Origin of the sequence: Pantanalinema rosaneae CENA516 (assembly GCF_050753385.1) — a bacterium.
GTDB classification, from domain to species: Bacteria; Cyanobacteriota; Cyanobacteriia; order Leptolyngbyales; family Leptolyngbyaceae; genus Pantanalinema; species Pantanalinema rosaneae.
Genome location: NZ_JBLZFZ010000055.1, coordinates 1 through 45,593 on the forward strand (window position 1 = coordinate 1; position 45,593 = coordinate 45,593).

The following is a 45,593-nucleotide window of genomic DNA, read 5'->3' on the forward strand; positions in this document are numbered from 1 at the left end:
AGATGTGTATAAGAGACAGGGGATGGGGAGATGTGGGTTGGCTGAGTTTGAATAAGTTTTGAAAACTCTGAGCAAATTTAATGTCTGCAAACGCCTAGAAGTCGAATATTTTAGTGTATTGATGGCAGCGCAATCTGCGATCGTCAGGCAGAATTAGCCCCATTTTCCAAAGTTATAAGAAAGTGCCTGAATTGCTTTCAGAGTGAGGAATCCCATCTATGAGTGTGCTTAACGCCATTTCCTTTTTTGGCATATTCGGTTTATGTTTAATCGCTTGGGCGTTCTCAGAGAATCGCCGACCCCGCTATTTCCCCTGGCGGGTGGTGATTATGGGCATTCTGTTACAACTGGTATTGGGTGCTCTGGTGTTTCTGTTTCCGCCCACCCGTGATGGTCTAGATGCCTTTAGTAAGGGATTAGATAGTGTATTTGCCGCTGCGGAATTTGGCGCTAACTTTGTCTTCGGGTCGCAAATTGTCCCCAAAGTTTATGGAGATAATCCCCCGTTAGGGTATATCTTTGCGTTTCGGGCGCTGCCAACGGTTGTGTTCTTCTCGGGGTTAATGGCGCTGCTCTACAACATTGGTGTCATCCAAGTAATTACCAATATTTTCGCCAAAGTATTTTATACGGTAATGCGCCTCAGTGGGGCAGAAGCGTTGAGTGGCGCTGCCAATATCTTTGTTGGCATTGAAGCGGCGATCGTGGTCAAACCCTATCTGCCCAAAATGACCCGCAGCGAAATTTGTGCCATCCTTGCCTGTTGTTTTGGCACGTCTGCGTCCTCCACACTGGCGATTTATGTCAGTTTCCTGCGTCCCGTGTTTCCCAACATTCTGGCGCATCTGGTGTCGGCTTCGATTATTGCGATTCCGGCTTGCTTTGTAATCTCAAAAATTTTGGTGCCAGAGACAGAGATCCCCGTCACAGCGAGAGGATTACCGAAGGAAGAGAAGCGAGTCAAACTCCGGGTTCCGGCGAATAAGCGCGAACTGCTGGCAGATGCAAACCGCAGTTTTCCTGGTCAGGAGATTCCGACGACCGATGAAGATGAGGAAATTACTCGCTTATTGCGGGGGGAAGCACCTCTCGCCTCGACTCCTCCAGTCCGAGAACGGGAAGAACCGGAAGAATTGATTTCGGAAGAAACGGTCGCGGGTGAACCGATGGAACGCATGAGTCCGATGGATGCCGCGATCGGGGGTGCGATCGATGGGGTGAAGATGGCTGTGGCGATCGCCGCCGTCCTGATTCTGATCCTGGGCTTTGTGTCCTTAATTAATCAAATGTTTGCTGGGTTAGCGATGATTCCGGGGCCCGTTGGCGATCTGTTCAAGGTATTATCGCTACAAAATATCCTGGGATTCCTGTTTGTGCCCGTCACCTTCCTGACGGGGATTTCCCTGGAGCCTAGCGAACTCTGGCAATCCTCGGTAATCATTGGTCGTCGCTTCTTTGAAACCGCCATCCCACCTTACCTGGCGTTAGCCAGTGCCTCTCAAGCTGGACAGTTGAGCGATCGAGCCGTGGTGATTATCAGCTATGCCCTGTCTGGATTTGCCCATCTAGCCTCCGTGGGAATTTTTGTCGGGGGTATGATTGCGCTCATTCCGTCTCGCCGCAAAGATATTTCATCCCTCGGCTGGAAAGCCCTGTTTGTGGGTACCCTTGCCACCATCATGATTGCCTGTGTCGCTGGAGTGTTCTACACCCCCGGTAATGCCAGCAGTATTTTAGGGGACAAACAGGCTGTACCCCCTGCGGCTAGCCCGTCACCCTCCCCCACTCCGGCGGCTCCCGCCAGTCCTCAAGCTGCCCCCGGAACTCCGGTTGCTCCCGTAGCGTCCCCTGCTCCTAGCCCTGATGCTGCGCCACCTCCCGCTTCCCCCGTACCTCCCGCGCCAGAACCTAGCCCAACGGCAACTCAGCAATCATGGGTACAGCCCGGTGAGGGGCAATCCGTGGTGGTAGAGGAAGCCCTGCCAACGAGTGATCAGCAATCCTATAGCGAGGCAACCTCTGAGTCAGAAAGTTAAGACTGGGAGCGGGGACGATGCTGTGGTATTGTGTCACTGGCGATCCCCGCATCCCTGTTTTGGCTTGTCGATCGGGATCGGCTAGTGATTTCGGGCAGTCCAGAGACCGTACCGCGTTCATGACTCGCTTTAACGTACCTGTCTTTCTTAAGTCCTTTCTGCCTGAGCACCGCCCACGTTTGCCGCTGTCTGTTTTAGGGTTAGCGGCGATATTTTTTGCTGTCACCCTAATATTCTCGCTGCATCGCTATTTCACCTTTTATGCCTCCTACGACCAGGGCATCTTTAATCAGATGTTCTGGAATGGCATTCATGGCAATCTGTTTCAGAGTTCGCTGTCATCGGTGTTATCGGGAGCCGTGGTGCATGAAGCCCAGATGCCCCGGGTGGATTACCATCGCTTAGGGCAGCATTTTGACCCGGTGATGCTGCTGTGGCATCCGTTTTATGCCCTATTTCCGTCTCCGGCGACATTAGTAGTTCTGCAACTGAGTTTGATTACGGCGGCAGGATTAGTGGTGTATGCCCTGGCGCGGTGCTATCTTCAGCCCGCGATCGCCACGATGATCACAGCAGCGTACTACGGTAGTGTGACGATCGTTGGCCCCAGTTTTTCCAACTTTAACGATCTGTGCCAGATTCCTCTGTATGTGTTCACACTGCTGCTGGCAATGGAGAAACGCTGGTGGTGGTTGTTCTGGCTGATGGCAGGGCTGACGTTATTAGTGCGGCAGGATACGGGAGTGGTGCTGTTTGGGGTTGGCACGTATCTTGCCTTGAGTCGGCGGCATCCGAAAGCGGGGATTGCGCTCTGTATCGCCAGTTTTAGCTATATTCTGCTGGCGACGAATGTCTTCATGCCGATGTTCTCGAAGGATATTTCCCAACGCTTTATGATTGAGCGGTTTGGGCAGTTTGCGGACAGGGATGAAGCTTCAACGCTACAAATTCTTTGGGGCATTGTTAGCAATCCCAGCCGCTTATTAGGTCACTTGTTTGGTTCGTTACCCCGAGTGATTCTGTACTTACTAGCGCAAACTCTATCCTTGATCTTTATCCCCCTCGCATCCGGAGTTGCCTGGACGATCGCCGGATTTCCCTTGTTACAACTCTGGCTGCAACAGGGACAATCGGCACTGTCGATCGAGATTCGTTATGCCGTAACGCTGGTGCCGGGGTTATTTTATGGCGCGATTCTCTGGTGGTCACAGCATGGCAATCGCTTCAAGGCAGGAGTCCAGCGGTTGTGGATTGGGGGAATTGTGTTGGCGATCGCGATCGCGTGCCTCAAGAGTCCCCATAAAGTGTTTTATTTTGCCCTGCCGGACTCTTACCAACCCTGGGTACATGTCCCTTTAACTCGCCAATGGCAACATGCCGGACATATTCGATCGCTGATGCAGCAAGTGCCGCCGGATGCTCCGATTACAGCGACGACCTATATTGTGCCCCATGTCTCCAGTCGGCGGGAAGTTCTGCGAATGCCATTTCTGCAAGTTCGGAATGATCAGAATCAGGTGATTGAGGTGGACTATGTGCTAGCCGATCTGTGGCAATTGCAGCAGTACCAGGTGGCGTTTAAGGCGGAACGGCAACAAATCAAAGCCTTTGTGCCCCTAATTGACCAATTAATCACTCAAAATCGCTATGGCATTCAAGGACTGGAAGATGGCGTAATTTTGTTGCGTAGAGGAATTAGTTCTCCGCCAGAATTGCTTCAGTCCTGGGATCAACTGCGCCAAACCTACCAACCTTTGCTCTCCTCCACTGCGTCTGATGCTTAACTATTTATCCTTCAGCTTTTAGCCCCATGCGTTGGTTAAATCTTCTCTCGTTCTTTGGCATCTTTGCTTTCTGTGGCATTGCCTGGTTAACGTCTGAAAATCGCCGTGTCATTCCCTGGAAGACAGTGCTTTGGGGGATTGGTCTGCAATTGATTTTGGGAGCGCTGGTATTTTTGGTACCTGTAACTCGATTGGCTGTGTTGATGCTGAATGATGGTGTGAATGCCATTTTGGATGCGATCGAAGCGGGAGCCCGTTTTGTCTTTGGTAATATCCTGGTGCCCAACCCAGGTCAAGTACCAGGCCCCACCTTAGCCGGACGCTGGATTGCCCGCGCCATTACTCCGCCCTATGCCCCTGTTCCGGGCGACTACCTCAGTCCAGACAGCATCAATTTGGGCTATATTTTTGCCTTTCGGGCGTTGCCCAGTGTAATTTTTTTCTCGGCTCTGATGTCGCTGCTCTATGCCTTGGGGCTGATTCAGCCGATCGTCAATGTGTTTGCCCGCCTCTTCCGCCGCACGATGGGTCTGAGTGGGGCAGAAGCCTTAAGTGGAGCCGCCAATATTTTTGTGGGCATTGAAGCGATGTTAGTTGTGCGTCCTTACCTGGCTCGCATGACCCGCAGCGAGTTCTGTGCCATTCTGGCATCCTGTTTTGGTAGCATTGCTTCAACGGTGCTGGCGCTATATGCCGGATTCCTGCGACCAGAATTTCCCAATATCACGGGACATCTAGTATCGGCATCGATCATGGCGATTCCGGCGTGTTTTGTCATGGCGAAGTTGATTGTGCCGGAAACGGAAACTCCGGTCACGATCGGGAAGGTGCTAGAAGAACGCCGCCTGACTACGGAAGGCACACCGGGTAACGAAGCGATGACTGAGGAACCTGTCGCGACAACGACTGACGTAGAGCTGGCAAAGGATGACTACCCACCTCCAACTGAGGTCGCCCCTCACCCCCACCTTGCTCCCACCGTTGTCCATGAGGAGCCTGCCCCCATTAGTTTGATGGAAAGTTTAATTGTTGGGGCGATCGAAGGAGTCAAATTAGCTGCCGCGATCGCCGCTCTGTTAATTGCGGTGTTAGGTCTAATTGCCTTAGTGAATTTATTCTTCGGCAATCTAGCCTCTCTGATCACCAGCAAAAATTATGTGCTGTACAACATTGGACGGGCGTTTCAGGTAATTACGCTGCAAAACATTGCGGGAGCCTTATTTCTGCCCTTAACGTTCTTTACAGGGGTTTCGGTGCAGTGGCAAGAATTATGGCAAGCCTCAGTATTAATTGGTCAACGGTTGATTACCACAGAAGTTCCGTCTTACCAACAGTTAGGGGTGTTATCCAGTCAGGGCTTGCTCAGCGATCGGGCGTTATTGGTGATTAGCTATGCCCTCTGTGGCTTTGCTCACTTGCCGTCCGTAGGGATTTTTGTCGGTGGCTTAGTGGGTTTAGTGCCCTCTCGCCGCCAGGATATTGTGGATGTGGGCTGGAAGGCTCTCTGGGCAGCGACCTTAGCCACGTTAATGATTGGGGCGATCGCGGGGACGTTTGATACAGGTAATCCAGCCATTCTGGGTAAATAGGACGGAGGAGAAGCAGCCATGAAACGACGAGTTTGGCAATGGGGTTTGGGATTGCTGGTAGCAGGGGCGATCGTCCTGATTAGTTCCCTCAACTCGCTGCCATTATTGGGATTAGCTCAATCCCCAGCCCCAGAACCTTCTCCAGTCGTCCCAACTTTAGAATCCACACCAACCCCCGCCATCGGTGAACCGTCTCCACCGGCTACTACTCCCCCTGGTGCAGCGTCACCTCCCGCCCCCCAACCCACGAATCTTCCCCCAGTGACGTTTCCGGCAGGAAGTTCGCTTACCCCTCCGGCTCCGCCTGCTTCGACTGCCCCACCGGCGGCTTTGGGGGGCGATTATCAAGATCCCAATGGGCGGTTTCGCGTGGGGGTGCTGACGGGCTACAAAGTCAATCCCCTGGCAGGCTCCGTTCTAATTGAGTCGCCGGATGGGAGCTTAGCCTATACCGTAGTGCCCCAGTCCCAACCGACTGGAGTCCCGATCGGCTTTGGCTCCGGTTTAGACAATGATGTGTTAGCCAAGGTAGCAACGAGCGTATTTCAGCGAGGGGAAGGGTTTCAACCCGGCATTCCTCGTCCCGAGGCGGGCGGTGGTGTGGTGATCGATTGGACAGGCACATTGACGATCGCCGGACAAGCCCAACCCGTTGGTGGTGTAATTCTGGTGCGGTCTTCTGCCAAAAATATTTTGTTATTGTTGATTGCCGCTACCCAATCTGGCTCCGGTCAAGTCCCCAGCGCGATCGCTGCCCTCGAAAAATCCCTCCAACCCTTCTAAATTTTTGCTATCCCTTAACTCCACTAGCGGCTTCTGAGGGCACGATGTAGCGTTGCATGAGCAGGAAGAATAGTAGGATGGGGGCGATCGCGATCACGGAGCCTGCGGCGATTAAGCGCCAGTCCATCGAGAACATGCCTGCCAGGGCTAATACCCCTAGTGGTAAGGTGTCGTAGGCAGAACCGGGGTCGAGGACAATCAGCGGCCAGAGGAAATCGCTCCAGGAGCCAATGAAGACAAAGATGGCGAGTGTCACCAGGGCAGGACGGACGGAGGGAATCATGACGTGCCACCATAGCCCCAGTTCCGAACAGCCATCGATGCGGGCGGCTTCTTCCAGTTCTTTGGGAACGCCCTGAAATGCTTGCCGCAATAGGAAAATGCCAAAGGCAGACGCGATCGCTGGAAAAATGATGCCTAAATAACTATTGCGGAGTCCCAGTTGGACGGCTAATACATACAAGGGAATCATCACGATCTGGAAGGGAATGACGATCGTCGCCACGATCGCCGTAAAAATTGCCTCTCGTCCTCGGAAGTTGAGGCGAGCTAGGGGATAGGCGGCAAGCGAACAAAATAGCAGGTTCAGCGCCACGGTCAAGCCAGCGACCAGCGTACTGTTAAACAGATATTTGCCGAAGGGATGGGTCTGCCAGACTTTGACAAAGTTCTCGAAGGTCGGCTGACTGGGGAGCAATTGGGGCGGGAACTGAAAAATATCTTCGCTGGGTGACTTCAACGCGGTACTGAGTAGCCAAACTAAAGGCAACAGCATCACTACCGCGATCGCACCGAGCAAGGCATACATCGCCAGCGATCGCCAAATCTTGGAAATGTGCTTATTAGACATGAACTTCAATACAGACTGGAAAACCGACCGGATCGACAATTGCATCATCCTATCGTTTCCAGTCGTTATTTTGTGGCGACGACGGCTAAATTCCATGCCATCCGTGGCATCAACGGCAGCCGTTTCAGAACGCGATCGAGCTTTTCCAGTCGCCGGTAGGTGGGGGATAGGCGATCGTGTTCCAGAATAATCTTTTTCCAATAGCGTTCTTGATTGGGATTAACCCGCTCGATTAGATAAAAGCGCAGAAAAATCCATAGGGTTGCTAACCAAAAGGTGTCATAGCTGGTATGGGAGAACTGCGATCGCACAAAATTGACAATATTGATATCTAACGGCGTTTCATCATCCGTTCGGACGGCTGTTGCCATGCGTCGATACACGTTAATCACGGGATTATGCTTGAGCGGATCCCAGAAACAGGCTTTCCCACCCGGTTTCAAAACTCGATGCATTTCCCGAATGGCTAGTTTCGGATCTGGAATGTGGTGCAGCAAATTCGAGGCATAGACAATATCAAAACTATGGTCTGGAAACTCGATCGCCATCGCATTAATCACTCGACCAGCGATCGTCACCTGGTTGCGTTCCGCCAGCTTCAGCGCCACATCCACCATGCCCGGTGAATAATCAGCCGCCACACACTCGGCTCCCTGCATGGCAAAGTAAACACTATTCTCCCCCGCGCCACAGCCCAAGTCTAATAATGACTTACCCCGCAAATCGCCTAATTGTTTGAGAATGAAGCGGTTTTCTGGAGCCGTACAGGCTTCAAAGTAATCGGCAACTCGGATCCCATCCAAATCGATCGCCGCCGCCCACCGATCATGGAATTGCCGCTCGTTGCGTAAAACGTCTTCCTGCATTTACCTTCTACCCCAATCACTGCCATAGACAGTATGGCGAAGTCTGCGATGAGTAGCCAGTCTGACCTGGGCTAACTTACCAGCCATAGACTACATGCACCGCTTGGCACTGGATCAAGGAGTGTGATTTAAATGGTAAATGCGGATGGCGAGACTCGAACTCGCAAGGCAAAGCCACACGCCCCTCAAACGTGCGCGTATACCAATTCCGCCACATCCGCATGGGTATTCAACTTATCAGCAACATTACGTCAATGCTGTAAGCCTTATTTAGCATAGCAAAAAGCAACCACGATCGCTATGCTGTTTTTGAGATTGATAATACCGAAACTAAAATCCTAGCTTGTAAACAATTTGCTGAAAAAAAAGTTCTAATCGCCAAAAAGCACGTATCATGTACCGTCATTTGTACCGTTGACGTTCACACGGGGTTCCGATCGTGACGATTCCTAGCTTTCCTGAAGCCAACCATCCTCTGGTCAAATCACTTTCTCACTACAGCGACCAGGAATTACTAACGCTATTTCAGCGCCACCCAGATGCCGGACAGTATTTTGCTGCCATCTTTTGTCGCTACAGTTCGATGGTCTACACGTTGATTCAGCATTCGGCGCGATCGCCCGTTCAGGCAGATTACCTGTTTGCTATGACCTGGCGACATATTTTCTATGAATTAAGTGGGTTAGAATTGCGAGTCAAAGCCGGACAGCCGCCAATTACGCTGCAAAGCTGGCTGCTGAATGTAACCGCTGTTTGTATTAACCAGGCTGATTTACCTCCGGTAGAAGCAATTCACTACAATCTACAAGTGGCACCGCCACCGCTCTGGTGCTATATCGAACGGGCATTAGACCAATTGCCGCCGGTGCTGCGGTTGATGGTATTAATGGCGCAAACCTTTAACTGGAGCGAAACCCGGATTTCCGCCTACTTGCAGGCAGAGGGGGAAGCCATGACTCCGCAACAGGTGCGGGCACAGTTACAAACGGGATACCAACTTTTAGAAGCCGCTCTTCCGGAAGATGTTCGCACAATCTACTTGGTGGGGAACTCTCAGATCCAGGAGAATAGAGTCAGATTCGATGCGCCGTTAGAGGCATAGGTTAGTCTAGTTCCGCCAGTTCTAGCTCATCTGGTCTACTTTCGGTGACATCGGGAATTCGCTAACCTGTTACCAGTGTGACCATTTGGGAGGAATGCCATGCGTCAGTGGATTACCTGCAATGCGCCATCTCAGGGTTTGAGAGGGTTACGTCCGGTTGGGATTGGTCTACTTGGGGCGATCGCGACCCTGACTACCACAACTTCCCTGGCTGAGGCGGCTCCGGCTCCTGATCTGCAACAGCAACTTGCCATTCCCCTCAACAATGGCACCCGGGGCAATCTTCGGGATGAAGCCGATCGCCTGACTCAACTGGGTAAACGCTTAGCCAGTATTAGCCTGTTGGGTGAAGCGGTGACGACCTGGCAACAAGCACTCAGACTGTACCAGGACATTAACGACACGGAAGCGATCGGAGTAGTCTATGGTCATCTCGCCCGGGCATACCACGATCTAGCCCGGTACCGCGAATCCGAAGATGCCATGCGGCGACAGTTAGGGGCAGCCCGGACGCGGCGAGATTTCCAGGGACAGGTTTATGCGGTGAATAATGTAGGACGTGCCATTGCCCCCCGCGAAGGGGGGATGCCAGGAGCCGAGGAACTATTTAATGAAGGCTTAGTGGTGTCCACCAGCATCCCGGATTACGATGGCAAAGCCGTGACCTATGACAGTAAGGGGCAACTGGCGCTGCGGCAGGGCAACTATGAGCAGGCAGAACAATACTTTGCCCTGGGATTAGCTCCCAATCGCTCTGCCTCTGCCATCAATGGTATGGGATCTGTGTATCAAGCTCAGCGAGAGTACGATCGCGCCATGCGAACCTATCAAATGGCAATGCGGATTGCGGAAACCAATGGGGATGTGACGAATCAGTTTCGGGCGATCGATGGCATGATTGCCACCCTGAATGACTCGAAACAATACTCCAGGTCGGCAGAAATGTTAGGTCGGCGGCTCGATATGGCATTGGCGTATAACAATACCCGCGAGGAAATGCTATCGCTGCGATATTTAGGACAGTTCCATCAATGGGCAGGCAATTACCCGATCGCGAAGCGCTATTATCAAGAAGCTTTGACGGTTGCCAGTCAGTTAGATGACTCGATTCAGGCAGGACAATTGCGAGTACGGCTGGCTAGCTTTGAGATTGATAATTTCTCCCCGCCAGACAGATAAGCCACTCCACGTACCGTCAATGCGGTTGCAGGCAAGTTGGCGTGCCGCAAGATAATGGGTGCATCTACTTGCTTTAATCAACTTGTTGGTTATATAGTGATTTAATCAATTATTTATTTAGTATGCGTAGTATATCTTCACAATAAAATCGTGCCACTTAGTGGCAAAAAACTTTGCCAATATTGGGGTTAACCCAGTATTCTGCTTAAGGTTGCTGAAAATAGCAACCAGGATTACCCAGAAGTTTCGGCTGAACTTTAAGAGCTATGCGATCGTCTCGTCAGTTGATTGGTTTCGGTGTGGGAGTGTTGATCGCCTGTAATCACACGGCACCCGGAGTGTCTCAAGAAGTTACTCCTGATGGTGCTTCACCGCCGACTCACACTAACCAGCCTGCTCCAGCTTCATCCTCGCAGGCGAGCCCTGAAACGGCTACTCCTCCTCAGGCGGAATCGCAGGTCGAAGCTGTGGTAAAACCTGTAAGCCAGAACACAGACCACTCGAATGGTGTCAGCGCGGCTGGTACTCAGTCAACCCAGCCAACGAGGGCGAAGAAGCCTGGTCAACCCAACGCTACGGAGCGATCGCCGCAGGCTTCTAAACCTACTGCTACATCGTCAGAGTCAGAGACAACGGCACCGAGTTCAGCTTCAGCGACATCGGGTAAACCTCCATTACCTGAAAAAGCCCAACGCCAGTTGGTGTCACCCAAGGTGACTCAGCCGACTACTCCACCGATCGCGCAAGGGGCAGAAATTCCGGCTCCCACCACAACACCAGCGTCTCCGGCGGATCCCGTCAGCCCCTCCACTCCCATCTCACCTTCGACTCCGCTCGCGCCCCCAATTAACACGGCTCCTCCAGTTCCGGCTGCGACTCCGCTCGCCCCCCCGATTAACTCAACTACTCCAGCAGTGCCACCGCCACCGTCTCTGGTTCCTGGCAGTATTAATCCCCCGGCGAGTAAACTTCAGTTTCCGTTTATTCCCAATAGTAGTGAGCAGCCGATCGGACCCGCTAAACCTGGGTTTGCGCCAGAATACCTGAATCCGCCGCCTAATCCGCTCTATTTTCCGACCAAGCCAGCAGAGGTGCAGTTGCGGGGTATTCAACCGATTACCTTAGAGCAGGCGATCGAGTTAGCCAAGCGAAATAATCCCGATCTTCAGGTCGTTAGCCAGCAATTAGAGCGAACCCGCGCCGTTCTCCGGGAACAACAGGCGGCTAACTTCCCCAGTTTGACCCTGCAAGCTGGATTAAATAGTGTGCGCTCTCCTTCAGGGGAATTGCAGGTACGGGCGATCGAATTGCCCGTGGAAAGTGCCAACTTTAGTCGGCTATCCGCCTTTGAGCAGGCACAGCGTATTGCCACCCGCGATGCTCAATTGGAGCGGGATATCGATGTTCTGCAAACGACCTTTAGTGCATCAGCGACCCTGAGTTATGACTTGTATACCTCCGGGTTACGTCCAGCACAAATTCGCGCCGCCGAACAACAGGTACGGGCGGCAGAACTGCAAGTGGAAATTGCCCTGGAAGATCTGCGGTTAAATGTATCGAACGACTACTATGCCTTGCAACAAGCCGATGAAGCAGTGCGAATTAATGCGGCAGCAGTCCGGGCGGCTCAACAAAGTTTACGCGATGCCCAAGCTCTGGAACGGGCAGGATTAGGCACCCGGTTCGATGTGTTGCGATCGCAGGTGCAGTTAGCCAATACGCAGCAGGATCTGACGAATTCCTTGGCTCAACAGGAAATTGCCCGTCGTCAACTTGCCCAACGGATTAGTTTGTCTCCCGGAGCTAATTTAGCGGCTGCGGATCCCGTGGCTCTGGCAGGAAGCTGGAATTTGACGCTGGAAGATACGCTGGTGCTTGCCTTCAAAAATCGGGCGGAATTGGAACAATTGTTAGCCCAACGGGCGCAAAGTGAACAGCAACGACGGGCGGCTCTCGCGGCATTGGGCCCAACCGTCACACTGTCTGCCCAGTATGACTATCAAGATCCTCTCAACGACATTTTTCCAGGGGCAGATGGCTACCGCTTTAATGTAGGGGTGGGCTGGAATGTGTTTGATGGCGGAGCGGCGAGAGCCAGAGCCAGACAACAGGAAGCCAATATTCGGATTGCCGAATCACAATTTGCCAGTACGCGGGATTTGATTCGATTTCGGGTGGAACAAGCCTATGCCAACCTGATTTCTAATTATGAAAATATTGGCACAACGACGATCGCGTTGGAGCAAGCCAGGGAAGCCTTACGGTTAGCCCGGTTACGGTTCCAGGCTGGGGTTGGTACTCAAACGGATGTGATCAATGCTGAAAATGATTTAACTCGAGCTGAGGGAAACCGGGTGACGGCGGTGCTAGGTTACAATCAGGCTCTAGCGACCCTCAGACGGGAAACCTCTAACCTACCGATTCCAGTCAGAACTGGGCTATATGCACCCACGACGACTGCACCGACTCCAGTTCAACCATCGACTACTCCTCGCCCAGCCACACCCCAATGAGCTAGCTGATTGAGCACTCGATGGTGGTCAGTAGTCAGGTCTCTTTTCGCTCAACCAATCCACACACTACCCTATGATGACCTCACAGCATCACATTCCTAATTTCCAGGCAACTCCGTTGTCACGATCGCTATTCCTGACGGGCGCTAGTCTGATCACTATCTTGGGGGTATGGGGAAGCAGTGCCGTTCAAGCCCAGGCTCCAGATATGATTGGTGGTGAGCCAGTACCCGTTGAGGAATCAGCCCCACTACCGGTGGGGGAAGCTCCGATGCAGTTTAAGGCTCCACTAGAGCCGATAGTTCCCGTAGAGCCTGAGTTGCCAGCCGATGTTTCAACCGTCGCTCCAGTGGAATCGGCTAGCCCATTGCCAGAGTCCAGCCCCTCCTTTAGTGAATCCTATATTGACTCTACTAACTACAGTATTGGAGCCACGGAACGGACGCGAGATTTGCCGACAGCCCAACCTGTGCGATCGCTAGCGGCGGCGATTGCCAGTCCTGCTCCTACCTATATGGCAGCCAGTCCGGTGTCTGGAGGTGGAAGTTATGAGGTCAGCATGGCGGGTCAAACGACGACTTCTGTTCGTGACTACTACCGCCGCACGATTCGTCCACCCGCTCAATTAGGGAATGGCAATGTGCGGTTAATTTTTCCCCTGTCGATTCCAGCGCCAATTACCTCCGCCTTTGGTTGGCGAATTCACCCTATCTCAGGGGATCAACGGTTCCACTCCGGAACAGACCTTGGGGCTCCGATCGGTACCCCGGTGTTGGCAGCCTACGCGGGGCAGGTGGCGATCGCGGACTTTTTGGGTGGGTATGGCTTGACAGTGACGCTGCAACATAACAAAGGTGATCAACAGACCTTATATGCCCACCTATCGGAAATCTTTGTCAAGCCAGGAGATCAGGTGAAGCAGGGGGAAGTGATTGGTCGGGTCGGTAGCACTGGAAACTCAACTGGACCACACCTGCACTTTGAATTCCGGCAACTCACGGCGGATGGTTGGGTGGTGTTAGATGCCGGAGCGCAATTGGAATACGCCCTGGCACAACTGGTGAAATCGATCGAGGGGGGACAGATCGCCATGGTGCCCAATGACTCTGAGCTAGGGCTCAAGGCTGAGGTGGCTTTAGGCTTGAAAGGTGAAACCAAACCAGCCAATACTGCGAAACCTGCGAACACTGAGCAATCGGTCACACTGGTGAATTAGCTTCAGGGCTGAAAGGCGCTTTTTGGTGAGGAGATGGCAGGCACGATCGCTCTGGAGCCTGTTTTGGGTCATCCTGGCGAGCCTGGTGCTAATTGGTATGAGTTGGCTACAGTCCAGTCTATTCCCCCAACTGCCAGAGCCGCCTCCCACTCCGGTTCGATCTCCTGACCCCCACTCACCGATGGCAATAAGAACTAAAATCGACTGTCGGCAGATTCCCCGCGATCGCTTAATGGTGGCGCTTGCATTTGGGCAATCGAATTCGGCGAATTTTGGCAATCAACGTCGAACGGCTCAAGCATCGGTGTATCACTTTCATGCCGGGAACTGCTACCGAGCCGCCGATCCGTTGCTGGGAGCAGATGGAAATGGGGGAAGTGTGTGGACTCGTTTAGGCGACAAAATTGTGCAACAGGGGTTATTTGATCACGTCCTCTTTGCCTCGATCGGGCTAGGGGGCTCAGAAATCCGCCGTTGGACACCGGGAGGAGACTTGCATCCCCGCCTGACGACAACAATTCAGCAATTAACCACGGCTGGTTTTGGAATTACCCATTTACTCTGGCATCAAGGGGAGACGGATGCTGCCCTGGGAACTCCGACGGAGATTTATCAACATCGCTTTACTGCCATGCTAGAGAGTATTCGCTCGACGGGAGTACAAGCGCCTATTTATGTGTCGATCGCGTCCCGTTGCGAGGAGATATTGCCCCAGCCCAGCATTCAGGCGGCTCAACGAGCCTTGGTGAATCCAGCCCAGGGAATTTTGCCGGGGCCTAATACCGATGAGTTAGATGGTGCCGATCGCTACGATCGTTGCCACTTTTCGGCATCTGGTTTAGATAAAGCGGCGGATTTGTGGTTAGCGGCCTTAATGGCTCCGGCTCCATGACTCGCAGAGTGAACTGGCGCGATCGCTGGCAGGACTGGCTAGGCACAGTCATAAAGGTGAGTTTATTAGTAGTATTGCTCTGTTCGCTGACCGGTTATCTCGGCAACTATCACCAGTTATTGGATTTAACGGCTCACTTCAAAGGGCAATATTTACTGGTTGGTCTGGTCGCCTTGATCTACTTTTGCCTGCGATGGCGTTCACGGTGGCGTTGGATGATTGTGAGTTTAGTCTGTATAGGGCTGAATGCGGCTGAAATTCTCCCGTGGTACTTCCCAGCAGCCTCGGTTCACGAATCCACTCCATCCCTACGGGTACTCCTATCCAATGTCAAAGTCCAGAATCGGCAATACGATCGCGTGATCGCTCTGGTGCGAGAAGTGCAGCCTGATATTGCCGTGTTTCAGGAGGTGAATCAGGTTTGGTTAGATCAACTCGATATCCTGCGGGATCAGTTGCCCTACAGAGTGAGCGATTCGGAAGCAACCCGGTTTGGCAATGTGATCTATAGTGCGTTGCCGTTGCAGCAGGTCAGTAGTCGCCGGTTTGCTCAGGAACGCTTTCCCAGCCTGCTCGCTGAGATTCAGCCTGAGCGCGATCGTCCGCCGATCGCCCTGATTGCCACCCATCCCTCACCACCACTAAAACCCGCCGATTTTGCGGCTCGGAACCAGCAATTCACGGCAATGGCAGATTATATTCAGAAGGTGTCCGATCCAGTCATGGTGATTGGAGATCTGAATACAACCATGTGGTCGCCCAATTACCGTAAGTTTGTGCAGCAGACCAGGCTCCGCAATAGTCGGGTGGGATTTGGTATTCTCCCAACCTGGCCTGCCCAGTTACCGTTGCTCACCATTCCGATCGATCACTGTTTAGTGAGTCCAGAGATTACCGTCATTCAAACTCAAACAGGTAAAAATATTGGTTCCGATCATTTACCCTTGATTGTGGATCTGCTCTAAGAGGATGTTTTAAAAGTATCAAAGTGATTGCATTTGCCCCCTTTGCTAGTATGCCCGTAGAGCTATAAGCCCCCCATTCTGGGGGACTTTGAACCCGGTTCCCCCCAGAATTGGGGGGCTAGGGGGGGCGGTTCAGGTAACGATTTTGACTTTTCCAACCCCCTCTGACGAGCAAGAAATTGTCCTGTGATCGCCCCCTGATATCTATGAGGGAGCGATCGTGAGGCAAGTTAGGGATTAGAAGCGATCGCGTCTGGTTCGATCCGTAGGCTGATTCGTGATGGTTGGATTCGACGCATCCACATCCAGTGTTTCCCGCCGCAGTTTCTCATCGGCAGAGACAACTTCCTGGTCTACAACCTTCTTCACATTCACTTCTTCCCGGACAATGGTTTGCTTATGAATGTCTGGTACCTCTTCATAGACATCCATCCGCGCCACCTCGGCTTCCCCAAAGTCTACGACATCGGCAGAAACAGGGGTTCCAGCATCGATCGGTTCAACCCGCTCGACTACAACGCGTTCCTTTTCGATCGGCATAGCAACATGAGTCTTCTCAGTTTCCACATGCTTACCGACCGTTACTTCGCCGACTTTATCGCGATGTTTGTCAGCCACCAAGCGTTCTTCGTACAGATCTAAACGTTGGTTGGTGAGATCCTGTTGCCGATCGGAGTGCTCCAGATAATCGGAATCACCCGGACGATCGCGATCGCCAGGTAAAGCATTGGCTAGCCGATCCCAGGCATCCTTCGTGGCGTATTTTGCCTGTTCCCAGCCCAGTTTATTGCCGCCATACTGTTGCTCATAATCCCGTCTGAGGTCGGGTTCAACCTGATCATAGGTTCTACCACTGCTGGCATAGCGGCTATATCCTTCATAGCCAGTTCGGTAGGCCGGTTCATAGTCTTCGTACCGTTGACCGGACTTCACATAGGGGCGAGAGGTATAGTTATCGCGCCAGTAGTCAGCTTCCATAGTGGGGTTAATTTGTTCAGCCGCACCTTTCCCGGCTAGACCTCCGGCAACTGCGCCGATCGCCGCCCCGACCACAGCACCTACAGGACCTCCGATCGCGCCACCAACGGCGGTACCGATCACCCCTGCACCGGCGGCACCGACCCCCGTCCCGATCGGATGGGCGCCCGGTTGTCCAGTAATTGGATCGGGATTGGCATCGGTCGGATCATAAGGTTCCTTTCTCACAGAATTATCATCACTTCGCATGTAAACCTCCGTATTATCAATAACTCAATTGTTGCCGACAACATGGCTTTACCTTAGTCATGAAATGCTGCGAATACGTCTCCTAAAAGGGAGAGGCTAACCCCCTATATTTGGACTAGCTCAGAGATTTCAAACCTGATTAGTATGCCTTTTGAAGGAGCCAACCCTAATTGCTGGAGTAGCGGTTTTGTGCGTCTCTCAAATGAGAGATGAAGGAATGACACTTAGGTTTTATGGTGAGGTTAATCAATTAAATTTATTTTTTCAAGGAAGGGGATTATGGCGATTAATCATGACCCAACAGGTTATAACAACCAGCTAAATCATGCCGCGATGCAAAACTTTGATGTCTATAGCGATCGACAGGAAAAACTCAAAATTGGTAGAGTGATTGATCTGTTGTTAGATCAATCTGGAAACCTGCGGTATTTGATTGTTGAACTAAATTCTTTGATGGCTGGTAAACAGGTACTCATTCCCTTAGAGAATGCTCAGATTGACTTAGCCACCCAGCGCATTTATGTGCAAGGACTGACAAAAGCGGAAGTGGGTAATCTTCCTCCTTATCAAACCTCGGTGACTCAGCAGCGTTCAAATGCAGTGACAGACGTGATACCTGTGATGCGACCAGTCGAGGAAAGTGCTCCCCTGGAAGCTTCGGCTCCCTTAGAAGGCTATCCAGTCGCGTACCGTTCTGACCAGTATTCCGTGTCACCCGCCACTCCTGCCCATTCAGTGATGCCACCCAGTGAACCACCTGTTACCCTGCCACCCCGGACTGTGTCGCCACCCCCAACGCCCAGTGTCGCTCCGATGCCGTCTGCCAATATCCGGGAAGAAGCAGCGATCGCACCTCCTGTCACCGATCTGCGGGACGAAACCGTCATTCCATTACGGGAAGAACGGTTAATTGTTGACCAAAATCGGCATAAAGTGGGTGAAGTGGTAGTGCGAAAAGAAATTGAAACCGAGATTATTGAAGTGCCAGTTCAACGGGAAAAACTGATTGTGGAACAGGCTGGCGCTGAGCCAAGAAGATTAGCAGAGATTGATTTAGATGATCCTGTGAATCGTAATCTCTAAGGATGGCAGATTGATTCAGGGGTAATTTGGTGTACAGGCTGCCAATTGATGAACTTCCCAATCCTTAGCGCCGTTTTAGGATCTGCTTAATACTACCCATAGCTGCCGCGATCGCGACTGGAGAGGGTGCAGTTTGCTGCCAGCTTTCTCGGGCTTCTAATTGGTTCAACCAGGCATCTAGTCGCGCATAATTTGCGATCGGGATGCCAAACATGGGCAGAGCCGTAACGAGGGTGCCTGCCACAACTTCGGCTAGAGTAAATTCTTCTCCGGCGAAGTAAGGAGCAGTACCTAATAAGTCCTCATAGAATTGCAATACCGTCAAGATTCGCTGGTTTGCCTTATCTACCGCATCTGCTGCCACATCCATTTGCATCAGTTGTTTCATTAGTGGCACAGTAGCAGGCTGTAATTCATTCACTGTGATCATCTCTACCATCCGCACGATCGCAATCAAATGTGCCTCTTTGGGCATCAGGGGAGGTGACGGATATTTTGCTTCTAAATAATCTAAAATCGCTAAGGATTCGATAATCCGAAAGTCCTGATCCAGTAGAACGGGGACTTGCTGGAACGGATTAGTGTCGGTAAATTCTGGTTGAAACTGATCGCCATTTAACTTTAATAAAACTGGCTCAAATGGAATTTGTTTCTCCAGTAATGCGACCCAGACTCGGCGGGCATTCACAGAAAGTGGGTTGTAATAAAACTTCAGCATAGATTGGGGTGGACTACTCAGCGCTGTAATGGGCGATCGCTGTTAACACCTTACCATCTTCATTAAACCAGAACCACTCAACCGCCCGTTTCTCCAGAACCGATTTGTAATAGATGACCAAGCTATTTACACTGAATAGAACATCCAGTAATTCAAAGTGTAGATTGGGAAACTTTTCGAGCGATCGCTGCCAATACTCCCTCACATTTTCCTTACCTTTTAAGCGACCTGTAGGATTGCCAGCGATCGCCTGAATGAAGGGTGAAGTCATTTCAAAATCATCGGCATAATGCGACAGGACACGCTCAAGATCATGAGCATTCCAGGCTGAAATCCATTCATGAACAAAGGTATTTGCAAAGGTTTGATCTAGCATACTCAAATCCTCTTCATCTTTGCTGGATCGAATGAGTCACTATGGACGAACACCTCATATTATCCGTTAGTTAATATTTCTATAAACCTCAAATAGGGGCAAGGTACACTTACCCCCATCCAATTAGCATTACCCAAAAATTAGTGTTAGCGATTATCCAGTGGCAAAAGAGGCAATGCTATTAAGGGATAACTGCCACAGCTTTACTAACAAATATTCGGTATGAGCCTCAAGATCAACCAGGAAAATTCCTTCGCTACAATGACTATTTGTGGATAGCCAGGTTCCTGGTAAAGTGACTTCGACAAACTCGGCATCACAGGAACTGAGCGTAATTGACTCATGGAATTGCTGGGCGATCGTTTCTAACAGTGCCAATTCCGGGAGATGCTTCGGCAATAGTAGTGAGGCTTGTCCAGGTTCAATCATTAAGGTTTGACCAATTCGCATGGTCAAGATAATCCGTTGGGTGATTAATTCTTCTAACGAGGTTGTCAAATGTTCAAGGTGAATACCCGTCTCAGTATAGGTAAATTTCAGCATGATCCTGGTGTCTCCTGGGTGTCCAGAGATGTGGCTGTGGGTCAACTGGGTGATTCAGGTTGAGTTAGCCGGGCTGACGGATCTTCGGCTCACCCCTCAAACGTGATCACCATGAATAATTTCGACTAAATGTTTCAAAACTGCGAACGGCAGCCTGTAACTACACGGGGACGATCGTCCATTTCGGGCATGACGCACCCGATGACAAAAATCCACTCCCCGGATGCTCGGAGGCGGCGGACGAGGGTAATTAGCAAATAAAGAATAGGAGCGATCGCGACCAGTCGGCTGATGTCAATGGCGCGATGGCATGACGACTTGACTTGACACCAGGATAGAAAAGCTGGACTGCCGGATCGGTTGGGGGTATTGAAAAGATGGCATGGCAGAAGGAATGAAAAACCACTTGAATATTCCTTCCAACATACTACACTTGTATTACGACCATGTCTAGATTGAATCAAGGAGACTAACAATGCCGACACTAACTCGCACCTCAACCACCGAAATGGAAGTCACTAGCATCCGGCTAGAGCGAGAACTGAAGGAAAAACTGAAAGAGTTATCCGGCAATCAGGGCTATCAGGCACTCATTCGCGATGTGCTGTGGAATTATGTGCATCAACGATCGGGGGATTATGCGCCCCAACTCTCCCGATCGGATATTCGCGCCACGATCGCGGCCACCGCCCAACAGGAAGAACGCTGTGCGCTCACGGGCAAAATCATTCGACCGCAGGAACCGATGTTATTAGGATTAACCCCAGAAGGAGTGATGCTGCCGCTCAGTGCCGATAGTTTTAATGACTAGAGGACAACCAACCATGCGGACTGATTACGTTTGGCAAGACCGTACCCTGGTCAACAACTTTCTTACGGGAGTGCGAGGGGGAATTCCGTTTGCGATCGAGCAAATCAATATGGCTCTGAACGTTTTGGAGCAAACAGGGATTCCGGTTCACCGTGTCGCCGATTTAGGCTGTGGAGATGGCGCGATCGCTCAAGCGATCCTGCACCGCTACCCTGAGGCAGAAGTGACGGCGATCGATTTTTCGCAACCGATGCTGGATCAGGCAGAACACCGCCTCGCGCCCTTTGGCGATCGGGTGCGGTTACTCAAAGCCGATCTTTACACGTCTGACTGGCACTCTGATCTAGAACCCTTCGATGCCATCTTCTCCGGGTATTGCATTCATCACCTGCCGGACGATCGTAAGCAAGCTCTATACCGCGAAATCTATGCTCTCCTGCATCCCGGCGGCTGCTTTCTCAACATTGAGCATGTGGCATCAGCCACTCCCTGGGTGGAGGAACTGTTTAACGATCGGTTGATCGATGCCCTGTACCAGTGGAATCTGACTCAATCCGAACCCCTTTCCCGGACTGAAGTCGCGCAGCGCTATGTGCATCGGGATGATAAAGCTGCCAACATCCTGGCTCCGGTAGAGCAACAGTGTGATTGGTTACGAGCGATCGGCTTTCAGCATGTAGACTGCTATTTCAAGTTTTTGGAGTTAGCGGTCTTCGGCGGTGTAAAGCCCAACGCTTAATCCTAGTGGGCTAAAGGATCACTCCAAGTGACTACACCAAACTTCTGATCCTTTAGCCTTCCCCCCGCTACCAAGGTTTGCTATCATAGGTAAGCGACACAAGCGGATGTGGCGGAATTGGTAGACGCGCTAGATTTAGGTTCTAGTTTCTCACGAAGTGAAGGTTCAAGTCCTTTCATCCGCATAAGCTAAAAATCTGGTCAGCAATCAGCATCTCTACAATCCTGAGAGTGAGATGGTCACTATGCTGGCATGATGAGTGGGATTTCCTGATTGCGGTGCTTACGGTAAATTCTGAAGTCATTATCCAATGTGAGGATGATACTTTCAGGGTATAGCTCTGTCATTCTTACCAGGCAGGCATCAGCAAGTGACATCGGTACATTTTCATAGCGAGTTATCAGTTCCGCGATCGCCTGCACTTGATCTGAGAGACAAAAGCTTACCTGTAACGCTCCCTTATTTACCAGTGATAAAACAGTCTGTTGGCTACGGGAATCACGTAAAAGCTGCCGTCTCATGACTCGCCAAAACCCGCCATATAACTCTTATTAGCGGATAAGTCAGGCGGTAATCCTTCTAGACAGCCAATTAAATCTCCAGCTAGCTCAAGAAAAGAGGTGGAGTTTTCTACCGTCTCCGGTTGCTCAGAATTGACCACAGAGGTGTCGTCAATCACCAGCACCACTTTAAATGTTCCTACTGGCAAATCTTCAGGTAGCTGAATTTTGAGTTCTTTAGTAGATGTAATTTTAGCAATAGTTTGAATAGTCTTCATTGTGGTATGTTAAAGTGTTAGCCCTTGCTAGTCGGACTTCCAGATGTGGCGGAATGGGTAGACGCGCTAGATTTAGGTTCTAGTTTCTCACGAAGTGAAGGTTCAAGTCCTTTCATCCGCATCACAGGCAAAACTAAAACTCCAGTTCTGCAAATAGCTCTGCGACAGGTAGGGTAAATCCAGGGACGACTTCTTCTCCATCCAGACGATCGCCCATTCGCAAAAAAGCATCTGGGCTGGGGCTGTGATATACCAGCACATACTGCTCGTCGGGGTGGATGACCCATACCAGGCGTGAGCCATTCTCGAAATACTCCACAATTTTGTCGTGAATTTCCTCGACAGTATTGGTGGGAGAAAGAATTTCTACCGCTAAATCTGGTGAACCTTGGAAATAGCCTTTGGGTAATCGTTTAACCCCTTGTAGCCGCTCTTTAGCTACGAACGATACATCTGGCGATCGTTTATTCCCGTTTTTCATTGTGAATGCTGTACTGGAATCACACACACAACCTAGTTTGTTGGAGCGGACATAGAGCGATAAACTTCCTCCCAAAAAGCTACCGATTTCTCCGTGCTCCATCCCCGAATTGCCCATGTTCACCAGTTCTCCATCCACCAACTCATAGCGTCCGTCTTCCGGCAACGCCATGAACTCTGCATCTGTCCAAATCTTTGGCTCTGAAGCGATCGTCATAATAGCCTGCCTCCGTTCACCGCTTGCATTGAGGAACTTTGACTAAGATGTTTGAGATTGCCAACAGCCGCTACTGTCCTGATGGCAAATCTAGAGTATGGTAGTAGCCTCATCGGTTTCATTATGGCTGATTGCAAGAACTAACTTCACTGTAACAATGCGATCGCCTCCTGACGCAGAGTAATTTAGAATAGCAATCGCTGCTCACCTAAAGCAGAGCTATTGTTGGATCTTGGATGGATTGTCATTAATAACCCCAATCAGAATTGAGACAGTGATAATCATCCAGACTGGGTCAGTCAAACCTAACTTAGGAGCAACTGATGAAACCGATTAAGAAGCAAATTGTTACTGATGAATCAATGCGCCCTGTTGCTGTTTTAATTGATTATCAAGATTGGCAGGCGATCGAAGAAATTCTGGAAACTTACCAACAGCAGGATACTGCATCAGCACTGGCTGAGTATGCTGGTGTAATTCAATTAACTGTTGATCCGCTAGCGTACCAACAGCAGATTAGAGATGAATGGGAATATTTCTACAATACAAATCCAATCTTTATTGACTAAATAAAGAGCTTGAAATCATTAGAACCATAACCTGATAAGAATTAGCAGCACAGTTACTTTATCTCACACTAACTTTAGTGCTAATGGCTGACCGTGATTCATAATTAAGAATCTAACGGAATACTTGCAGACGATCGTGCGATGAATGTTTTGATCATTGGGGGAAATCGGGGAATTGGGTTGGGATTTGTGCGAACGCTGCTGGGCGATCGCCGTATGCAAAGCCTCGTGGCGACCTATCGGCAATCTGTCAGTCCCGAATTAGTAGAGTTAGCGAAACAGTATGGCGATCGACTACATTTAATTCCGATGGATATAACGGATGAGGCGCAAATTGCGGCTGGGGTCGCTGAAATTCAGCCGTTAGTTGATCGCTTACATTTGGTGATTTATTGTGTCGGGTTGCTGCATGATAGTAATTTGCAACCGGAGAAAAGTTTGCAACAGATTCAAGCCGATCGCTTGCTGCGATACTTTCAGGTCAATAGTATTGGCGCTGTATTGTTAGCGAAACATTTATTGCCGTTACTGAAGCACTGCGATCGCAGTGTGTTTGCCAGTATTTCCGCTAAAGTTGGCAGTATTGGAGATAACCAGTTGGGCGGTTGGTATGGGTATCGAGCCTCTAAAGCGGCGTTGAATATGTTAATGCGAACAACCGCGATCGAATACAGTCGCAAAAGTCCAAATACGATCGTGGCATTGCTACATCCGGGTACAACAGATACACAGTTATCCCAACCGTTTCAACGGAATGTACCACCAGAGAAATTGTTTTCCGTCGATCGGACTGTCAGCCAATTACTGACTGTAATCGAAAACTTGCAACCCAGCGATAGTGGACAGTTTTTCTCCTGGGATGGCAGCCGTCTGCCCTGGTGAACTTTACTACTGTCCGACGGCAAAGATTTGTGCGGCGGTGAGAGTCAGGTTTGGGAAAGCGGTGGAAATGATGCGATCGTTGCCGCGAAACTGTTGGACTTGATACTCGCCATCAATTAATTGATACACCGAAATGGTCGGCTGTTTAGGGGAACCAATATAGCGTCTACCGCCTAATCCGAGATAATCGACAATCCAATATTCGGGAATTTGTAATGCCTCATAATCAATAAACTTGTGTCCGTAATCATCGCGCCAATTGGTACTGACAACCTCAATCACTACCCGAACTGATGTTCCCTGGGTGATGGTAGAGCGTTTTTTCCAGAGCGGTTCCTCATCCAGCGCCAATTGGTCGAGGACAATCACATCGGGGCTATAGCCTGATTTGTCGGTATCGATCGGCTTGACGATCGCCTGTCGAGGAATAACGGATGACAATTGCAACCGCCTAATTTCTAGAAACAACTCCCCGGCTAGAAAACCGCCAACCTGTTCATGCGTTCCAGTGGGTTGCATCTCAATGACGACTCCATTCCACAATTCATAGCGCCCGTAGCCATCTGGATACCAGTCCAGAAAGTCGTCCAGGGTCATTAATTCGGGAACTGCTTGTACCATTGCCCTTAAGCTTTAATCTCGATGTTAGTTCCAAGTGTAGTCTGCTTCTGAGAAGTTCTACACCTGGGCTAACGGTGGCTTACGCCGGTTTGAATTCTGCGATCGCTTGAACTAACTGATCTAATTCCGATTCCAGCGTGAAGTAATGGACGCAAGCGCGGACACAATCTGGATCGGCGATCGTCCGCAGGTAAATCTGGCGAGATTCCAAAAATTGTACCAGTTGGCGATGGGCTTTGCTATCGAGTTGGAAGGAGATTAATCCAGCATGGGGAGCCGTTGTGCGTAAACAGGTGACTCCAGGTAACTCGGATAGCCGTTGCCAGAGTTGGCGGCTCAGGGTTTGAATTTGCTGGTAGCGTTCCTGGGTCGTACCCCATTCATGATGGAGGGCGATCGCGGCTCTTAATCCTGCCAGTAACGGATTGGCAGAGGTGGCAATCTCGAAGCGACGACCATCGGGTTTCCAGCCAGTGGGCTTGCCTTTGGTGTCGGTCGTAATCCCACGCCAGCCAATAAAGGTGGGATGCAGACTAGCTAAGGCTCCCGGTCGTACATATAAGCCCCCCACTCCTTCCGGCCCACACCACCACTTATGTCCAGTGAAGGCATAGAAATCTGCTTTAACGGTTGCCAGGTTCAAGGGCAGCACCCCGACAGATTGGGCGGCATCGACTAACACCCGAATCGGTACCGAATTAGAGTAACTATGGCAAGCGGCGACCATTTCGGTGAGTGGCAACACTTGCCCGGTATTCCACAGAATGTGGCTCAAGACGACCATGCGAGTTTCAGGTCGCAAATGTTGGGCTAATACGGCGACTGGATCACCAGCATTCAGCGTTTTCATTAACGGGCAGGTGGTCACTTCGACCCCAAACCGACGGGCAATTTCCTGGGCAGTGGCGATAATGCCGGGGTGTTCACAGTCCGACAGCAGCAAATGATCGCCGATCCGCCAATCCATGCCCCAGAGGGCGATATTACAGCCGATCGAGACATTTTCAGTCAGGGTAATGGTGGCAGCGTCAACGTGCAGTTCCTGGGCGATCGCCTGCCGGGTTTGGTCGGTTTCGCGAGTAATCCAATCATTGACCTCGCCGGAAAATGGACCCAACTGCTGCACCTGTTGAAACGATCGCTGAATCGCCTCTAGTACAGACTGTGCCATCGGTCCCTGACCGCCATAATTAAAGTAGGCTTTGGCTTGTAGCGCCGGAACCTGCGATCGATACTCTGCGATCGAACGTTGAGTCGTCGGAATACTCGTCATAAACAATAATTTGGTAGAAATGCGCTCTTTAGTAATGGAGTGAACAGTTATCTCTGATCCAAGGTCAGTTACAGTGGTTAGTAGTGGAGTGACGGTTCACTGTTCACTATTCCTTACTTCAGGGTTCGCTGTCTACTCATCTAAATTTCTGCCATTTATCGACATTTCCTGTTAGTTTGAGAGCATGCAGATAGATGCCGAGTTGCTGCTTAACTATCAACGCTGTCGTCGTCGCGCTTTTTTAGATTTCTATGGGGACTTCGAGCAACGCGATTCCCCCAATGATTATCTGCTAAAGCTGTTTCAGGACAGTCGCGAGAATCATCGGTTGGTACTGGCAAATCAGGTGATCCACCAACCGTCCTATCCGCATGGCGACCTCACTGCCGCCGCCGCCGCCACTCTGGAACTCATGCAACAGGGCGCAGAGCAGATCTACCAGGGAGTGCTGACGATCGAGGGGGAAGCAGGAGTGACGCTGGTCAGCAATCCTGATCTACTGATTAAACAGCCGGGACAGTCTCAGTTTGGAGATTGGCTGTATCTGCCTGCTGAAATTAAGCTGGGTAAGCGCCCCAAACTAGAGTATCAAATCATTGCCGCCTTTCATCTCCTGGTGTTGGGGCAGGTACAGGGAGCCTGGACGGAAACCGCCTGGTTATTGCTGCGAGAGAAAGGGACGTATGAAGTGGATTTGTGGGATGTCTTTCCCCAAATGCAGGCGTTATTGACTGAATGCATTCAAATGCTCCAGGCGCAGCAAGAGCCAGAAGTGTTTATTGCTCGGAGTCGGTGCAGTTTGTGTCATTGGTTAAGCCACTGTCACGCGATCGCCAAAGCGGATCACCATCTTTCATTGCTACCAGGGGTCACGGCGGCTCGGTATCTGCAATTACAGGAACGCAACCTGACGACCGTAAAAGCTTTAGCCGATGCGAATCCGGCACATTTGGAACCCTTACCGGGCTTTGGTGCCGAAACTGCCTATCGCTTAGTCCGGCAGGCGAAATCAACCCTCCATAACTGTGCCTTAATTAGTGAAGACCACCAGCGGGGTGCAGATCTCAGTTTGAATGGTTCCAGTGGCATCACCAGCCATCGCCATCCTGCGCGACAGTTTGAGCAGGAGCTACCGACTGCCGCGATCGAGCTTTATTTCGACATCGAAGCAGAACCCGCGTTGGATCTGGTGTATTTGCATGGAGTGTTGGTGGTCGATCGCCACAATCAAACGACTAACTTTCATGCGCTGGTGGCAGAAACCCCGGAAGATGAAGCGATCGCGTGGCAGCAATTTCTTGATCTGGCATGGCGCTATCCCAATGCCCCGATCTTTCACTTCTGTCCCTATGAAGCGCAGACGGTAGAACGGTTAGCCAAACTGTATGGTACGCCGACGCAACATACCAAACCTCTGTTACATCGGTTCGTCGATTTACATGAACGAGTCACCCGATTAGTCACCTTGCCTGTAGAAAGTTATGCCCTCAAACCGATCGCTCGCTGGCTAGGGTTTGAGTGGCAAGACCCGAATGCCAGTGGCCCTCTGTCAATCTGCTGGTACAGCCAATGGTTAGCCACGGGCGATCGCACTTACCTCAACTCGATCCTGACCTACAACGAAGACGACTGCCGCGCAACCCACCACATTAAAGAATGGCTGGTGGGTTTTTTACAGGAAATTTATGCCGCTGAATTAGCATAGCCCCAAACTGATTTGGTCGATAAACCCAGGATCTGAAGTCTTTGGCTCTGTAATCGCCTCTCTTCTTATTGATTGACTGACAAATTTTATAAGTTAGTGCCCAAACTACCCTCACCCTAGCCCTCTCCCACAGGAGAGGGAACCAAGACCTAATTCGGCTCCCTTCGCCCACGGGGAGAAGGGTTGGGGATGAGGGCAAAAGAGTTTTGTCAGCCAACCAGCGCTTCATATTGCCAAATGTCACCCTGGGGCGGTCTAATGGCAGCTAGTCCTTTTTCGTGCATTTCCCGGAACTCATCATGTCCTGTCATGCCCCCTTGGCTGATTTAGTTGCTGTATTGCAGGCGACTCCAGTAAACGTATCGACCGCAATGCTGGCTCAAATGGCGGCAGGTATCACGACCGATACCCGCCGTCTTCAGGCAGGGGAAGTTTTCCTGGCGTTGCGGGGGGAAACCTTTGATGGTCATGATTTTGTCGAAACGGCGATGCAAGCGGGAGCGATCGCGGCGATCGTTGATCCTCAGTTCACGCCAGCCCAGCCGTTTCCCGTATTGCAAGTAGCAGATACCTTAGCGGCATATCAAGCGATCGCTCGCTGGTGGCGACAGCAATTTACGATTCCCGTGATTGCAGTAACCGGATCGGTGGGGAAAACGACCACGAAGGAATTAATTGCCGCTGTCTTATCTTTGCAAGGGAATATCCTAAAGAGTCAGGCAAACCACAATAACGAAATTGGAGTGCCGAAAACTCTGTTAGAACTGGGGACAGAGCATGATTATGCGATTGTGGAAATGGGGATGCGGGGACGGGGTGAAATTGCCCTACTGAGTCAGATCGCGCAACCGGAGATTGCCGTGATTACCAACGTGGGGACGGCTCACATTGGACGACTGGGATCAGAAGCGGCGATCGCCGAAGCCAAATGTGAACTATTGGCAGAAATGCCCGCCGCCAGTACCGCCATTCTCAACCACGATAATTCGCTGCTGCTGCATACGGCGAACACTGTTTGGCAGGGCAAAACCATCACCTTTGGGTTAGAAGGGGGCAATATTCATGGCAAATTGATCAATCCAGAAACCTTAGTTGTTGACGGTATGGAGTTTCCCTTGCCATTACCCGGACGACATAATGCCCTCAACTATTTAGCCGCTTTAGCTGTCGCGAAAGTTCTAGGGATGGATTGGTCATTGTTGCAGAGCGGGTTGACCGTAACGTTACCCGCCGGACGTGCCAAAAAGTTAGCGTTTCCTGACAAAGATGTAGTGATTTTAGATGAAACCTACAACGCTGGACTGGAATCGATGTTGGCAGCGCTGCATCTACTGGCGCAAACTCCCGGTCAGCGCCGGATTGCCGTTTTAGGGACAATGAAGGAATTAGGCGATCGTGCCGCCGAGTTTCATCATCAAGTTGGGGCAACCGTGAGCGAACTGCATCTGGATCATCTGCTGGTCTTAGCTGAATCACCGGAAGCCAAAGCGATCGCCACTGGAGCCGCCCCCCTAGCCGCCGAATGCTTTACCAGTCATCAGGAAGTGATCGATCGTTTGATGACCCTGATCCAACCGGGCGATCGTCTGTTATTCAAGGCTTCCCGCGCCGTTGGATTGGATCAAGTTGTCGATCAGTTAAATCAACGGTTGTCATAACAACCTAGGTTTATTTCCAGAAGAATTTATGCCCACAAATTGTAGGGGTTTGGCATTCGGTCAACAGTCTTCCCGCTTGGTCAGAGATGATCTGCCGAATGCTAAACCCGTACAGGGGTAATATCTTTCTCAGACATCTCCCAAGCAGAGAATCCTAAAGTTTTACATCCTTTAAGTGACTGCGAGGATTAAAGCTGCGGTTAGCACGAATCGTTTCGTAGGCTTGCCGTTCCACTGGAGTTAAGTCCTTCGGCGGTACGATCGTCACCTTCACCATTTGATCACCCCGTCCGCCCTTGGGATTGGGGAATCCTTTGCCCCGTAACCGCAACGACTGCCCCGATCGAATTCCGGCAGGCACATTCACCGTCACCATGCCATCGGGAGTCGGCACTTCCATCTGGACACCCAACACCGCCTCATCCGGCGTAATCGAGACTTCACAGACCAAATTATCGCCTTCAAATTGGAAGAAGGAATGGGGTGTAATCTCGATCGTTAAATACAAATCGCCCCGTTGGCTGGTGTAGTGCGGACTGAACTGCCCCTTACCCCGCACCCGCACCCGACTCCCCGGTTTTGCCCCGGCAGGAATGCGGACATCAATAATTTCACTACCCACACTCAGGCGTTTCTGTACACCGTGAAAGGCTTCGGACAAGGACAGTGTTAATGTCGCTTCACTATCCAGCCCACTCGCACCCCGCCCGGTGGTATCAAAGCCAAACGGCGTTTCACTGGTCGTCGTTCGGTAGTTGGTTTGAGTTCGAGCGCGGCGACCCCCAAATCCACCGCCATCCGTTCCCATCCGACCTAACAGATCGTTAATGAACTCATCAAAGCTGTGATAGTTACCAAATTCGAAACTATCAAAATTCACGTTCGAGTTCATATTGGGGTCAAACGGGGATCCTGCCTGTCCTGCCTGCTTCCAATAGCGCCCAAACTGATCATATTTCTTGCGTTTGTCTGGGTCAGACAGCACTTCGTAAGCTTCGTTCGCTTCCTTAAACCGAGCTTCTGCGGTGCGATCGCCAGGATTCATATCCGGGTGGTATTTGCGTGCCAGCTTCCGAAAGGCTTTCTTGATTTCGTCAGCACTTGCCGTCTTACTGACCCCCAAAATCGAGTAGTAGTCTTTGAAGTCAGTTGCAGCCATCAACCCCTCTCCTATAACACTTTCTCTATAGTCATACCTTTGACCCCAGACTAACAAAAATTCTAGTCCGACTAAGTACGGTTGGGAGGGGCAATATCCGAATTTCAGTCAACAAGCAATGAACACTACAGCCAATTAACCTCTCCCCCATCTCCCCATCTCCCTATCACCGATAACCATGCTCAAGTGTGATCAAACAATGAAAGCCATCGGTCATGCTAGGTGGCGCTCCCATCAGCCGACGCTGCATCTGGTACATAATCGCTGCGGGAACCTGCCGATCGCGCTCCGCATTACGCTGCAAACAAATCGATAACGGGACATCTAACCAGAGTCCAGTGATGTGAGTAAATCCTGCCTCCTGTGCCAGGGCGATCGCCTGCCGTCGCTGCCTCCGGACGACATTGGTGGCATCGTAAATCGCTCCCTGTAAGTCTCCTGAATCAATCTGCTGCACCGTTTCCCGAAACTGTCGCCCTACTTCTGCCCAAACCTTCAGCCAGGGGCCTTGAATCGCGGCATCGCTAAATAACTGGGCACGAATGGCATCGGTGGAAATTAAGCGGCGATCGGGACAAACTTGCACTAATTTGGCGGCGAGAGTGGACTTACCACTACCGGGTAAACCAATCAGGATCAACAGACGGAGCATAATCAGGGGTAAACATGACTGTTCGGATGGTCTAGGGAATGATAGCCGCTGCAAACGGCGGGTCGTCTGTCGAAGGTGTATCCTGATGTATGGGCAAAATCCCAGACCCGTTGGGACATTCGAGAGATATTAGTTGAGAAAATCCTGTGCTTGACCTGAAGCAAATTCGTGAGAATCCGGAAGCTGTGCAAGAGCGGCTGAACCGTCGCAATGGTAACTACGATCTGAGTGCGATCGTGCAGCTTGACCAGCAACAACGGGAATTAGAAAAGACCCGATCGCAACTCCAGGCGCGGAGTAATGAAATTGGCAAGCTGGTTGGGCAAAAGATGAAGTCTGGCAGTCAGCCCAATGATCCAGAAATTCAAGACCTGAAAGACGAGGGCAACCAGCTTAAAGTCCAACTGAGTGAACTGGAGCCGCAGGAAAAAGAGTTGAAGGCACAAATCGAAGCCTTTGTCCTGACGTTGCCAAATTTGCCTAGCGAATCGACACCGATCGGTAAGGATGAAACCGAGAATGTGGAAGTGCGGCGCTGGGGCGACGAATACAAGCCGACGGCTGAAGGCATGTTGCCCCACTGGGAGATTGGCGAAAAGCTGGGGATTCTGAATACGGAACGGGCAACTAAGATTGCTCAAAGTCGATTTGTGACGCTGATTGGAGCCGGAGCCGCTTTAGAACGGGCGTTGATTCAGTTCATGCTCGATCGCCAGATTGCCGCCGGATATGTGGAAATTCTCCCCCCGGTTTTGATTAATACTCAATCCCTGACTGCCACAGGACAACTGCCCAAGTTTGCGGAAGAGAGCTTCAAATGTAGCGACGATGATTTGTGGTTAGCCCCGACGGCGGAAGTGCCCGTCACCAACTTCTACCGGGATGAAATTCTGTCTGCCACCGATCTGCCGATTCATCACTGTGCCTATACGCCTTGCTTCCGGCGGGAAGCGGGTAGTTATGGACGGGATACCCGTGGCTTAATCCGCTTGCATCAATTTAATAAAGTGGAATTAGTTAAATTAGTGCATCCCAGTCAGTCTGAAGCGGAACATCAACAGTTGGTTCAAAATGCTGAAGCGATCCTGCAAGCCTTGAAGTTGCCCTATCGGGTGATTGAACTCTGTACGGGGGATTTGGGCTTTGGCGCGGCTAAGTGTTACGACCTGGAAGTATGGTTGCCATCTGCCGAAACCTATCGGGAAATTTCCAGTTGTTCTAATTTTGGCGATTTTCAGGCTCGGCGTGGCAATATTCGGTTTAAGGAACCGGGGCAAAAAGGGACTCAGTTTGTCCATACCTTAAATGGGTCGGGATTAGCCGTGGGACGTACAATGGCAGCCGTTTTAGAGAACTATCAGCAGCCCGATGGCAGTGTGCGTTTACCGGAAGCCTTGCAACCTTACTTGGGACGTGAGGTGTTGTAAACCTGGAATAATTGATCCCCGCGATCGCTGGAGTCCCTCCTGCTGCCGAGACGGAGTTCTCAGAAACCCTTTAGAATAGGGGAACATGTAACAAAGGTTAACTGAACGGTATGTCAGTATTGGCAGCGATCGCGGTTCTGGCGATTCTTATCGTGGTTCATGAACTGGGGCACTTCTTTGCCGCCCGAGCTCAGGGGATTTATGCAAACCGATTTTCGATTGGCTTTGGCCCAATCCTCTGGAGCTATAAAGGGTCGGAAACGGAGTATGCCATCCGAGCCTTTCCCCTGGGTGGCTATGTTGGCTTTCCCGATGATGATCCCGATAGCCAGATTCCGCCCAATGATCCCAATCTGTTGAAAAACCGTCCGATTCTCGATCGCGCGATCGTCATCAGTGCTGGCGTGATCGCTAACCTGATTTTTGCTTACCTGGTGCTGGTGGTGCAGCTTGGCACTGTAGGCACGTTGGAAGCAGGGCAACCGGGAGTGTTGATTCCCCAGGTGGTGACTGAGGTGACGGCAGTGTCTCCCTCGGCGACTCAAGTAGGGTTACAGGCAGGCGATCGGCTATATATCAATTCCAGCCTGGATTATCAGTTCAATCCCCAAACGAATGCAATGCAGCTTGCGGTCAAACCGAGTGCCGACCAACCCGTGAAGCTGTTTGTCGAACGTCAAGTACCGGATGCGGATCAGCCGAAGTTAGTGGAACTGGCGTTGCCTGCGACTACCCGGAATGTGGATCTGAGCATTAAACCGGCGGCGGCAATTCAAACTGGTATTCAGCCGGGGGATGTGATTCTGGCAGTGAATGGGCAGGAATTTGGGCGATCGCTGCGGGAGGAAGGAGTCTTAAGGAAACTAATTGAGACCAGTCCGAATACGCCCATTCAGATGGAGATTCGCCGGGGTGAACAGGTATTACCTCTGACCATTACGCCACGCGATGACAATGGGCAAGGACGGATTGGTGCTGGTCTAGCCCCCAATGGTGGCTTAGTGCGGCAGCGGGTCTCGGGGTTCGCTGTATTTGGACAAGCTGCCGACGAGTTCCAAAAGATTGTGAACGATACGCTGGAAGGCTTTGCTCAACTGATTCGTAAGTTTAGCCAAACCTCTAGCCAGGTGGCAGGTCCCGTGGCGATCGTGGCAGCAGGCGCTAAAATTGCCCAATCTGACGCGGCAAATCTGTTCTATTTCGCGGCACTGATCAGCGTCAACCTGGCCGTGATCAACATCCTGCCGTTACCCGCCTTAGATGGTGGTCATCTGGCGTTTCTGCTAATCGAAGGGCTGCGCGGCAAACCGCTCCCCAGCAAACTTCAGGATGGCGTGATGCAGACTGGATTGATGCTGCTACTGGGACTGGGAATTTTCCTAATTCTGCGTGATACAGCCAATCTAATTCAACAGTGAGTATTACCCGAAAACTATCTGGGAAGAAGCAACGGGCGATCGAGATTCTGCATCGCCTGAAAGCTCTTTACCCAGATGCGACCTGTACACTGAACTATCAAACGCCAGTACAACTCCTGGTTGCCACCATTCTCTCCGCCCAATGTACCGATGAGCGAGTAAACATGGTGACTCCGGAGTTATTCCGGCGGTTTCCCGATGCGGCGGCTCTGGCAGGGGCAGACCTGAGTGAACTGGAAACTCTGGTGCGATCGACTGGGTTCTATCGCAATAAAGCCAAAAATATTCAGGGTGCCTGCCGCATGATTATGGAGCAGTTTGGCGGAGAAGTGCCCAAGCTGATGGAAGAGTTGCTCAGGTTGCCGGGAGTGGCGCGAAAAACGGCAAACGTTGTCCTGGCAAATGCCTTTGATATCCACATGGGCGTGACGGTTGATACCCATGTCAAGCGCTTGAGTTATCGGTTGGGACTGACCACCCATACCGACCCAATTCGGATTGAACGGGACTTAATGAAATTACTGCCCCAGCCCGATTGGGAAAATTGGTCAATCCGGTTGATTTATCACGGTCGATCGACCTGTATGGCGCGGAATCCGCAGTGTGATCGCTGTGCGTTAGCCGATATTTGCCCCTCTGCCCCCTTGCCGCAAAAGCCACTCTCGAAGGCTGTAGATGTAGGTGAGTCGGCTGAATCTGCGATCGCTCCATAGGCTGCTTTCTACCCCTTTAGCGGCAGATGTAGCGCTTGAGCTTTCTAGCTTTGGGGCGATTTAAGCCAGAGATGAACTGGATAACTTGATAGTGTGATGCGTTGCTTCGCTGCAATGAATTGAGCGAGTTGCAACTGATTGATTTATCAAACACACAGGAGATTTATCCATGCGACTCACGGCATTCTCGAAACTGGCTGGAGCTACGGTACTGACGTTGGGATTGACTACCCTGCCGCTGATCATGCCTGCTTCTGCTCAAGACACCCCGGCTGGCACCACCACAGGTCAGACCACGGATACAACAACGGATCAGGCGGGCGATCGCGATTTTGACTGGGGCTGGTTGGGGCTGTTAGGACTGATCGGTTTAGCAGGCTTGGCGCGGAAGAATGATGAACCGACGGTGCAATATCGTGACCGCGATGAAGTCAGCAGCACTCGGGCGCGGTACTAATTCCTGAAATTCAACGCCTTTGAGTTCAGTTGTTGTTCTCATACTTCATTCACAGCTTAAATCGAGGATTCATCTATGAAATTAGCTCATTCAGCTAAAAGAATTTTAGGCGCGGGTGTAATTGCGGTTAGTTTGGCGACGCTACCGATGGCGGTTCCAGCGATCGCACAGACGGATACCACCTCACCTACCCTGGATACAACTCCATTTCAAGAAACGAGAGACGATAACAATAATTGGGGCTGGTTAGGCTTACTCGGTCTAATTGGGCTTGCCAACCTATTCCGTAAACCCCGGACTCAGCATACGGTGTATCGGGAACCCGAAACGACAGTCCGGACGGATTACCGGGAATAATACACTGGATGATCACTGGGCGATCGACCATAGGGAAATTACCCTTGCCTGTGGTCGATCCCTCATTACCCATCTTGACTGGAACCTGTCTGATTCCCTAAGCGGCGTTCCCGCAGTTTCAACAGAATTTCGGCATGAACTTCGCGAGTAATGGGATACAGGTATGCCAGCACCAGTCCAATCAGTAACACGATCGTAGGAACAGGGCCAATCATCAGGCGGATCGCGAAGAGGGCAGAGTCGGGTTGGAGTGGTTCAGGTTGACCCGCGATCGATTCTACAAAGCCTGCTCCTTCCAGGGCTAAGCCCACCAGGAATAAGCCAATGGCGAGGGCAACTTTTTGTAGAAGTACCATAAAGCCATAGAAAATCCCTTCTCGTCGTTGTCCTGTTTGTAGTTCATCCAGTTCAATCACATCGGGAATCATTGACCAGGGAATTAAATACGCCGTGGATACGCCAAATCCTGCCATCACGGCTAGAACATACATCAATCCAATTTGCCCCGGTTGCAAGAGAAACAACCCCACTTCAGCAATGATCCAGATTGCCATGCCCATAAAGTAAACGGCTTTCTTCCCCACCCGCTTACTCACAGCACTCCAGACAAATAGCATGATTAACCCTGTCACTTGCACCGCAATCACGACCTGAGTGAAGTCTTGATCGGTCAATCCCATCCAGTTTTTGACAAAGTAAGGGATGACTGCCACGGTATTCTGCACCGCCAGCCAGGAACAGAGGTAAATGCCGATTACATAGACAAAGGGGCGGTTACTAAAGGCAATCTTCAATTGTTGCAGGTAGGGCAGCGATGCCTGATTGGCGGTGGTTTCCTGGCGGTACTGTTCGGTTTGTAAGGCACGATGACGAATGCCCCAAACACACCAGTAGATCGGCAGCACCGATAAAACCGCACAAATTCCACCCAACCAGAGATATTGTTGGATGCGATCGTCTTTGATCCAATTAAAAATTTGTAAGGCAATCACCAGAGATAAAATACTGCCCCCAATCGAGAAGGCAAACCGAAAGCTATTCAGGCTGGTACGTTCGTCGTAGTCCTGGGTTAGCTCCGGTGTCAGTGCCGTATAGGGCAGGTTGACGATCGTATAGAACGTGTTAAAGATGACGGAGATGGCGATGTAGTACCAGAACAAGCCCCATTGGTTAGTGGTGCGATCGGGACTGAACTGGGGGACTACCCATTGCAGAAAAAAGAAAATCCCAAAGGGCACCGCCCCCCAGACCATCCAGGGCAACCGTCGTCCCCATCGATGTTTGGTGCGATCGCTTAACACACCGACGATCGGATCGTTGACCGCATCCCAGATTTTGCCAATCATCAGAATGCTGCCTGCCAAACCGGGACTCAACCCTGCCACATTAGTAAAAAAGATCAGTAGAAAGACTGCCAGAATGTTGGCTGTAATCGCTGCCCCCAAGTCACCTGCCCCATAAGCCAGCTTGGTACTAAAGCTCAGCCGTTGGGCGATCGCCGATTCAGGGGGGTCAGGAGCCGCAGAATTGTTCATAGGGCAATGCCAGAAGATTGGTCATCAGTTGTATCATTTTCATCATCTTTCTGCACTGCCAAGCGGATCAGTAATCTTTATTATTCCTGTTGCCATTACCATGCCCGATCTCTACGTTTCCTGGTCAGACTATCACCGCGCGATCGAACAACTGGCGGTGCAGATCTATCAATCCAACTGGACGTTTAATCAAATTCTCTGTCTGGCAAAGGGTGGGTTAAGAGTTGGCGACATTCTGGCACGAATTTATGATGTGCCTTTAGCAATTTTGGCGACATCGTCCTATGGCGGTACAGGGAATCAGGTACGAGGGTCGTTGACGATCGCCCGATCGCTGACCATGACTACGCCAACACTGGGCAGTCGGGTGTTATTGGTGGATGATCTGGTTGACTCGGGTGTGACGTTAAAGGAAACCCTTGTGTGGTTACAGGAGTATCACACGCCCCAGGTCGAAGACGTGCGATCGGCTGTCCTCTGGTATAAGGCATGTTCTGTGATTGCACCGGACTACTATGTCAGTTATCTACCTGACAATCCCTGGATTCATCAGCCGTTTGAACCTTATGAACAAATGACGATCGTGGATCTTGTCGCGGCTCATACGGCCAAGGTGATGAATTCATGAAGGTAAGTTAAAGCCGTTATCCGTAATTCTAGCGATCGCCCATGAATTAATTGGGCAGGAGTGGGGTGGCGAACCGGATGGTTGAGAGTAATCCATCCTTAGATTTACATAAAGTTAGATTGGATGACTTACCCCTGGAGCTATGCCAAACCCTGATAGAATGTGCCATCTTAAGTTTAGATAAAGATGGTTTTAATCCAGTCGAATGAAATATCCCTAGTAGATTTACTAGCCGCAAATCCTCTAGGGTAACGCCACGATTGAGCTAAGCTGCCATGCTTGCTAGCCATTGAGTTTAGCCCCTGAATTTTCCTGGACTTCCGATCATGCAAAACCATAGTCATTCCCGCCCTAATCTTCCGACTTCTAACCCAACGTCCTCCAATAAGCGGCTGGGTGGCTATTTAGTCGAAGCAGGCTTATTAACTCCAGCCCAGATTGATGTTGCTTTAAATGATCAAAAACTGACCGGAATGAGATTTGGGGAGATTTTGGCGGCGCGGGGCTGGGTCAAGCAACAGACGATTGAGTACCTGATGAAAAAGGTAATTCTGCCCGAAAAGGCCTCTTCAGAACAGCGATCGGTTCCCGGTCAGGTTGTCCATCCAGACGTGCTGCCTGGGGTTAACCAGTCCCCCTCTCTTAACCGTCGTCAAGTATCTGCCCAGGGCAACCAACCTGTCCGGCGGGAGATTCCCATCTCAAAGCCGCTTCCTTCAATTAATAACTCTGATGAGGATGTCAGTTGGGTGGGCTAATCGCTACCAGCGTATGGGCTCAGAATTGGCTCCCATCAAGCCGGGATTATGGGCGAGTGCTGCTTCGTTAAGCAGACAGGGGCTACTGGAGTGAAATCGGTAATCGGTTGTCTAGCCAGTTATGGTTTAAGCCCCAACCGTCGATCGTCCAACAATTTATTTCTCTATACATCCGAATTCTCTGTCACCTTGAAATCAGTTGACGAAGCACCCCTTTGCCCTGCAAAATCTCCCTTCGGGAGCAAACAATCAGGAGGCGACGTGATCATATCCCGAGGTTCGGGGATCACGAATTCTACCGGCGGCTGATTTCGGACAGTCGGGCAATTTCGCTATGCTAAAATCAGCAGTACCGGCACGCAGCAGGTGACAGGAATACACCATGTTTGAACGCTTCACAGAAAAAGCTATCAAGGTAATTATGCTCGCTCAGGAGGAAGCTCGCCGCCTGGGTCATAATTTCGTGGGTACAGAACAGATCCTCCTGGGTCTGATTGGAGAAGGGACCGGCGTCGCCGCCAAAGTTTTGAAATCGATGGGGGTTAACCTCAAAGATGCCCGCATTGAAGTTGAAAAGATTATCGGTCGCGGTTCCGGGTTCGTTGCGGTCGAGATTCCATTTACGCCCAGAGCTAAACGAGTTCTAGAGCTATCCCTCGAAGAAGCTCGGCAACTGGGACATAACTACATTGGCACCGAACACTTACTTCTGGGTTTAATCCGAGAAGGTGAGGGAGTCGCCGCCAGAGTATTAGAAAACCTGGGTGTCGATCTCTCGAAAGTCCGAACCCAAGTGATTCGGATGTTGGGTGAAACCGCTGAAGTCACATCGGGTGGCTCGCAAGGACGGACGAAGACCCCAACCTTAGATGAATTTGGCTCCAACTTGACGCAACTCGCTGCCGAAGGCAAGCTGGATCCCGTCGTTGGTCGTCAGAAAGAAATTGAACGGGTGATTCAAATCCTGGGTCGCCGCACCAAAAATAATCCGGTGCTAATTGGTGAACCTGGGGTGGGTAAAACCGCGATCGCGGAAGGGTTGGCACAACGGATTGCTAATGATGATGTGCCCGACATTCTAGAAGATAAGCGGGTTGTCACCCTAGACATCGGCTTACTGGTGGCAGGCACCAAGTACCGAGGTGAGTTTGAAGAACGCCTGAAGAAGATCATGGATGAGATCCGGTCTGCCGGAAATGTCATTCTAGTGATCGACGAAGTTCACACTCTGATTGGCGCTGGAGCTGCCGAAGGCGCGATCGATGCGGCCAATATCCTCAAGCCAGCTCTGGCTCGGGGTGAACTGCAATGTATCGGTGCAACCACCCTGGATGAGTATCGGAAGCACATCGAACGGGATGCCGCTCTGGAACGGCGCTTCCAACCCGTGATGGTGGGTGAACCTACGGTCGATGAAACGATCGAAATCCTCCGAGGTCTAAGGGAACGCTACGAGCAGCACCATAAGCTGAAGATCTCCGATCTGGCGCTGGAAGCTGCCGCGAAGCTATCCGATCGGTATATTTCCGACCGCTTCCTGCCTGATAAAGCGATCGACTTGATCGATGAAGCGGGTTCTCGCGTTCGTTTGATCAACTCCCAGTTGCCCCCCGCCGCTAGAGAGCTAGACAAGCAACTGCGGCAAGTCCTGAAAGACAAAGACGATGCCGTCCGTTCTCAGGACTTTGACAAAGCCGGAGAACTGCGCGATCGCGAAATGGAGATCAAAGCCGAAATCCGGGCGATCGCTCAAAGCAAGAAGAATGAATCTCCCGACACGGATCAGCCCGTGGTAGACGAAGAGGATATCGCTCAAATCGTCGCCTCCTGGACAGGTGTCCCGGTGAACAAGCTGACGGAAACCGAATCCGAGAAGCTGCTACACATGGAAGACACCCTGCACCAGCGCTTGATTGGTCAGGAAGAAGCCGTGAAAGCAGTGTCTCGTGCCATCCGGCGAGCTCGCGTGGGCTTGAAGAATCCCAACCGCCCGATCGCCAGCTTTATCTTCTCGGGTCCTACCGGGGTAGGTAAGACGGAGTTGACCAAGGCATTAGCCTCCTACTTCTTCGGTTCCGAAGATGCCATGATCCGGCTGGATATGTCGGAATACATGGAGCGTCACACCGTTTCTAAGCTGATCGGTTCGCCTCCTGGCTATGTCGGCTACAACGAAGGCGGTCAATTAACCGAAGCCGTTCGTCGTCGTCCTTACACCGTTGTATTGTTCGATGAAATTGAGAAGGCACACCCGGATGTCTTCAACATGCTGCTGCAAATCCTGGAAGATGGTCGTCTGACCGATGCCAAGGGGCGCACCGTGGACTTCAAGAACACCCTGCTAATCATGACCTCCAACATCGGTTCTAAGGTAATCGAGAAGGGTGGCATGAACAGCCTGGGCTTCGAGATTGCCGATGGCGATGCTGCCGAAGCCAAGTACAACCGGATTCGCTCGTTGGTGAACGAAGAACTGAAGCAATACTTCCGTCCTGAGTTCCTCAACCGTCTGGATGAGATCATCGTCTTCCGTCAATTGGATGAGGGTGAGATCAAAGAGATCGCCGACATCATGCTCAACGAGGTGTTTGGTCGCCTGCGGGAGCAAGGGATTACGCTGGAAGTCACCGAAGCCTTCAAGAATCGCTTGGTGAAGGAAGGCTACAACCCCAGCTACGGCGCTCGTCCATTGCGTCGGGCGATTATGCGACTCCTGGAAGATTCACTGGCTGAGGAAATCCTCTCCAGCCGGATCAAGAACGGTGATGTCGCGATCGTCGATGTCGATAGCGAAGGACAGGTGAAGGTACTCCAGGGCGACAAGCGGGAACTGCTACCGCAAGCGGCTGAGTAACTAACTCATTGATTTAATTAAACGCGGTAGAGAGTTATTTGCTCCCTACCGCGTTTGTATTAGCTTTAGACCTATTCCATTAACCAGCTAAATAAGCCTTCTATTGTCAGGTGAAAGCCTTGAGCGAATTCTGGCACTGGTAACTGTGCATTTGGTTCTTCATAGACCGTTGTTGAGCGATCGGGTAGATAAACGAAAACACATTGTTCCTCTGGATCAATTAGCCATCCCATTTGAGTGCCATGCTGAAGGCAATGCAGAATATTTTTCGTGACTTTGGTTTGGCTCTGGTCTGGTGACAGAATTTCGATCGTCCAATCTGGAGCGATCAAAAAATTATTTGCCACTCCACCATCTTCCTTGCGAGGAATTCTACTCCACAAAAATACGGCAATATCAGGTACAGTTGAGCGTCCCCCAAATGTGCAGCGTAATTCTGTAAACGATCGGGCGATCTTTTGTGGTTTAACAATTGAGTTGATCGCTGGTGCTAATTCAGTCTGAATAACACTATGTTCACCCTGGGGCATCGGCTTTTGAATAATTTGCCCATCGATGTACTCGCTAGCAGGTTCTGTCTCCGGCAACTGGAGAAATTCCGCTAGCGTTAGGGATTTGCTCGGAGTATGTACCATGCTAAACCTACCTGCTGAGGAGTACGCAAAGTGACCCTACTTGTTTATTGTATAAACGGTTTGGAGTGCAGTAGGAATCGCGATCGACTCCCTATAGATCAGCCGTATGTGGATAGGAGCTATGGCACCCAGATCGGAATTAAGGCATGTTCGGGCATGTAATCGCGATAGCGTCCCCCATCTGATAAGACTAACGTTAGGCGGAGTGACCAATCGGGATCGACTTGCAGATCAGCCCAGGGGACGGCAACCTCCAGGCAGGACTCTAACCCCACCTGGGCACGACTGGCGCGGGAATGCCATCGGGAATATTCCCCCGCTTGCTGAAACCAGATCGTTTGGGTCAGCAGATTAATCCCCAGGTGATGATGGAAGAGATAATTGAGTGGGGCTTCATCAGGTAGTTCTACCAGGGGTACCGGGCTATTCGCCATCAAGTGATCGGGATAGTACCAGAGCAGATTCACCTCGGGCGGACAATCGACTCCCGGTGTGATGCCAGTTTGAAAGTCTAATCGCAGATAGAAGTTTAAGTGATCGACACCATACCAGAGGCGTTGGATCGGACTACTGCGGTGCATCGTTCCCCGCGCTCCACCTACGTTAAAGCGTCCGGCACGTTCCCAATCCTGCTCATCGCCAATGCCATCAATGATCGGATGGATGAAGCCTTGCGGGGGATGGTCGCCCTGGGCGATATGAATCTCGATCGGCTGTCGGACACTAACCGGAACAGGTTCATTTAAGGCTTGGTACAGGGCAGCCAGGTGTTCGCGGAACAGTTGGTCAAACATGGCATCCTGATTGGACGAATGCCCTTCGCCAAACCACCAGAACCAGTCCGAACCTTCGGCGGCATACAACGCTTCCCAAGCTTCGGGATTATTTTCCTCGGTGGCTTCAGGGTGTTTGGCTAAAACCTGACGGGCAGCGGTGAGTAAATCCCAGGCGCGATTTTTGGCGGGGTCGCCAATCCAGGTCGTGAAACTGCCATCCACCCAGGAGCCACTGTGTAACTGATCGGCAGGTAAAGTCTCAGTTGGGGGAAACTGATCGAGGAATTCGGAGACAGTCACCAGTTGAATATCGGGATCTTGGCTGAGGGTTTCGTATAGGGCGGTTAGGAAGGGCAGACCATCCTGGGGATAAAACTCCCAGCAGTTTTCGCCATCTAAAGCGATCGTCACCAGCCAGGGATCTTCTAGAGCGGTGTTGCCACTGGCTTGTTGCGCTTTTAAGGAACGGGAAATCGCTTCTAAGTGACCGACGAGATCTCTGGCGGCTTTCTCCGGTGGCATGGAGCTATAGGTAAAGCCCAATAGATCGGAAAGCCGGTGGTCACGGAAGACGATCGCCAAATCGCCGACCGGAGTTTCTAAGCGATAGGGACGGTAAAGTTTATCGGGTTCATAGACATTACCTGAACCATCGCGGCTGAAGAAGTGATCTAATGTCCAGCCTAAAACCGCCTCATCGGAGCAAATCCACTCAAATCCTTGTTTGGCAATGTCGGGGAGAATCACGGGACTGACGGATTGCTCAGACGGCCACAAACCCCGTGGCGATCGCCCAAAGCGTTCCTCATACATGTCCCAGGCTTTCTGGAGATGGCGGGGAATGTCTTCTGCCCACTGAAAGCGGTGTTGCGGTAATACCATGTCGGGGACAGCCACACGTCCAGCATCGGTATCGGCTAACAATGGCAAGATTGGGTGGGTGTAAGGTGTTGTCGTAATTTCCAACTGCCCCGTCTCCTGCATCTTTCTGTGCTGGGGAATAATGCGACTGAGGATCTGGCGTTGTTTGGAGTGAATCCGTTGGCGATCACTGAGGGTAAAGCCTTTGCCGCGATCGAGCCAATCGGCAATTTCGGGATCATCCCAAAACAGTGGATCGATCCACGACAGGTTATGCCATGCCGCTAAATCGCTGTAATCCTGGGCTGTCCAGTGTTCTAAGCACCAGGTTAAGCCTTGATCCTGCCGTTGATTAAATAGATCGGCGTAGCGGGGGTGCGGGTCAATTAAGGTGCGATGGTTGCCATCAAAGAAATGTTGGATGGCGAATTCTTTTTGCTCCTGGGTCAGTTGCTCTGTCGGTAGTAGCGCAATCTGTAAGTAAGGATCGAGAGCCTTCCCAGCGACGTAATCCTCAATTTGCAGAATCAACGATGGGACTAGATTCACCGTTTGATGCAGCTTGGGATATTTTTCCAGAATTAGGATTAAATCGAGGTAATCCTTGGTGCCGTGTAACCGTACCCACGGTAAGCGATACTGCCCATCGGTGGCTGTCGATGCCGCCCGACTTTTGTACAACGGTTGATGTTGGTGCCAGATAAAGGCGACGTAGAGGGGATGAGGCATAGATTAGCTGACAGCGAAGGGCAAGGAACTAAGGGAACTGATATTGGAGTTGATGCTCCAAAGTCTGTTGGTGTCGTTACAACGCTTACGATAACAGATGTCTTTGGTTCACTTGGTGTCCGCTACAGCACAATCCACTCTGGTAGGGGCGATCGAGTCATCAACCCCTACGAGTGAAATCTAGATCGAATGCTGGATTGGTTCTACAGCACTTGCTCAACTTCTGCAATTTCCGGAATGAATTCCCGCAAACGGCGTTCAATTCCCATTCTCAAAGTCATGGCAGAACTGGGGCAGGAACCACAGGCACCCTGAAGCCGCAATTTAACGATCGGTCCATCAATATCCACTAATTCCACGTTGCCGCCATCTGCCATCAGGTATGGGCGCATTTCATCCAATACAGTTTCAACGTTTTCGGTGGTTAGTGGCAGCGTTTGAGTCATAATTCACCTTTGGGATGTCAGGTCAAGTTCACTGATATCGATCCTAGATCCAGAACGCCATTATAGGGTGGGAGATGAGGGCAAAGGATCACTAAACTGCCACTAAATCAGGTTCAGAGAATAACGAAACCTGATAGTAATCATTAATTTTTAGCAATTGCTTTAGCTTATGCATCGTCTTGCTGCCACACCGGGAGGCTGGAATCCTGGAGATGAAGGAGTGGTGTTTGTTGACCAAACTCCCGCCCCGATCGTGTTTCTCACGGCGGCTGATACAGAAATTCAAACTCTGGCAACCGTCGCTACCCAACTCCCGACTGACTTTCCAGCCTTCCGGGTCGCGAATTTACTCCATCTCCAGCAACAACTGACGATCGACACCTACGCTGAAACGGTATTGCAACAGGCTCAGGTGATCATCCTGCGGTTATTAGGTGGACGCGCCTATTGGTCTTACGGACTAGAAGTGGTGCAGGAAACCGTCCAACGATCGGGAGCTACTTTAATTGTCTTACCTGGTGACGATCGTCCCGATCCCGATTTAATCAGCCATTCCACAGTGCCCTTAGCGATCGCCAACCAACTTTGGCGTTACCTGATCGAAGGCGGCATTGCTAATCTACACCAAGCCCTCCTCTTGATTGCCAATACCTGCTTCAGTCAAACCTTCTCGCTTCAACCGCCTCAACCCATCCCCCTCACCGGACTCTATCCCTGTCTCTTATACACATCT

At 51.1% G+C, this 45,593-nt stretch carries 42 protein-coding genes, 2 tRNA genes and 1 pseudogene; 27 read left to right on the plus strand and 18 right to left on the minus strand.

The annotated features are described in order from the left end of the window. The first annotated feature begins 218 nt into the window (after nucleotides 1-218). From ACN4EK_RS24890 to ACN4EK_RS24905, 4 genes are read left to right on the plus strand one after another with little or no spacing between them, the layout of a single operon-like run. A complete protein-coding gene (locus ACN4EK_RS24890) occupies nucleotides 219-2,036 on the plus strand; it encodes a NupC/NupG family nucleoside CNT transporter (protein ID WP_431660976.1) in 1,818 nt (605 codons plus the stop codon). A 17-nt stretch (nucleotides 2,037-2,053) separates the two neighbouring features. Then, nucleotides 2,054-3,820, plus strand: a complete 1,767-nt coding sequence (locus tag ACN4EK_RS24895; RefSeq protein WP_431660977.1) for a DUF2079 domain-containing protein — start codon at nucleotides 2,054-2,056, stop codon at nucleotides 3,818-3,820. 26 nt (nucleotides 3,821-3,846) lie between these two features. Then, on the plus strand, nucleotides 3,847-5,409 hold the full coding sequence (locus tag ACN4EK_RS24900) for a NupC/NupG family nucleoside CNT transporter (RefSeq protein WP_431660978.1): 1,563 nt from the start codon (nucleotides 3,847-3,849) through the stop codon (nucleotides 5,407-5,409). Between the two features lie 18 nt (nucleotides 5,410-5,427). After that, a complete protein-coding gene (locus tag ACN4EK_RS24905) occupies nucleotides 5,428-6,192 on the plus strand; it encodes a hypothetical protein (protein WP_431660979.1) in 765 nt (254 codons plus the stop codon). Nucleotides 6,193-6,199: 7 nt separating this feature from the next. Here ACN4EK_RS24905 and ACN4EK_RS24910 read toward each other — a convergent pair whose 3' ends face one another. The 3 genes from ACN4EK_RS24910 to ACN4EK_RS24920 form a co-directional block, all read right to left on the minus strand. After that, a complete protein-coding gene (locus ACN4EK_RS24910; RefSeq protein WP_431660980.1) occupies nucleotides 6,200-7,042 on the minus strand; it encodes a carbohydrate ABC transporter permease in 843 nt (280 codons plus the stop codon). 65 nt (nucleotides 7,043-7,107) lie between these two features. Then, nucleotides 7,108-7,908 (minus strand): class I SAM-dependent methyltransferase, encoded by an 801-nt coding sequence (locus ACN4EK_RS24915; protein ID WP_431660981.1) that lies wholly within the window; start codon nucleotides 7,906-7,908, stop codon nucleotides 7,108-7,110. A gap of 140 nt (nucleotides 7,909-8,048) precedes the next feature. After that, nucleotides 8,049-8,129: transfer RNA gene (locus tag ACN4EK_RS24920), tRNA-Leu, on the minus strand. 218 nt (nucleotides 8,130-8,347) lie between these two features. On the opposite strand from ACN4EK_RS24920, the gene ACN4EK_RS24925 reads away from it, so the two are divergent. The 6 genes from ACN4EK_RS24925 (at nucleotide 8,348) to ACN4EK_RS24950 (ending at nucleotide 15,775) form a co-directional block, all read left to right on the plus strand. Continuing rightward, nucleotides 8,348-9,010 (plus strand): RNA polymerase sigma factor, encoded by a 663-nt coding sequence (locus tag ACN4EK_RS24925; RefSeq protein WP_431660982.1) that lies wholly within the window; start codon nucleotides 8,348-8,350, stop codon nucleotides 9,008-9,010. A gap of 99 nt (nucleotides 9,011-9,109) precedes the next feature. Beyond that, nucleotides 9,110-10,189 (plus strand): tetratricopeptide repeat protein, encoded by a 1,080-nt coding sequence (locus tag ACN4EK_RS24930; protein WP_431660983.1) that lies wholly within the window; start codon nucleotides 9,110-9,112, stop codon nucleotides 10,187-10,189. Between the two features lie 266 nt (nucleotides 10,190-10,455). Beyond that, nucleotides 10,456-12,702 (plus strand): TolC family protein, encoded by a 2,247-nt coding sequence (locus ACN4EK_RS24935; RefSeq protein WP_431660984.1) that lies wholly within the window; start codon nucleotides 10,456-10,458, stop codon nucleotides 12,700-12,702. Nucleotides 12,703-12,775: 73 nt separating this feature from the next. Continuing rightward, the gene (locus tag ACN4EK_RS24940) at nucleotides 12,776-13,918 is read left to right on the plus strand and encodes a M23 family metallopeptidase (RefSeq protein WP_431660985.1); all 1,143 of its coding nucleotides are present in this window, start codon (nucleotides 12,776-12,778) and stop codon (nucleotides 13,916-13,918) included. Nucleotides 13,919-13,943: 25 nt separating this feature from the next. Beyond that, nucleotides 13,944-14,810 (plus strand): sialate O-acetylesterase, encoded by an 867-nt coding sequence (locus tag ACN4EK_RS24945; protein WP_431661017.1) that lies wholly within the window; start codon nucleotides 13,944-13,946, stop codon nucleotides 14,808-14,810. Continuing rightward, nucleotides 14,807-15,775 carry an endonuclease/exonuclease/phosphatase family protein gene (locus ACN4EK_RS24950; protein WP_431660986.1) on the plus strand — a complete coding sequence of 323 codons (969 nt, stop codon included), beginning with the start codon at nucleotides 14,807-14,809 and terminating at the stop codon, nucleotides 15,773-15,775. Before ACN4EK_RS24945 ends, ACN4EK_RS24950 begins: the two co-directional genes overlap by 4 nt. A 237-nt stretch (nucleotides 15,776-16,012) precedes the next feature. Here ACN4EK_RS24950 and ACN4EK_RS24955 read toward each other — a convergent pair whose 3' ends face one another. After that, the gene (locus ACN4EK_RS24955) at nucleotides 16,013-16,981 is read right to left on the minus strand and encodes a YsnF/AvaK domain-containing protein (protein ID WP_431660987.1); all 969 of its coding nucleotides are present in this window, start codon (nucleotides 16,979-16,981) and stop codon (nucleotides 16,013-16,015) included. A gap of 300 nt (nucleotides 16,982-17,281) precedes the next feature. Between ACN4EK_RS24955 and ACN4EK_RS24960 the strand changes: the two genes are divergently transcribed. Continuing rightward, the gene (locus ACN4EK_RS24960) at nucleotides 17,282-18,085 is read left to right on the plus strand and encodes a DUF2382 domain-containing protein (protein ID WP_431660988.1); all 804 of its coding nucleotides are present in this window, start codon (nucleotides 17,282-17,284) and stop codon (nucleotides 18,083-18,085) included. A gap of 64 nt (nucleotides 18,086-18,149) precedes the next feature. Here the strand turns inward: ACN4EK_RS24960 and ACN4EK_RS24965 are convergent, their stop codons facing one another. The 3 genes from ACN4EK_RS24965 to ACN4EK_RS24975 all read right to left on the minus strand — a co-directional run bounded on the left by ACN4EK_RS24965 (nucleotide 18,150) and on the right by ACN4EK_RS24975 (nucleotide 19,722). Further along, a complete protein-coding gene (locus ACN4EK_RS24965; protein WP_431660989.1) occupies nucleotides 18,150-18,803 on the minus strand; it encodes a glutathione S-transferase family protein in 654 nt (217 codons plus the stop codon). A gap of 13 nt (nucleotides 18,804-18,816) precedes the next feature. Further along, nucleotides 18,817-19,179 (minus strand): nuclear transport factor 2 family protein, encoded by a 363-nt coding sequence (locus ACN4EK_RS24970; protein WP_431660990.1) that lies wholly within the window; start codon nucleotides 19,177-19,179, stop codon nucleotides 18,817-18,819. A gap of 153 nt (nucleotides 19,180-19,332) precedes the next feature. Beyond that, nucleotides 19,333-19,722 (minus strand): alr0857 family protein, encoded by a 390-nt coding sequence (locus ACN4EK_RS24975; protein WP_431660991.1) that lies wholly within the window; start codon nucleotides 19,720-19,722, stop codon nucleotides 19,333-19,335. Nucleotides 19,723-20,197: 475 nt separating this feature from the next. Here ACN4EK_RS24975 and ACN4EK_RS24980 point away from each other — a divergent pair, with 475 nt between their 5' ends. From ACN4EK_RS24980 to ACN4EK_RS24990, 3 genes are all read left to right on the plus strand, one after another. Beyond that, on the plus strand, nucleotides 20,198-20,533 hold the full coding sequence (locus tag ACN4EK_RS24980) for a hypothetical protein (protein ID WP_431660992.1): 336 nt from the start codon (nucleotides 20,198-20,200) through the stop codon (nucleotides 20,531-20,533). A 13-nt stretch (nucleotides 20,534-20,546) separates the two neighbouring features. Next, nucleotides 20,547-21,272, plus strand: a complete 726-nt coding sequence (locus tag ACN4EK_RS24985) for a class I SAM-dependent methyltransferase (protein WP_431660993.1) — start codon at nucleotides 20,547-20,549, stop codon at nucleotides 21,270-21,272. A 102-nt stretch (nucleotides 21,273-21,374) separates the two neighbouring features. After that, nucleotides 21,375-21,456, plus strand: a tRNA-Leu gene (locus tag ACN4EK_RS24990). 58 nt (nucleotides 21,457-21,514) lie between these two features. Here the strand turns inward: ACN4EK_RS24990 and ACN4EK_RS24995 are convergent. The 3 genes from ACN4EK_RS24995 to ACN4EK_RS25005 all read right to left on the minus strand — a co-directional run bounded on the left by ACN4EK_RS24995 (nucleotide 21,515) and on the right by ACN4EK_RS25005 (nucleotide 22,747). Next, nucleotides 21,515-21,793: a hypothetical protein gene (locus tag ACN4EK_RS24995; protein ID WP_431660994.1), complete on the minus strand. Its 279-nt coding sequence runs from the start codon at nucleotides 21,791-21,793 to the stop codon at nucleotides 21,515-21,517. Then, nucleotides 21,790-22,050, minus strand: coding sequence for a hypothetical protein (locus ACN4EK_RS25000; RefSeq protein ID WP_431660995.1), 261 nt, complete (start codon nucleotides 22,048-22,050; stop codon nucleotides 21,790-21,792). Before ACN4EK_RS25000 ends, ACN4EK_RS24995 begins: the two co-directional genes overlap by 4 nt. Nucleotides 22,051-22,183: 133 nt before the next feature. After that, a complete protein-coding gene (locus ACN4EK_RS25005; protein WP_431660996.1) occupies nucleotides 22,184-22,747 on the minus strand; it encodes a Uma2 family endonuclease in 564 nt (187 codons plus the stop codon). A gap of 323 nt (nucleotides 22,748-23,070) precedes the next feature. Between ACN4EK_RS25005 and ACN4EK_RS25010 the strand changes: the two genes are divergently transcribed. Next, a complete protein-coding gene (locus tag ACN4EK_RS25010; RefSeq protein ID WP_431660997.1) occupies nucleotides 23,071-23,316 on the plus strand; it encodes a hypothetical protein in 246 nt (81 codons plus the stop codon). Between the two features lie 141 nt (nucleotides 23,317-23,457). Beyond that, nucleotides 23,458-24,198, plus strand: coding sequence for an SDR family NAD(P)-dependent oxidoreductase (locus tag ACN4EK_RS25015; protein ID WP_431660998.1), 741 nt, complete (start codon nucleotides 23,458-23,460; stop codon nucleotides 24,196-24,198). A gap of 6 nt (nucleotides 24,199-24,204) precedes the next feature. Here ACN4EK_RS25015 and ACN4EK_RS25020 read toward each other — a convergent pair whose 3' ends face one another. Further along, a complete protein-coding gene (locus ACN4EK_RS25020; RefSeq protein ID WP_431660999.1) occupies nucleotides 24,205-24,819 on the minus strand; it encodes a Uma2 family endonuclease in 615 nt (204 codons plus the stop codon). Nucleotides 24,820-24,898: 79 nt separating this feature from the next. Beyond that, entirely contained in the window at nucleotides 24,899-26,092 is a 1,194-nt protein-coding gene (locus tag ACN4EK_RS25025; protein WP_431661000.1) for an aminotransferase class V-fold PLP-dependent enzyme, read from the minus strand. A 184-nt stretch (nucleotides 26,093-26,276) separates the two neighbouring features. On the opposite strand from ACN4EK_RS25025, the gene ACN4EK_RS25030 reads away from it, so the two are divergent. Further along, nucleotides 26,277-27,797 carry a TM0106 family RecB-like putative nuclease gene (locus ACN4EK_RS25030; RefSeq protein WP_431661001.1) on the plus strand — a complete coding sequence of 507 codons (1,521 nt, stop codon included), beginning with the start codon at nucleotides 26,277-26,279 and terminating at the stop codon, nucleotides 27,795-27,797. Between the two features lie 299 nt (nucleotides 27,798-28,096). Then, nucleotides 28,097-29,455: a UDP-N-acetylmuramoyl-tripeptide--D-alanyl-D-alanine ligase gene (locus tag ACN4EK_RS25035; protein WP_431661002.1), complete on the plus strand. Its 1,359-nt coding sequence runs from the start codon at nucleotides 28,097-28,099 to the stop codon at nucleotides 29,453-29,455. 154 nt (nucleotides 29,456-29,609) lie between these two features. Here ACN4EK_RS25035 and ACN4EK_RS25040 read toward each other — a convergent pair whose 3' ends face one another. Then, nucleotides 29,610-30,614 carry a DnaJ C-terminal domain-containing protein gene (locus ACN4EK_RS25040; protein WP_431661003.1) on the minus strand — a complete coding sequence of 335 codons (1,005 nt, stop codon included), beginning with the start codon at nucleotides 30,612-30,614 and terminating at the stop codon, nucleotides 29,610-29,612. A gap of 166 nt (nucleotides 30,615-30,780) precedes the next feature. Next, nucleotides 30,781-31,266: an AAA family ATPase gene (locus tag ACN4EK_RS25045; protein WP_431661004.1), complete on the minus strand. Its 486-nt coding sequence runs from the start codon at nucleotides 31,264-31,266 to the stop codon at nucleotides 30,781-30,783. Nucleotides 31,267-31,412: 146 nt separating this feature from the next. On the opposite strand from ACN4EK_RS25045, the gene serS reads away from it, so the two are divergent. From serS to ACN4EK_RS25070, 5 genes are all read left to right on the plus strand, one after another. Beyond that, complete coding sequence (serS, locus tag ACN4EK_RS25050; RefSeq protein ID WP_431661005.1) at nucleotides 31,413-32,693, plus strand: serine--tRNA ligase; 1,281 nt, start codon at nucleotides 31,413-31,415, stop codon at nucleotides 32,691-32,693. 110 nt (nucleotides 32,694-32,803) lie between these two features. Beyond that, nucleotides 32,804-34,111 (plus strand): RIP metalloprotease RseP, encoded by a 1,308-nt coding sequence (gene rseP, locus ACN4EK_RS25055; protein WP_431661006.1) that lies wholly within the window; start codon nucleotides 32,804-32,806, stop codon nucleotides 34,109-34,111. Next, nucleotides 34,108-34,824 (plus strand): endonuclease III, encoded by a 717-nt coding sequence (nth, locus tag ACN4EK_RS25060; RefSeq protein ID WP_431661007.1) that lies wholly within the window; start codon nucleotides 34,108-34,110, stop codon nucleotides 34,822-34,824. The genes rseP and nth overlap by 4 nt, the downstream gene beginning before the upstream one ends. 169 nt (nucleotides 34,825-34,993) lie before the next feature. After that, nucleotides 34,994-35,281 carry a WGxxGxxG family protein gene (locus ACN4EK_RS25065; protein ID WP_431661008.1) on the plus strand — a complete coding sequence of 96 codons (288 nt, stop codon included), beginning with the start codon at nucleotides 34,994-34,996 and terminating at the stop codon, nucleotides 35,279-35,281. A gap of 75 nt (nucleotides 35,282-35,356) precedes the next feature. Beyond that, nucleotides 35,357-35,638, plus strand: coding sequence for a WGxxGxxG family protein (locus ACN4EK_RS25070; protein WP_431661009.1), 282 nt, complete (start codon nucleotides 35,357-35,359; stop codon nucleotides 35,636-35,638). 65 nt (nucleotides 35,639-35,703) lie between these two features. On the opposite strand, the gene ACN4EK_RS25075 is transcribed toward ACN4EK_RS25070, so the two are convergent. Further along, nucleotides 35,704-37,173 (minus strand): MFS transporter, encoded by a 1,470-nt coding sequence (locus ACN4EK_RS25075; RefSeq protein WP_431661010.1) that lies wholly within the window; start codon nucleotides 37,171-37,173, stop codon nucleotides 35,704-35,706. Between the two features lie 100 nt (nucleotides 37,174-37,273). Here ACN4EK_RS25075 and ACN4EK_RS25080 point away from each other — a divergent pair, with 100 nt between their 5' ends. From ACN4EK_RS25080 to ACN4EK_RS25090, 3 genes are all read left to right on the plus strand, one after another. After that, nucleotides 37,274-37,801, plus strand: coding sequence for a phosphoribosyltransferase (locus ACN4EK_RS25080; protein ID WP_431661011.1), 528 nt, complete (start codon nucleotides 37,274-37,276; stop codon nucleotides 37,799-37,801). A gap of 326 nt (nucleotides 37,802-38,127) precedes the next feature. After that, nucleotides 38,128-38,559, plus strand: a complete 432-nt coding sequence (locus ACN4EK_RS25085) for a hypothetical protein (RefSeq protein ID WP_431661012.1) — start codon at nucleotides 38,128-38,130, stop codon at nucleotides 38,557-38,559. Nucleotides 38,560-38,941: 382 nt separating this feature from the next. Next, a complete protein-coding gene (locus tag ACN4EK_RS25090; RefSeq protein ID WP_431661013.1) occupies nucleotides 38,942-41,413 on the plus strand; it encodes an ATP-dependent Clp protease ATP-binding subunit in 2,472 nt (823 codons plus the stop codon). 71 nt (nucleotides 41,414-41,484) lie between these two features. On the opposite strand, the gene ACN4EK_RS25095 is transcribed toward ACN4EK_RS25090, so the two are convergent. From ACN4EK_RS25095 to ACN4EK_RS25105, 3 genes are all read right to left on the minus strand, one after another. Then, a complete protein-coding gene (locus ACN4EK_RS25095; RefSeq protein ID WP_431661014.1) occupies nucleotides 41,485-42,048 on the minus strand; it encodes a Uma2 family endonuclease in 564 nt (187 codons plus the stop codon). Nucleotides 42,049-42,167: 119 nt separating this feature from the next. Further along, nucleotides 42,168-44,414: a glycoside hydrolase gene (locus tag ACN4EK_RS25100; RefSeq protein ID WP_431661015.1), complete on the minus strand. Its 2,247-nt coding sequence runs from the start codon at nucleotides 44,412-44,414 to the stop codon at nucleotides 42,168-42,170. Nucleotides 44,415-44,617: 203 nt separating this feature from the next. Next, nucleotides 44,618-44,860, minus strand: a complete 243-nt coding sequence (locus ACN4EK_RS25105; RefSeq protein ID WP_431661016.1) for a NifU family protein — start codon at nucleotides 44,858-44,860, stop codon at nucleotides 44,618-44,620. 169 nt (nucleotides 44,861-45,029) lie between these two features. Between ACN4EK_RS25105 and ACN4EK_RS25110 the strand changes: the two are divergent. Next, a pseudogene (locus ACN4EK_RS25110) lies at nucleotides 45,030-45,593 on the plus strand (cobaltochelatase subunit CobN); the annotation flags it as partial.

Bases quoted from the DNA above. Each gene is read 5' to 3' on its own strand.
- ACN4EK_RS24890 (WP_431660976.1), top strand. From the start codon at position 219: ATGAGTGTGCTTAACGCCATTTCCTTTTTTGGCATATTCGGTTTATGT.
- ACN4EK_RS24895 (WP_431660977.1), top strand. From the start codon at position 2,054: ATGCTGTGGTATTGTGTCACTGGCGATCCCCGCATCCCTGTTTTGGCT.
- ACN4EK_RS24900 (WP_431660978.1), top strand. From the start codon at position 3,847: ATGCGTTGGTTAAATCTTCTCTCGTTCTTTGGCATCTTTGCTTTCTGT.
- ACN4EK_RS24905 (WP_431660979.1), top strand. From the start codon at position 5,428: ATGAAACGACGAGTTTGGCAATGGGGTTTGGGATTGCTGGTAGCAGGG.
- ACN4EK_RS24910 (WP_431660980.1), bottom strand. From the start codon at position 7,042: ATGTCTAATAAGCACATTTCCAAGATTTGGCGATCGCTGGCGATGTAT.
- ACN4EK_RS24915 (WP_431660981.1), bottom strand. From the start codon at position 7,908: ATGCAGGAAGACGTTTTACGCAACGAGCGGCAATTCCATGATCGGTGG.
- ACN4EK_RS24930 (WP_431660983.1), top strand. From the start codon at position 9,110: ATGCGTCAGTGGATTACCTGCAATGCGCCATCTCAGGGTTTGAGAGGG.
- ACN4EK_RS24935 (WP_431660984.1), top strand. From the start codon at position 10,456: ATGCGATCGTCTCGTCAGTTGATTGGTTTCGGTGTGGGAGTGTTGATC.
- ACN4EK_RS24940 (WP_431660985.1), top strand. From the start codon at position 12,776: ATGATGACCTCACAGCATCACATTCCTAATTTCCAGGCAACTCCGTTG.
- ACN4EK_RS24950 (WP_431660986.1), top strand. From the start codon at position 14,807: ATGACTCGCAGAGTGAACTGGCGCGATCGCTGGCAGGACTGGCTAGGC.
- ACN4EK_RS24960 (WP_431660988.1), top strand. From the start codon at position 17,282: ATGGCGATTAATCATGACCCAACAGGTTATAACAACCAGCTAAATCAT.
- ACN4EK_RS24965 (WP_431660989.1), bottom strand. From the start codon at position 18,803: ATGCTGAAGTTTTATTACAACCCACTTTCTGTGAATGCCCGCCGAGTC.
- ACN4EK_RS24970 (WP_431660990.1), bottom strand. From the start codon at position 19,179: ATGCTAGATCAAACCTTTGCAAATACCTTTGTTCATGAATGGATTTCA.
- ACN4EK_RS24975 (WP_431660991.1), bottom strand. From the start codon at position 19,722: ATGCTGAAATTTACCTATACTGAGACGGGTATTCACCTTGAACATTTG.
- ACN4EK_RS24980 (WP_431660992.1), top strand. From the start codon at position 20,198: ATGCCGACACTAACTCGCACCTCAACCACCGAAATGGAAGTCACTAGC.
- ACN4EK_RS24985 (WP_431660993.1), top strand. From the start codon at position 20,547: ATGCGGACTGATTACGTTTGGCAAGACCGTACCCTGGTCAACAACTTT.
- ACN4EK_RS24995 (WP_431660994.1), bottom strand. From the start codon at position 21,793: ATGAGACGGCAGCTTTTACGTGATTCCCGTAGCCAACAGACTGTTTTA.
- ACN4EK_RS25000 (WP_431660995.1), bottom strand. From the start codon at position 22,050: ATGAAGACTATTCAAACTATTGCTAAAATTACATCTACTAAAGAACTC.
- ACN4EK_RS25005 (WP_431660996.1), bottom strand. From the start codon at position 22,747: ATGACGATCGCTTCAGAGCCAAAGATTTGGACAGATGCAGAGTTCATG.
- ACN4EK_RS25010 (WP_431660997.1), top strand. From the start codon at position 23,071: ATGAAACCGATTAAGAAGCAAATTGTTACTGATGAATCAATGCGCCCT.
- ACN4EK_RS25015 (WP_431660998.1), top strand. From the start codon at position 23,458: ATGAATGTTTTGATCATTGGGGGAAATCGGGGAATTGGGTTGGGATTT.
- ACN4EK_RS25020 (WP_431660999.1), bottom strand. From the start codon at position 24,819: ATGGTACAAGCAGTTCCCGAATTAATGACCCTGGACGACTTTCTGGAC.
- ACN4EK_RS25025 (WP_431661000.1), bottom strand. From the start codon at position 26,092: ATGACGAGTATTCCGACGACTCAACGTTCGATCGCAGAGTATCGATCG.
- ACN4EK_RS25030 (WP_431661001.1), top strand. From the start codon at position 26,277: ATGCAGATAGATGCCGAGTTGCTGCTTAACTATCAACGCTGTCGTCGT.
- ACN4EK_RS25035 (WP_431661002.1), top strand. From the start codon at position 28,097: ATGTCCTGTCATGCCCCCTTGGCTGATTTAGTTGCTGTATTGCAGGCG.
- ACN4EK_RS25040 (WP_431661003.1), bottom strand. From the start codon at position 30,614: ATGGCTGCAACTGACTTCAAAGACTACTACTCGATTTTGGGGGTCAGT.
- ACN4EK_RS25045 (WP_431661004.1), bottom strand. From the start codon at position 31,266: ATGCTCCGTCTGTTGATCCTGATTGGTTTACCCGGTAGTGGTAAGTCC.
- rseP (WP_431661006.1), top strand. From the start codon at position 32,804: ATGTCAGTATTGGCAGCGATCGCGGTTCTGGCGATTCTTATCGTGGTT.
- ACN4EK_RS25065 (WP_431661008.1), top strand. From the start codon at position 34,994: ATGCGACTCACGGCATTCTCGAAACTGGCTGGAGCTACGGTACTGACG.
- ACN4EK_RS25070 (WP_431661009.1), top strand. From the start codon at position 35,357: ATGAAATTAGCTCATTCAGCTAAAAGAATTTTAGGCGCGGGTGTAATT.
- ACN4EK_RS25075 (WP_431661010.1), bottom strand. From the start codon at position 37,173: ATGAACAATTCTGCGGCTCCTGACCCCCCTGAATCGGCGATCGCCCAA.
- ACN4EK_RS25080 (WP_431661011.1), top strand. From the start codon at position 37,274: ATGCCCGATCTCTACGTTTCCTGGTCAGACTATCACCGCGCGATCGAA.
- ACN4EK_RS25085 (WP_431661012.1), top strand. From the start codon at position 38,128: ATGCAAAACCATAGTCATTCCCGCCCTAATCTTCCGACTTCTAACCCA.
- ACN4EK_RS25090 (WP_431661013.1), top strand. From the start codon at position 38,942: ATGTTTGAACGCTTCACAGAAAAAGCTATCAAGGTAATTATGCTCGCT.
- ACN4EK_RS25095 (WP_431661014.1), bottom strand. From the start codon at position 42,048: ATGGTACATACTCCGAGCAAATCCCTAACGCTAGCGGAATTTCTCCAG.
- ACN4EK_RS25100 (WP_431661015.1), bottom strand. From the start codon at position 44,414: ATGCCTCATCCCCTCTACGTCGCCTTTATCTGGCACCAACATCAACCG.
- ACN4EK_RS25105 (WP_431661016.1), bottom strand. From the start codon at position 44,860: ATGACTCAAACGCTGCCACTAACCACCGAAAACGTTGAAACTGTATTG.